Here is a 50323-nt window from a genome sequence, read left to right as displayed (position 1 = left end):
CGCGTCGCGCCGTCAGCGCGAGGACCTCGTGCTGCTCGCCCACGTCCGCTCGGCCTTCGCGCTCTCACACGAGACCTATGGCAGCCCGCGCATGACGCACGAGCTGCGCGAGCAAGGGCTTGGCGTGGGCCGGCGCCGCACGGCGCGGCTGATGCGGGAGAGCGGGCTCAAGGCTCGCCAGCCGCGCCGCTTTCGGCGCACCACCGACAGCCAGCATGCCTTCCCGGTCGCGCCCAACCGGCTCGACCAGGATTTCACCGCCGCAGAGCCCGACGAGAAGTGGGGGGCTGACATCTCCTACATCTGGACACGGGAGGGCTGGCTTTATCTGGCGGTGGTGATCGATCTTTATGCCCGGCGGGTCGTCGGCTGGGCAGCTGGCGACCGGCTGCACAAGGAATTGGCCCTGACTGCCTTGCGTCGCGCTTTGGTTGTGCGACGGCCGGCAGCTGGTCTGGTGCATCATTCGGATCGAGGTAGTCAGTATTGCTCGAACGAGTACCAGGCTGAACTACGAAGCCGCGGGATCACCATTTCGATGTCTGGCAAGGGCAACTGTTATGACAATGCGATGGTCGAGACGTTCTTCAAGACGCTGAAAAGCGAGATGGTCTGGCGCACCGTCTTCTACACGCGTGCCGAGGCGACCGAAGCCCTGGCCCGCTACATCGATGGCTTCTACAATCCCTGCCGGCGCCATTCCGCGCTCGGCTTCGTCAGCCCTGTCCGGTTCGAGAGGCGGGGCACCTGTTCAACCGCTCTCTACTAAACCGAAGCAAGTCCAACTCGGCGTCTCCGCCAGTGGCTTGCTCGAGGAAAGCGAGCCAGAGCGGGCAATCCGGCAACCGGGCTGGCGCGACGGCGGCGAGCTTTGTGATCCGCTCGTCCGGCCTCGCAGGCCGCAACTGGCCAGTGCGCAGATCGACCGTGCCTCCGGGCGTGCCGAGCAGCCACGGATCAGCGTCCCAAGCGTCGGCAGTGACGGCGAAGGCCGGATCCGAGCGGGCGAACCGCTCCACGCCAAGCGCGAAGCTGGTCTTGGACGCCACAAAGCGGGCCTTGTCGCGCTCGTCTGAGACGAGCCGCCGGATCATCTCCCTGGCCCACTGGAATGCCTTGCCGGTGCGGTCCGGCCGCCATGCCGAGCCGTTCCACTCGAACCACGAGCCGGAGCTGTGGCAGTAGAGCAGGCGGCCCTCATAGAGGGCCGTGAACTCGCACGCCGCGCTGTCTTCCGTCACGATGTCGTTGCGGGGTGGAGGCGCGTTGCGCGCCTCCGTCTCGGGTTCGTCACGGCCCAAGTCATAGCTGGCTTCAGCGGCTTTCCTGGCCGCGCGCACGCGTTCGGAGAAGTCGTGCATCATGCGAACTCCTCCGCAATTTGCGCGGCCTTCCTGGCCTCGTTCAGCATGGCGAGAAGGCCGAGGACCTGCTCGAACACGATCGCGGTTTGGCGAGCGTGGTAGTTCAGGCCAGCGCGATCGTTGATGGCGGCACAGTCGGCTGCGAGGCCCGCCTTGAACATTGTTAGATCAAGAGCCTCGACGATGCAGGCGAACAACATCTCGGACGTGCCGTGGCTGATGTGGTTGGTGTCGGGGCGAGGCGCGGTCATGCTGCGTCGCCTCCATCGTCGAGGAGGTCACGGGGAAGGTCGCCAAACACATTGTCCAGGGAGCCGTCGCTCAGATCGCCGTAGGCGACTGAGGTCCAGTGCGGCCGAGCATCCGGCAGCCGCTGCAGGCCGTTCGCCTGGATCCGCTCCACTTCGGCGCGGGCATGCCGCAGGGTGCCGTAGCCGATCCGGCGCAGGAACTGCCCGCGCCGGTACAGCTCGGCGCACCAGTCACCGCAGTCGTAGCCAAGCCGCACTGCGTCGGCCTCAAGTCGGCGTATGCGGTGACGTGGGAAGGTGAGGACGTCGGCCATCATGCGACGCCCCCATGCAGGTAGGCGCGCACCGCGCTAGGGCGGGCGAAGACCCCCGCCACTGACCCGCTCTTGTCGACCAGAGCGAAGAGACGGCTTGCGCCGGCCGGCTGGCCGTGGCTATGGGATGAGCGCTGACGAGACGTTTCCTTTGCGCCGTTCCGGGCTCCTACCCCCGGGGCGGCGTTTCTCGTTTCGGGGCTCGGCACCAACCCTTCGTGGTTTGCAACTTGGGTCGTAACCCCTTGATCGTTCAGGATCAGATTTGTGTTTGGTTTGCAGAAAAACTGAGTATTTCCAGCACCCTGCCCCAATCTACGAATCTGGGGGTCAGAGGTTCGAATCCTTTCGGGCGCGCCATCAAACTCAAGCATTTAGTGAAAACTAAGCGACCGGGCGCTTACCAGGATGAGACGCTGGTAAGCGCGTGGTAAGCAGCCGGCGATTTTCGCCAATCAGGCGTGACAACGCCGCTCCCGGTCGAGGGCCTTTCCTGCGGTAGGCGGGGCTTCGGTTCAGCCGCCCTGATTGCGGCTGGTAGAAGGCCGCAAAATAATGCATCTCGGTCGCCGGCGTCTTGCGGGGCTTGGTCTCGGCGTACTCGCTGAAGGAGGCCGACACGAGGCAGCGGAACGCGCGCTTGAACCATGGCCGCCAGTAGGACGAGATCACGTTGCGGACGTTTGTGACGGGCTGGGTGCCGAGCTTCGGGGGCGGCGGGAAGCCCCAGCGCATAATCCGCCAACTCGCGCTCGCCCTCCGCCTCACGCACCACGGGCGCCATTCGCGCGCCGGCTGTACGTGACGCACCGCGAGATTGGTCTAGCGGATCGCGTCCGTGAGCGCCTATCTGGTGGTGCCACACAGGACAGAGCGAAGAAGGGCGGAGATCATCTCGCCCACCTGAACTCAGTCCATCAATCCCTCGCAGAAAGGCTTCTCGCCCGACCGCAAGCGTGCCACTTCGGTGGATCAGCGACGCCTGCGGGCACAGGCCGGCAGGGCACGATGGAGCGGGCCCACTTCCTGGGGCTCCAGGCGTTTCTCAGCATCGCGAACTGGGGAAGCTTCAACCGGGCGGCTGGGCACCGCGATGAGTACCTGTGCCCTGTGCGCCGGTGGCATCGCCTTCTGCGCGGCGCTGCTCCCCTCGCAGACCGCCGGCGCCGACCTACACGGCGATCCAGGTCCCACCGACGGCCGCCAGGTCGAGCCTGGCCGGATGCCGGCAGAGCGGTACCGCCCCATCTCGTACACACCGACGTGTAGGAGCCGCCCACCACACGACAGAACTCGGGGAGGAGCAGGAGATGTCCCAGACCGCTTCAGGACATGGCACGGATCGACGCAAGTTCCTGCAAGTGACGGGCAGCCTCCTAGCCGCAGCCGCCAGTCCCGTGCGGGTGGCCGCGGCCGGTGGCGAGGTCACCGGACAGCTCGCCCGCTACATGGTCGAGGCGCGGGACCGGCCTTTGCCGCCCGAGGTCGTGCAGGCCTGCAAGCACCGCATCCTTGACACCTTCGGCGCCATGATCTCCGGCGCTCGCATGCGGCCTGGCGAGTTGGCGACGGCCTATGTGCGCGGCCTCGGCGGCACCGATCAGGCCACCGTCGTCGCCTCCGACCTGCGCACGACCGCGATCAACGCGGCGCTCGCCAACGCCATGTGTGCCCACGCGGACGAGACGGACGACTTCGAGCCGGTCACCAAGGCGCATCCGGGCTCCGCGACCGTGCCCGCAGCTCTCGCGATGGCCGAGAAGGAGGGCCGCTCCGGCCTGGAGATGATCCGCGCCGTGGCGCTCGGCTACGATCTCTGCTGCCGGCTGCTGCTGGCGCTCGGGCCAGACCTTGTGCGCGGCTCCCACCGTAGCGCAGAGGGCACGAGCTCGACCTTCGGTGCGCTCGGGGCGGCCGCCATACTCGCCCGCCTCGACGAGCGGAGCACGCGCTTCGCGCTGTCCTACGCGGCCCAGCAGGTCTCGGGCCTGTGGAGCTGGGTGAAGGACGAGGACCACATCGAGAAGGCGTTCGACTTCGCCGGCATGGGCGCCCGCAACGGCGTCACTGCCGTCTCCATGGTTCAAGCCGGCCTGACCGGTGTCGCTGACGTCCTCGACGGGACGCACAACCTGTTCATCGCGCTCTCAAGCGACCCAAAGCCCGAGGCGATGCTGGAGGGGCTCGGGAGCCGCTTCTTCGTCACCGAGACCGCGATCAAGACCTTCTCGGTCGGGTACCCGATCCAGTCGCCGCTCGACGCGGTTTTGACCTTGCGCGAGCGCCACGGCCTGCGGGCCACCGATGTGCGACAGGTCGTGGTGCATCTGCCGACCGACGCGGTCGGCATCGTCGGGCACAGCGCCATGCCAGACGTGAACTGTCAGCACCTCGTCGCGTTGGCGCTCGTGAAGGGGGCCGTCTCCTTCGCCGACAGCCATGATCCGAGGCTGATGCAGGAGCCATCCATCCAGTCCGTGCGGGAGAAGGTCGAGGTGGTGGGCGATCCCGGCCTGATGACACGGGAGGCTCCGCGCAGCGCGCGGGTCGAGGTGATCCTTGCCGACGGGCGCAGGCTCGAGCACTTCACGAAGTTTCCGCCGGGAACGAAGGAGAACCCCCTGAGCACGGAGCGGGTTAACGCGAAGGTTCGCGACCTGATCGTGCCGGTGCTTGGGGTATCGCGCGCGGACGACCTGATTGCGCGTATCAACGACCTCGAAAATCTTGAGGACGTCCGAGCACTACGGCAATTGTTCGCGCCCTGACCCGACTGCAACCTAAGCCTAGGCGTAGTGTGGGCTAGGGCCGCTGCGCGCCAGGAGCCGACATTGAGCTGCCGAGATCTGAAGGGCCGCTTCCGACCCTTCTCGGGCGTTCGGAAGGTCTGCTTACCGGCGGTCTGATCGGCCCTGAACGACCGGGGCTGGCCGAGGACGGCCATGTTCCAGCATGGCTGTTCCATTCATCAAGCCCTATTGGAACGGGCTTGGACCCAGCCCTGGCTCGCGCGTACACCAGTTATTGAGGTGCTGCGCAGGGTCCGAGCCACGGTTCTTCGCTGACAAGCGCCTGATCGCTCAGCGCCGGGGAACTCCAATGCCCAGCCAAGAGCAGATGATGAAGAGCCAGCAGGTGCTGGCCGATTTCGGCGAGTTCGTCCTGCGCAGCGAGAACCTCGACGAGGTGCTGGCTGAAGCCTGCCGTCTCGTCGCCGAGGCTTGCGGCATCACCCGCGCCAAGATCCTAGAGATCCAAGGGGACGGGCAAAGCTTGCTCGTGCGGGCTGGCGTCGGCTGGGAGCCGGGCATCGTTGGTCGGCTGCGCCTACCCGTGAGAGAGCGCTCCTCCGAGACCTTCGCGATCAAGGAAGGCAGGCCCACCATCACGCAGGACATCCGCAAGGAGGAGCGCTTTGATGTCCCCGCGTTCATGAAGGAGGCCGGAGTCATCGCATTCGCCAACGTGCCGATCTTCGTGCCCGGCTGGAAGGCTTACGGCCTGCTGCAGGTGGACGCGACCGAACCGCGCGACTTCGGCAAAGAGGATACCGAGTTCCTGCGCACCTACGCCATCATCCTGGGGCCGGTGATCGACCGCCTGCAGAAGGTGAGTGCCTTGCGCTTGACCGAGGAGCGCTTCCAGCGCTTCGCCGAGCATTCGGCGAACGTTCTCTGGCTCGCCGACCTGGAGAGCGGACAACTCAATTATCTCAGCCCGGCCTTCGCGCAGGTCTGGGGCATGTCCGCCGAGGACATGCCGGACCTCGCGAGTTGGCTCGCCAGCCTTCACCCGGAGGACCGCGACGCCGCCGCGCAGGCGCTGGAGCGGGTCGGCGGCGGCGAGACAGTCGTGTTGGAGTATCGCATCCAGCGCGCCTCAGACCACGCGGTGCGCCGCATCCGGGACACCTTCTTCCCGATCCCGGGCATTGACGGACGGAGCCGGTCAGCGGGCGGGATCGCGCAGGACATCACCACCGACACCGGCCTGCGCGCCTACGTGGTCGCGGTTGGGGACGACGCCCGGAGTAGCCTTGTTGGTGCCCTGCAAGCCGCCGGGTACGAGGTGCAGACCTTTGCGAGCGGTCAGGCCCTCCTCAAGATTGCTGGCTCGCTGATGCCGGGCTGCGTCGTGCTCGACCTCGAGGAGGCGAGCGGCCTGGTGACCACAAGCGCGCTGAAGGCGGCACGTGCGCACCTGCCCGTGCTGGCGGTCGGCGCGAGCGGGGGCGACGTCGGCTTCGGGGTCCGCGCCATGAAGGCGGGAGCGGTCGATTTCCTCGAAGCCCCCTGGACACCGGAGGTGCTGCTGTTCGCGGTTAGAACGGCGCTCGCCGAGATCCACGCCGAGGCTGATCGGGCGCGCCAGGGCGAGGAGGCCCGTGCCCGGACTGCGGCGCTTTCCGCGCGCGAGCGCGCGGTGCTGGAGGGTTTGCTCGCGGGCGGGACCAACAAGACCATCGCCCGCACGCTGGGCCTGAGCCCGCGCACGGTGGAGATCCACCGGGCTCGGGTCATGGAGGCGCTCGGCGCCCACACCCTACCCGAGGCCGTTCTCATCGCGACCGCAGCTGGCGTGCGTCCCACCGTTCAGGACGGCGACTAGGTCGCAGCCCAGCGCCCGCGTAGGAAGCGGGCCGTTATGGGCCTCGAGACAGCCGGCGTTCGCTAGAGATACCCGGCCTCGAACTCCGCGAGCTGACGCAGCCGCTGCGGCGCGAGTATCTGCAGGCGCGGTCCCCGCAGCGAGATCAGCCCGTCGCGTCGTAGGGCTTGCAGCACGCGGTTGACGTGCACGTACGACAGGCCAAGTGTGTCGGCCAGATCCACCTGGGTCAACGGCAGATCATACTGACCATCCGAGACCTGGCCGATTGATCCCAGGCGCTCCAGCAGTTCGCACAGGAGATGCGCCATTCGCTCAGTGCCCGAGCGGCTGACATTGGCCACCCACTCGTGCGCCGTCGCCTCTTCGGCGAGCCTCGCGTACTGGAGCGCGAGCGCGATGCGGGGATGCCGGCCGAGCAGGTCGAAGTAAGCCACGCGCGGAACCTTGGCGACGAGGCAGTGCGTGAGGGTCTCGATCGTGTGGTCGAGCGGGTAGTTGTGGAGGACACCGCGGTCGCACAGATCGCCGGGGACGAGATAAGCCACAATCTGGCGGCGGCCGGACGCACGTCGCTTGTCACGGCTCGCGAACCCGGCGAAGACGATGAGCGCGTGATTGGCCACGCTGTCCTGCTCCACAATGACGGTGTGCCGCTCGACCGGCCGGACATAGCCGGTCAGGCCTTCAAGCGCCGCTCGATCCTGCACCGAGAGCGGGGCAAAGCCATCGAGCTTACGCGCCAGCGCACAGACGGGGCTGTCCGCTTCCGGCGCCGGAGACACCTGCGGTGGTACCTGAGCGACTCCGGATCCGGCGGGATCCATCACGGTTATTGTGGCAAGTGTCTCCATCGAACTTCCTCTGGAATGGTTGCCCCATTCTTCCGGCGGCGCAGCGCGAGTACATCCGGTCCATTCCTTAGGAGCCCGCCGAGCCGCGAGCTTCGATCTCCTCGCTCCGGTAGGCCATCGCAGAGGCAGGACGAGATCCTTGAGGCGCTGGACCGCCGCATCGTGGAGGCCGAGACACAGGTCACGGCGCTGACTGCGATCATCATCGGCCTCAGCAAGGCCGGGTGTGACACCGCCGAGGCAGCGGCCCTGTTGCGCGACTACGAGACCTCGCTGCCGAACCTGCGTGGCCAGCGATGGGCGATCCCAGCCAAGGGAGGGCAGGATCCATAATGTCCAGTCGGCGAATGGCCGATTTGGAGATGCCGCTTGGGTCAGCTGGATGGCAGGAATGGGAGAAAAGCCGAATGTCGGCTTTCGGGCAACGGGCCAATGGCGGCTCTCCACCGAGGCCGTGTGAAAACTCAGGCGCGCTCCGAAATCGGAGAATAATCTTCTACACAGCCGTTATCCGAGCATCCTGGATGGCGGCCGAGATGCCAACTGGGTGCCTATTCCGGCGCTGCCCAGGGTTATCGAGGGAAGATCCTCCTGCCGCCTTTGCGTTATCACACAGCCTCCACCCCATCCAGACCTTGGTCGCCAGCGGTTCAAATGTCCGCTTGGGGTCAGCAGCGGCGGTTATGAGAGTGCATTCCGGGGGTCTGGTAGGGTCGAGAGCAGCCCCTTGCATGGCTAAGCTGATTGGTTTTGACCCTAGCCTTAGTCGTCGCTGGCCAGCTTCCGCCTTTGCCGATCAGTCGCAGCGGTCGAACGGGGCCGCCCGCCCTCACTAACGACGAACCCTGCGCGCCACCGGATAGCAGCCACGAGGCACCCGGCGCGATCGTCCCCTGGCCCAGATTGCGCCGCCTCGCCGGTGCGGGCGACGAGGCCGCAGGTTGAGCTCTGGGCGTCTTGGGGGCGGTGCGCAGACGGGCCTCGCATCCGGCGGTTGGTCGAGGCCGGATGCGGCCCGGATAATCGTCCCGAACCGTCGCGAGGCGCGCGATCACGCCGGCCTCGTCACGGTCGATATCCGCGCCGTCGCGGTAACGTCGGGGACATCGGCCGCGAGCGGAACAGTCGTGAGGGTCACCCCGCAGCCGGAAGGGCGGGAGCGCGGATGTCGGCCAAAGCTCAGGGTGCAGTCTCGGCGGAGGAGCAGCGCTGGGCGACGCGCCAGACCGCGCTGTCGAGGGGCGCGCCACGCCACTGCGCGAGGTGGCGGTCACTCGCCAGGAGGGCCGCCTGGTCGATCCCGGTGCGGACGCCCATCGCCTCCAGCATGGACACGACGTCCTCGGTCGCGGCGTTGCCGGTCGCGCCGGGCGCGTAGGGACAGCCGCCGAGCCCGCCGATGGCGGTATCGAAGTGGACGATGCCGGCCTGCAGCCCGGCCAGGACGTTGGCCAGCGCGCAGCCGCGCGTGTTGTGCAGGTGAAGCTCGAACACGATGCCGGGGAAGCGCGCGATCAGCCCCCGCGACAGCCGGTCGACCTGCACCGGATCGGCGATGCCGATCGTGTCGCACAGGCCGATCCGCTCGCACCCGCCCGCGACCAGCCGGGCCACGATGGCGTGGATGCGCTCATCCGGCACCGCGCCCTCGAAGGGGCACCCGAACACCGTCGACAGCGAGATCCGCCGCCGCAGCCCGTCCGCTCCCGCGGCCGCGTGCAGGTCGAGGATCTCGACGAGCGATTCCTCGGTCGAACGGTTGAGGTTGCATCTGTTGTGGCTGTCCGTCGCCGAGAAGACGAAGGTCATGCCCTTGATGCCGGCGCGCTGCGCCCGCTCCACGCCGCGCGCGTTGGGGATGAGCGCGAAGGCGCCGACCGGCAGGTGACGGGTCGCCCGCACGACCTCCTCGGCGTCGGCGAGGTTCGGGATCCACGACGGATGGGTGAACGAGGTCACCTCGATCTCGCCGAGGCCGGACGCCGCCAGCTGCTCGATCAGCCTGACCTTGTCCTCGGTCGGCATGAAGCGGGCTTCGTTCTGGAGGCCGTCGCGGGGGCCGACCTCAGTGATGTGGGCGAAGGCAGGCAGCCGCATCGTCGTCAGGCCTCCGGCCGGAAGGCGCGGCCGAGGATGTCCATCAGCCCCTCGTAGGTGACGTCGCGCGGGTTCGGACGGACCTGGCGGACATTCGTCATGCCATCGCGGGCGAGCGCCTCCATGGCGCTGCGCGGCACGGCGAGATCGTCGAGATGCGCCGGGATGCCGACGTCGCGCGACAGGGCCTCAACCGTCGCGACCGCCCGCTCGGCGCCCTCGCGGACCGGGAGGTGGGCGACCGTCTCGCCGAGGGCCGCCGCGACGTCGCAATAGCGCGGCAGGGCCGCGACGAGGTTCCAGCGCATCACGTGGGGCAGCAGCACGGCGTTGGCGATGCCGTGCGGGATGTTGAACTGCCCGCCGAGCGGCATCGCTAGGCCGTGCACCATCCCGGTCGCGGCGCTGCCGAAGGCGTAGCCGGCGTAGAGGCTCGCCGTCAGCATCGCCTCGCGCGCCCGGATGTTCTGGCCGTTGTGAACGGCCGTCCGCAGGTTCTCGCCGATCAAGCGGATCGCCCTGAGTGCGAAGTCGTCGGTCATCGGCTGGGCGAAGCGCGAGACGTAGGCTTCGATCGCGTGGGTCAGGGCATCCATGCCGGTCGCGGCCGTCACCGCGGCCGGGAGCCCGAGCGTCAGCTCAGGATCGAGCAGGGCCGTGTCGGCGAGCAGGTAGCGGCTGACGATGCCCTTCTTGGTGTGCTGCGCCTTCAGGCTGAGCACGGCGACGTTCGTCACCTCGCTGCCCGTGCCGGCGGTTGTCGGGACGATGATCTTCGGGACGCCCGGCGACGTGACCTTGTCGATGCCGAGGTAATCCTCGACGGCGCCCGGGTTGGTGGCCATGACCGATGCACACTTGGCGGTGTCGATGGCGCTGCCGCCGCCCAGGCCAACGATCAGGTCGCATTTCTGCGTGCGCACGCGGTCGGCGCAGGCGACCACCGTCTCAATGCTGGGATCCGGCTCGACGTCCGAGAAGACCTCGACGTCGCGTCCCTGCAGCAGGTCGAGCGCGCGTCCGGCGATGCCTGCCTTCACCAAGCCCGGATCCGTGACCAGCAGGATCCTGCGCCGGCCGAAGCGGTCGACCTCGTCAGCGAGCTGGTTCAGGGCGCCGCAGCCATGCACCAGCCTCTGGATGGCAGTGAAGATCGCGATGTCTGACACGGGCGTGCTTCCGTCTGGATGGGGCTGGCGGTGGCAGCGCGGCGGGATCAGATCACGCCGTCGGCTTTGAGTTGGGCGATGTCGGCGGCACTCAGGCCGAGCCGTTCGGACAGGACCTCGCGCGTGTGGTGCCCGAGCGGCGGACCAGCCCACTGCACGGCACCCGGTGTCTCGGAGAGCCGCGGGGTCACGCCCTGCATCGTGAGGCGCCCATACTCCTCGGACTCGACCTCCACGACGGCGCCACGCTCGCGGAAGTGGGCGTCCTGCACGATGCCGGCGGCGTCGTTGAGCGGGCCAGCCGGCACGGCGGCGCGCTTGAGGACGGCGAGGAGTTCCGCGAGCGGCAGCGTCCGCGTCCAGACCGCGACGCGGTCGTCCAACTCCTGCTGGTGGGTGCCACGGGCGCGGTGCGTCGCGTAGCGCGGGTCGGCGGCCAGTTCGGACGCGCCCATGGCCTGCGCGAGACGCTTGAAGATCGCGTCCCCGTTCGCCCCGATGATCGCCCACTGCCCGTCACGCGTCGGGTAGAGGTTGGAGGGTGCGATGCCCGGCAGCCGCGTCCCGGTCCGCTCGCGCAGCGCGCCCGTCGCGCTGTACTCCGACAGGACGCTCTCCTGGACCGCCAGCACGGCGTCGGTGATGCCGACATCCACCACCTGCCCCTTGCCGGTCCGCCGGCGGGCTTCGAGCGCGGCCAGCGTGCCGAGGGCCGCGAAGGCGCCCGCCAGCGAGTCGCCGATCGATAGGCCGGCGCGGGGCGGGGGCCGGTCTGGGAAGCCGGCGAGCGTGCGCAGCCCGCCCATCGCCTCGGCGATCGCGCCGAAGCCGGCGTCGCGGCTGTAGGGGCCCGTCTGCCCGAAGCCGGAGACCCGGGCGACGATCAGGCCGGGATTGGTCGTCCACAGATCGTCCGGGCCGAGCCCCCACTTCTCCAGCGTGCCGGGGCGGAAGTTCTCGACCAGGATGTCGGCTTCCGCGATCAGCGCGCGCGCGATCTCCTGACCCCGCCCGGTGCGCAGGTCGAGCGTCAGGCTGCGCTTGTTGCGGGCGATGACCGGCCACCACAGCGACTTGCCGTCGAGCTGGACCGCACCCCACTGGCGCATCACGTCGCCGGATTGCGGCGGCTCGACCTTCACGACGTCGGCACCGAGATCAGCGAGCAGCTGCCCGCAGAAGGGGCCGGCGATGAACGAGCCCACCTCGACGACGCGGATCCCGGCCAGGGCGCCGGGGTTCGGGGTCTGGGTCATGATGCCTTTCCGACCACTGCAAAGCCGCGGACCTGATGAGAGGGCCCGTCCGTGAGCCGGCTGCCGATGTTGCGCGACCGCACGCCCTCGATGTGGTTCGTGATCGCGGCGACCGCCTGCTCGACGCGGCCCTCCCGGATGAAGTGCAGGATGGCGTGGTGCTCGTCCCACGACCGATCGCGGCCCTCCACCGTCCAGACCTCGAGCCACCGCGCCCGCGACAGGCGGATCATCAGGTCCTCGACGGCGCGGATGTAGAAGCCGTTGTTCGTCAGCCGCGCCAGCTCGACGTGGAAGTCGGAGCCGACGCGGTGCCACGCCGCACGGGACTCGTCCTCCCGGCAGGACGCGAGGATCTCCTCGATGACCGCGATGTCGGCCTGCTGCGCACGACGGCAGGCGAGCTTCACCACCTCGACCTCGATCACCTGCCGGAACTCGATGGCCTGTTCGAGCTCATCGAGCGAGATCGGCGTCACGATCCAGCTCCGGTCCTCCCGGGCGACGAGCCCGTCGGTCTCCAGGCGCGCCAGGGCGGCGCGGATGGGGGTGCGCGAACCGCTGAACCGGGTCTCCAGGGACCGTTCGCTGAACCGCTGCCCCGGGGCCATCTCCAGCGAGAGGATGGCATCCCGGAGTTGTTCGTAGACCGCCATCATCTGCGACATGCGCCGATCTCCTTGTCCGCGGCAGATCGCGCCGTAAGACGCCGCATCAGAGAGGACCGACGACGTCCTGCAGCTTATTCCACAGTTCGTCCCCGAACTTGGCCTGCCAGTTCTTGTAGAAGCCGCTCTTGCGCAACGTGTCGCGGAAGGCCGCGCGATCGACGTCAACGAACGTGATGCCCTTGGCTCGAAGGTCGCCGCGCAGGCTGTCGCTGAGCTTCACGACGTCCTGCCGTTGCTCGATCGCCGATTTGTTGATCTCGTTGACGACAATGTCGCGCAGGTCCGCGGGCATGCCCGCGAAGGCGCGGCGGTTGCCGACGACCCAGAATCCGTCCCAGACGTGATCCGTCATCGAGATGCTGGTCTGCACCTCGTAGAGCTTCGTCGTATAGATCAGCGGAAGCGCGTTCTCCTGTCCCTCGACGATCTTCGTCTGCAGGGCGGAATAAACCTCGTTGAAATTGATCGGCGTCGGGCTGGCGCCGAGCGATTGGAACAGCGAGGTCAGCATCGGCGCGACCGGCACCCGGATCTTGAAGCCCTTGATGCTGTCCGGGCTGTCGATCTTGCGGGTCGAGGAGCTGATCTGCCTGAACCCGTTGTTCCAGATCTTCTCCGTGACGAACAGGCCGGATTTCGCAATCTGCGCGCGGACGAGATCGCCGAAGGCGCCGTCCATCGCCTTCCAGACGTGGTCGTAGTCGGGAAACGCGAAGCCCGTGTTGAGCATCCCGCACGATGGGACCAGCGTCGCCAGGACCGACGCCGAGATGTTGAGGATCTCGACGCTGCCGTTACGGACCTGCGAGATCAGGTCGGTGTCCGAGCCGAGCTGGTTGGCCGGGAAGAGGCTGATCTCGACGCGGCCGCCCGTCGCCTCGCGGATCCGCGCGATCGCCTCGGCGGCGCGCAGGTTGACCGGATGCGTCGGATCCTGGCCGGTCGCGTATTTCCAGACGAACTCGGCGGCCCTGCCGCGCGTCGCGCCGATCGATACCAGCGGAACCGCGGCCATCCCGGACAGCACCCGGCGCCTGGACAGCGCGGTCATGGACTCCTTCGTCACGGGCATTCCTCCGGCTCGACTTATTTTTCTAAGGCAGCCGCCCGTGGATGGGGCGGATCGCCGCCATGCTTGTCTCAGCTTGGACGACGGGGTCGGCGCATGTCGGGCTCCGGCCGCAGCCCCTTCGTCGGCGGGGGCGAGGAGTTCTCAGACCGGAATCAAACGCGGTATACCAATCGGTATTCCGGACTTGGGAGGCCCGTCAAGCACGAAGTGACGGCGTCTCGCGTGGCTTCAATCCGCGGTCCGGGCCGGCCGGAACGCTAGCGCGTTCATCGCAGGTGACGGCTGCGAACCTGGGGGCGTCCTCTGCTTTGCAAACTGCGGCCGGTTGGGCCGCTGGACATGTCCGAGCCGATGCGAAGGCGGCGCGGCTCGCACCCGTGATCGCAATCTGTTTGGCGCCAGGGTTCCGAGATGCGCCACTTCCAGACCTTCGACCGGTACCGCCGGAATGGTCGCTCGGCACCCGACAGCGGACTTTTCGAAATCGGCGATTGCCCCTTTGGCGCTCCCACCAATTCGCGTAAGGCCGAGTATGCAACCTAGAAGTCCTGATCCTCGCGACGGCTTCGCTGCAAATCGCCCGGCATCCAGCGCGGCCGGGCTCGTCTCACCGAGGAGCACCCCCGTGCCAGAACAGGATCAGACGTGATCCCAGTGAGTGAGCGGCGCAGCTGCGGCGCGCTCGGCAGCGGCCGGTCGGGCATCCGCTGCCGCTCGACCAAGCTTGATCAGGCACCGCTGCGGATGCGCATCTGCAATCTGGCCAAGAGCTGGGTGCGCTACGGCTCCTTCTGGATCCACATCCTCCTGCGCCGGGAGAGCTGGCGGATAAGCCACAAGAGGGTTTGCCGGCTCTATGGGAGTAAAGATCTGAGCCTGCGCTTCAAGCGACTGGGGAAGGTCGGCGCGAAGGTGATCGCCCACTCGCGCCACACGGTGTTCCATTTGGCCGAAGTGGCGGTGCCGCGTGACCTGTTCCGCCGCATGCTGAACTTGATCGATGGTCTTCGACCAAAGCAGGTTGCGCGATGTTGAATTGGCAAGTGGAGGCGGTCGTGCTGGAACCTAAGGCGGTGGTGCGCATGACTCCCCGTTCAGCAGGCGGGACCGACGCGGTTTGGCTGTCGCCGGCGTTAACCAAATTCGGCCAAGCGGCTCGATCAGCTGCCTGGCACCGTTTAGAGGACGAGCATGGCGTTCCTCTATCCACGAACATTCCATTTGCGTTCTTATTGTGAGGTAGTCCTATGCTCCGTGCAACGGCGCTGGCGCTCATCGCCGGATACGCAGATACCGTTGGGTATTTGCATCTGAATGCTTTTGCGGGACTAATGACGGGCAATACGATTTTTATGGGAATGGAAATTGCGACGGGCAAATATAGGGAAGCTGCATTTCATGCTGCCATTATAGCCATGTTCTTGTTTGGAGTTGTATTCGGCCGAATCATAGTACGAGCAGGTCTGGAAGTTTTTCGAGCGCTATTGGTCACAAGTGGCTTGCTGATTTTTAGCAGTCTTACCGATAAATTCTGGGGAGCATTGCTTCTTGCAATCGGAATGGGGATTCAGAACTCGGCTGCTAACCGTTTTGGAGGCGTCACCCTGAATCATGTGTTTATTACGGGAAATCTCCAAAAGATTGGCGAAGAACTTGTGTCTTGGATGTGGCCCTCTCCGGGCAAGCAAGTGAAACGCGAAAGCGCCATATTCGCTCTAGCGTGGTTTGGGTACTTATTGGGGGCCATAGCGGGTGCTTTGGCAGTTAATTTCATCGACAAGCCTCTCATTTTAGCAGCATGTGTCCTACCATTTACTATGCTTTTCCATGAGTACAAGGGAAATGCTAACTTGCGCTGATCGGCGCCTGCGGGCACAGTCGCGGAGGCCGATAAGGCTCTTCGAAGTCCTGCCCATTCCAGCGGGATCAGCGCAAATGCTTGTCTGCCCCTCTCTTTGCGATTGAGTCTAGAGCCGGATCCCAGTGATAAATACATGGATGCTTGCTGCCGTTTTTGCTTTTGCTTGGGGGCGTGAAAGAGACCTCGGCTTGACTGACTGGTTGAGCCGCCGCGCGGAAGTCAGAACCGGGGCTCACCCTGAGAGTTGAACGGCTCGCATGCGGGTTCTGCCGATCGACTGCCATCCCCTTCCGGGTAGTTATGCCGCCGCGCTGCGCGGCTCGGCCGTCCAAGGCCTTCGTGCTGCCGGACATGATGTCGAAGTCTGCGACGGGGTATCATCGACCTTGGCGGGCATGGTCTCCGCGAGCGGCTGGATTCGAGTGTCGCAGCCGAAATCTATGGCCTATCAGCGGCTTGCACCATGCCCGTCACCCCACATGAATGATCCGGGTTAGCAACCGGCCAGTAAGCCACCCAGGCCGGCAGGGCTGTCCCGCACTGTCTGAAAGTCCAGCCAAAATCCGGAGCCAAATTCTGGATTTTCGCACTCAACTCCTGCCGGCGCACAGATCCACATCCGTTTAAGTGTCTCAGCGCGCAATCTTATTTTTATGCGAGCCTACTTGGCACGACACCTGCTGAAATAGCCACACAATAAGCGCGCCTCACGCCTTACCGGGGCAGCGCCAGGGAGGTGACATTGGATTCCACCAGGGATCCCGATCCGATCGAGGCCCGGGAGTGGCTCGACCCTCTGGACGGCCTCCTGGAGGTCGAGGGTCCCGACCGGGCGCGCTTGCTCATCGAGCAGATGATCGAGGAGGCCCGCGAGAAGGGCGCCCCCGTCCCCTGCTCGGCCAACACCGCCTGCCTGAACTCCAGATCGACACAATCAATATGTCGGGATTTCTGTGGCGTCCTTAAATGCGAGTTTTTTTAGATATCGAACTCACCGCCTCTGCAGCAAATTTGAGATTTTCTATCTCGGCGCAAATCCTCGGAGTCTAGCGAAGACAGTCTTTAGCTTTGCGAGGTGCTTCGTGCCCTCCTCACCGGAACTAAAGCTAAGCTCCTTACCCGCAAGCTGACCTGTTGAGAAGCTAGAACAGGGTATATGAGGAAAAGACCATGGCTGAGCAGAACTACGATCCTAAGGCCGAACCAACCTCTACTTTTGCTTCTCCGGGAGAAGATGCACTGCCGAACAGTCCGGATCAGATTCTGGGTGTGTGGGCGAGCTGGATGGAGCGTATATCCGCGACCCCGCAAACGCTTCGGCCTCCGGTTTCGCCGACTACCGTACCGTCGGCCGTGGTGACTGGCGAGGATCTCGCCAAGCGCTTGTCCGAAGATCCGCTGCTTCGTTCGATTGATCAAATCTGGAATGCTAACCCTCTGCGCGAGGTCGTGCCGATTGATTGGTCCGGGATCGCTTGGGCCCTACGGACGGTGTGGCTGCGCACAATGAACAAGTCGGCGGCAGCTACGTCGCTCGTGGAGCTCGGGCAAGGCGCGCTGCAGCCGGTAGTGAACGCTTGGGGCGAAGCGAGTCGAAACTGGCTCGGTGCGTTCGGTATGCCTTCGCATTTGACCCCGGCGGCGGGGCGAGCCGACAAGCGGTTCTCCGCGCCCGAGTGGCAGTCGAATCCCGCCTACGTCGCCCTCAAGGATCTCTACCTCCTCGCCTCCGACTGGCTCCTGAAGCGCGGCGACCTCGACGACCTCGATCCGGCCGAGCAGCAGCGGCTGACCTTTCACCTGCGCCAGTTCGTCGATGCGATGAGCCCGGCCCTCGTCCTGACGTCGAACCCCGTCGCCCTGCGCAAGGCGATGGAGACGGGCGGCACGAGCCTCGCCGACGGCGCCCGCAACCTCATGGCCGACCTCGCGGCCGGGCGCCTCAGCATGGTCGACGCCGATGCCTTCGCGCCGGGGCGCAACCTCGCCCTCACCTCCGGCAAGGTCGTCCACCGCAATGCCCTGATGGAACTGATCCAGTACGCCCCCGCGACCGAGCAGGTCCGGGCGGTCCCGCTCCTCATCGTCCCGCCCTGGATCAACAAGTACTACATCCTCGACATGCGCCCGAAGAACAGCATGGTGAACTACCTGGTGTCCCAGGGCTTCACGGTGTTCCTGATCTCGTGGCGCAATCCCGACGAGTCGATGGACAGCATCGGGATCGAGGACTACATCGACATGGGCCCGCTCGAAGCCACCGAGGTGATCCGGGAGATTACCGGGGCCGAGCGCGTGAACGCGATGGGCTACTGCATCGGCGGCGTGCTGCTGACCCTGACGCTCGCGGTCATGGCCGCCAAGGGCGATCAGCGGTTCGGCGCGGCGAGCTTCATGGTGTCGCCACAGGATTTCTCGCGCATCGGCGACACCGCGGTGTTCATGGACGAGCCGAGCCTCCACCTCGTCGAGCAGCAGATGATGGAGCGCGGCTACCTCGACAGCCGCGCCATGAGCAACATGTTCAACCTGCTGCGCTCCAACGACCTGATCTGGTCGAACGTCGTCAACAACTACCTGCTCGGCAATCAGCCACCCGCCCTCGACCTCCTGTACTGGAACAGTGACGGCACCCGGATGACGCGCGCGGCCCACAGCTGGTACCTGCGCAACACCTACGTGGAGAACAACCTGATCGAGCCGGGCAAGGTCCAGCTCAAGGGCGAGGCCGTCGATCTCGGCAGGATCAAGGTCGATACCTACGCGGTCGGCTGCGAGAAGGACCACATCGTGCCGTGGGACTCGGCGTGGCGCATCACGCAGCTCTTCGGCGGCGCCGTGCGCTACGTCCTGGCGTCGAGCGGCCACGTCGCGGGCGTCATCAACCCGCCGGGCGGCAAGGGCGAGTACCGCACGTTCGAGGCCGGCGGGTCGGCCGCGACGCCGGAGGAGTGGCTGGCGGGCGCGCAGCAGCACAGAGGCAGCTGGTGGCCGAACTGGTCGGCGTGGCTCGCGGCCCGGTCGGGCGATCTCGGCGCTCCCCCGCCGCTCGGCAGCGCTGCGCATCCGCCCCTGGAGGATGCGCCCGGCACCTACGTTCTTCAAACTTACTTGTAAGCCAGCGACTATAGCTTCCACGGTGTGGACGTACTCTAACGAAGGGGTTCAGTGATGAATTCTCCATCGCAGTTCGAGGTCCCGGCTCAAATGCGGGAGTTGGCCGAGAAAAGTGTCGCTCAGGCGCGGCAGGCGTTCGACAGCTTCATCAACGGGGCACGAAAGGCGGCTGCGGCAACTCAGGAACCGGCCCAAGCTGCACACGGCAGAGCAAATGAGATGTCGGTTCAGGGCTTCGAGGCTGCTGAGCAGAGCGTCAACGCTGCGCTCGAGTTTGCTCAGAAGCTCACTCGAGCCAAGAGCGTGGAAGAGGCTATGCAGCTACAGTCGGAGTACGCGAAAAGCCAGCTGGCAGCGATGCAACAGCGCGCGCAAGAATTCGGCGGCAAGGCACAAGATGCATTTAAGCATAATTCTGATCTTGCAAAGAGCGCGATGAAAGACGCCGTTGATCAGTCTCGCGCGTCCAAGGAATAGGGAGACGAAACTCTGCAACCGAATCCGAGTGACAACACTGAAGTCCAGGCTGTCGCTTGGCGCTTGCCGGGGTTTGTACGCTGGATCGAGATCGCGTCGGATCTGGTGAAAGCAGCCCCCACCTTATTCACGTGCTCATGCCGCTCGATCGGCCAAAGTCGAGCTGAAGTGTCGGCGTCGTGCCGGCCTAAGCGGGACCCGAGCCAGGGCAGGCCTGGAACACGAAATTCGAGATGCGCAGGCGGCGCTACATAGCACAGCTTGCGGAGTTACCAACCGCGGACACGTAGTCCCGCAGCTGCTGCCGAACGAGGAGACTGGCCATCATGGACGAGACGAAGGTTGCATCCGCAGCAGAGCCGCGCGGCACCCTCACGGTGCGGACCAGCGCGATGCCGGCCGACACCAACGCCAACGGCGACATCTTCGGTGGTTGGGTGCTCTCGCAGATGGACCAGGCCGGCGGCATTGCGGGCCGCGAGCGAGCACGGGGACGCGTCGTGACCGTGGCCCTCAACGAAATGGCCTTCCACCGTCCGGTGCGGGTGGGCGATGTGCTCTGCGTCTACACAAAGGTGACGAGCGTCGGGCGCACCTCGATGAAGATCGAGGTGGAGGCGTGGGCACGCCGCTTCTGCACGGAAGTGCGCGAGAAGGTAACGGAGGCGACTTTCGCCTTCGTGGCCATCGATGACGGTGGCCGCCCGCGCCCCATCCCGAGCCTGGATGCGGACGGGACCGACGCCTGACACGAGGAGGATGCGACGAAGCTGGCCCTATGCTGCGTCGGCCCAGGAGGTTGCGTATGATGTACCTGTTGCGTGAGTCCTGCGGCCCGATGCTCGCGCCCGTGCGCGTCGCGGCTGGAGCCATGAAGCTCGCCTGCGAGACCCCCTTCAACCCACTTTCGCGTACTTCGGCCAGCCGCGCTCTCGCCGCGTCTTGCGAAATGTTCGAGCGAGCGACCCGCGCCTACTGCAAGCCCGCCTTCAACTTGCACGCCTCAGAGCGGATCGTCTGGGAGCGTCCGTTCTGCCGCGTGATCGCGTGCGGTGAGCCGTCCGATAGGCCCAAGCTGCTGCTCGCCGCACCCATGTCGGGCCACTACGCGACCTTGCTGCGTGGGACTGCGGCGGCCTTCCTCGACACGCATCAGGTGTACATTACCGACTGGACCGACGCCAAGCAGGTGCCGCTTGAGGCTGGGCGCTTTGGCCTCGACGAGTACATCGACTACTGCAAGGCCATGTTCGAGGTGCTGGGGCCAGACCTGCACGTCGTGGCCGTGTGTCAGCCCTCCGTGCCGGCGCTGGCGGCCATCGCCCGCATGGAAGCAGAGGACCACCCGCTGGTGCCGCGCTCGGCCGCCCTGCTGGGTGGGCCGATCGACACGCGGTCTGCGCCGACCGCCGTCAACACGCTCGCTCAGGAGCGGGGTCTGGCGTGGTTCAAGCGGCACTGCATCCACGAGGTGCCCTGGAATGCGCCCGGCCGGGGACGGCTGGTCTACCCCGGCTTCTACCAGTTGACCGGCTTCATGAGCATGAACCTCGACCGGCACCTGACGGCGCATTGGGACATGTTCAACCACCTCGTCGAGGGCGACGGAGACTCCGCCGCCAAGCACCGGGAGTTCTATGACGAGTACCTTGCCGTGATGGACCTCGCCGCCGAGTTCTACCTTGAGACGGTCGAGACCGTGTTCATCGAGCACGCGCTGCCGCGCGGAGCGATGCGGCATCGAGGCGAGGTGGTTGACCTCACCGCGATCCACCGCTGCGCCCTGATGGCGGTCGAGGGCGAGAAGGACGATATCACGGGGGCGGGGCAGACCCGCGCTGCACTCGATCTCACCACGAACCTTCCGGCGGACAAGAAGGCGTACCATCTCCAGGCCGGTGCTGGTCATTACGGCGTATTCAACGGCTCGCGCTTCCGCGGAGAGATTGCGCCCAGGATCAAGGCGTTCATGCAGCGGAATGCCGGTGAGCCGGCCCGGAGGCAGCCGCGCTTTGTCCCTCGGTCCGCCGCGGGTGCACAGGACATCCCGTCGCCTGCAAGCGCGTCGCGGGCGGTCTTGACCTAAGGGCGCGGACGCGAATTCGCGCAAGCGGAGGCACGGCATATCCGCCCAGTTCTCGCCTTGGCGACGACAGCAATCCGTTTCAGTCGCTCGCGATGAGTCATTTACGGCTTAATGAACTCTCAATGAACATGGAAGCAACTACAAATACAACTTGTGTCCGTTCGTCGGTGGCGACTTCCCCGTGCACACATCAATTCTCCTTGCGGCGCACAGAACCTAGCTTAGATTTGACTGAAAAGCAGAGAGAAGATGAAATGTGCTGTCTGACAAAACTGTATAAGGGAGGCCCGCAATGGCTGAGGATCAAGGCGGCGTTCAGGCCGCGAACGCGATCAGCATCGACATTGTCACGGACATTGTCTCGGCCTACTTATCCAACAATCCTGTTCGGCCGGGCGACCTGCCAGCCCTGATCGCCTCAGTGCATGCGGCGCTCGACAGTCTGGGCAAGCCTGCGGAGTCCCCAGCTCAGGACCACCGTGTCAGCCCAGCCGAGATCCGTAAGTCAATCACTCCGGACCACCTTACCTCATTCATCGACGGCAAGCCCTACAAGGCCCTGAAGCGGCACCTCACGAAGCACGGCATCTCGCCCGCGGAGTATTGCACCAAGTTCGGCCTCCCGGCGGATTACCCGATGGTGGCCCCCAACTATGCGGCCCAGCGCTCCGAACTCGCCAAGAGCATTGGCCTTGGAGAGCGGCGCCGTAAAGCGGTGGCCGAGAAGCGAGCCGCCGCGGACGCCAAGGTGACTGAGCCCTAGCAGGCTGCTGAAGAACTCCCAGGGGCGGCCGGTAGGCCCTATATCTCGGGGCTGACCTCAGGCTTCCCCGCTCTCGCTCATCGCCATTGCCGTACACCTACCACCGCTTTGCCCCAGGAGCGCGGCGCGTGACCAGAGAAGCCCGCCACGGCGGGCAGGTCGCAGGCGGGCCAGTGAGTGGGGTGATCGATGAGGGCGCCACCCAAGCACGCCCAGCCAGGCAGTACATCCACCAGGGCTACTTCAGCGCCGTCGAGGTCGTGATCGGCCTTCGCGCGAGGGCGAGCCGGGCGCGTAAGCGCCTGTATGGAACCTGGAACGCCCCTACCGGAAGTCCTTGGAAGGTCTCACGCCGGCCTTGACGGCGCCCATAGTCAAGCGCTGGTTGATCGACCTCCCGCCGAGCCTCGTAGCGGCCTGCCTCTACTGTCCTAATCTGCGAGTGACTGCTCCGCACTCACCCCGTACGGCAGCAGGCGGCGGGCCAGGTCCTGGAGACGCTTCCGAGGTCCGTTCCCCTCAGCCTGCTGTCCAGGGCGCTCACGCTGCCCGACACCCGCACCATCGGCGAGCGCTTCCGGGCCGGCGAGGTCACAGCCGAGCAGGTGACGACGGCCGTCTCGGCCTACCACGTCGCCGCGGCCGTCCTGGCGAACGCCTGCGCGCGAGAAGTGATGGCGCTCGCAGATGCTGTCGAGGGGCACAGGCTTTGCTGTCTGGACAGCGATCCTTCTGGCGAGGCCCGAGTGACCGAACGCAGGATCGTCTACGCCTTCCTGAACGATCCTTCGGGTGCCCGCTCGTGGTCGTTGCCCTATGCGGGCGAGATCGAGCATGTGGAAGGCGATGCGGTCGAGGTGACGCTCAACCCAAAAGCCCGCTCCTCCCGCTGGATCGTCGCCGTCGTACAAGGCTCCACGGTCGTTCGCTTCCTCACCGACGAGGAGTTCCGGCAACTGGCGTCCGGCTTCGAGCTGCGTGACGCGAGCGACAAGCGGTTCCTATAGACCCGTGGGCAGAGGAGAGCCCCGGCGCCTCTGAGGACGGCCGGGGCTCTCTCGTTCAGGCCCCTGACGCCGTGCCCGCATGCGTCCGCCCGATGGAAGACGCCGCCCACGCTGGTCCGTGCCGACGCGCAGGGCGAGTTGACGGCCATGGGGCGCGGGATGCACGCGCTCAACTCCGGCATGGACGGACGCGCGGATGCGGCCGGCGTCGGCCAGGCGCTGCGGACCGTGCAGGACGACAGCTTCCGAGGGTGAGAACGAATGGCCTCATCCTGGCATAGCGACGCCGTAGCCGTGGCCGTCCACACCATCAGGCCAATATGCCACCCAGGCCGGCAGAGCTGTCCCGCACTGTCTGAAAGTCCAGCCAAAATCCGGAGCCAAATTCTGGATTTTCGCACTCAGCTCCTGCCGGCGCACAGATCCACACCCGTTTAAGTGTCTCAGCGCGCAATCTTATTTCTACGCGAGCCTACTTGGCACGGCACCTGCTGAAATAGCCACACAATAAGCGCGCCTCACGCCTTACCGGGGCAGCGCCAGGGAGGTGACGTTGGATTCCACACGCGATCCCGATCCGATCGAAACCCGCGAATGGCTCGACTCCCTGGACGGCGTCCTGGAGGTCGAGGGTCCTGACCGGGCGCACTTCCTGATCGAGCAGGTGATCGAGGAGGCCCGCAAGAAGGGCGCTCCCGTCCCCTACTCCGCCAACACCGCCTACCTGAACACGATTCCCCTCGAGGCGCAGGCCAAGCACCCGGGCGACCGCGCCATCGAGCACCGCATCCGCTCGGCGATCCGCTGGAACGCCATCGCGATCATCCTGCGCAACAACAAGGATTCCTCGGAGCTGGGCGGCCACATCGCGAGCTTCCAGTCCGCCGCGACGCTCTACGACACCGGCTTCATGCATTTCTGGCGCGGGGCGAGCGACGGCCACGGCGGCGACCTGATCTACGTCCAGGGTCATTGCTCGCCGGGCATCTACGCCCGCGCCTTCCTGGAGGGCCGGATCACGGAGGAGCAGTTGCTCTCCTTCCGCCAGGAGGTCTCCGGCAAGGGCCTGTCCTCCTATCCGCATCCCTGGCTGATGCCGGATTTCTGGCAATTCCCGACCGTCTCGATGGGCCTCGGGCCGCTGATGGCGATCTACCAGGCGCGGTATCTCCGCTACCTGCACCATCGCGGCCTCGCCGACACCGACCGTCGCAAGGTCTGGGCCTTCATGGGCGACGGCGAGATGGACGAGCCCGAGTCGCTCGGCGCGATCTCGCTTGCCGCCCGCGAGAAGCTCGACAACCTCGTCTTCGTGATTAACTGCAACCTGCAGCGCCTCGACGGGCCGGTGCGCGGCAACGGCAAGATCGTCCAGGAACTCGAGGCCAACTTCCGCGGCGCGGGCTGGAACGTCATCAAGGTGCTGTGGGGCTCAGGGTGGGACGCGCTGCTCGCCCGCGACACATCGGGCATGCTGGCCCGCGTGATGGCCGAGTGCGTCGACGGCGAGTACCAGGACTTCAAGTCGAAGAACGGCGCCTACATCCGCGAGCACTTCTTCGGCCGCTATCCGGAGACCAAGGCGCTGGTCGCCGACTGGAGCGACGACGACATCTGGCGGCTGACCCGCGGCGGCCACGACCCGAGCAAGGTCTACGCGGCCTACCACGCCGCGGTGAACCACAAGGGCCAGCCCACCGTCATCCTCGCCAAGACCGTCAAGGGCTACGGCATGGGCGAGGCCGGCGAGGGCCAGAACATCACCCACCAGCAGAAGAAGATGGGCGAGGCGGTCCTCCGGCAGTTCCGCGATCGCTTCCAGATCGACCTCACCGACGACAAGCTCACCGAGATCCCGTTCATCCGCTTCCCCGACGGGAGCCCCGAGCACCGCTACCTGATGGCGCGGCGCCAAGCCCTCGGCGGGCCGCTGCCGGCGCGGCGGCAGAAGTCGCAGAGCCTGGAGGTGCCTCCGCTCTCGGCCTTCTCGGCCCAGCTCAAGGAGACGGCGGGCCGGGAGATCTCCACCACCATGGCCTTCGTGCGGGTGCTCAACACGCTCCTGCGCGACAAGGAGATCGGCAAGCGCATCGTGCCGATCGTGCCCGACGAGAGCCGCACCTTCGGCATGGAGGGCATGTTCCGCCAGTTCGGCATCTTCAGCCAGGTCGGCCAGCTCTACCGGCCCGAGGATGCCAACCAGCTGATGTACTACAAGGAGGACAAGAACGGGCAGATGCTGCAGGAGGGCATCAACGAGGCCGGGGCGATGTCGTCCTGGATCGCGGCGGCGACCTCCTACTCGCACTCGAACGCGCCGACGATCCCATTCTACATCTACTACTCGATGTTCGGCTTCCAGCGGGTCGGCGACCTGGCCTGGGCGGCGGGGGATCTGCGGGCGCGCGGCTTCCTGATCGGCGGCACGGCCGGGCGCACCACGCTCAACGGCGAGGGGCTGCAGCACGAGGACGGCCACAGCCACCTGTTCTCGGCCACGATCCCGAACTGCGTCTCCTACGACCCGACCTTCTCGTACGAGGTGGCGGTGATCGTGCAGGACGGTCTGCGCCGGATGTACGGCGAGCAGGAGGACGTCTTCTACTACATCACCGTGATGAACGAGAACTACGCCCATCCGGGCATGCCGGACGGAGCGCAGGAGGGCATCATCAAGGGGATGTACCTGTTCCGCGAGGGCAAGGGGAAGGGCCCGCGGGTGCAGCTCCTGGGTTCGGGCACGATCCTGCGCGAGGTCATCGCCGGGGCCGAACTCCTGGAGAAGGATTTCGGCATCGTGGCCGACATCTGGTCCTGCCCGAGCTTCACGGAGCTGGCGCGCGACGCCATGGCGGTGGAGCGCTGGAACATGCTCCACCCGGACGAGACCCCGCGCAAATCCTACGTCGAGACCTGCCTGTCGGGCCGCTCCGGCCCGGTGATCGCGGCGAGCGACTACATGCGGCTGTTCGCCGACCAGATCCGCCCCTTCGTGCCCGCCCGCTACAAGGTGCTCGGCACGGACGGGTTCGGGCGCTCGGACTACCGGGTACGCCTGCGCGACTTCTTCGAGGTCGACCGGCGCTGGGTCGCCGTGGCGGCGCTCAAGAGCCTCGCGGAGGACAAACGGGTCCCGACCGCGAAGGTGGTGGAGGCCATCGCCAAGTACGGCATCGACCCCGGCAAGCCCGCGCCCTGGACGGTCTAGGACCCGGCGGGAAGCCTCTCCGGTGTGGGAGGGGGCGGGGCGAGGCTCCGGGGTGGAGCGCCCCGTGCCGGTCAGGATGTGGCGCTTGGCGCCATCCCGGCAGCGGGGCGGTTCCGGGTTCCTGCCGAACTCTCGGGTTGGTGCCGACCGGCTGGTTCCTCGCGCGGGATCGACGATGCCCTGCCCCTCTCCCGCCCGGGAGAGGGATCCCACCCTCACCTTCAAATCCAACTTCTAGCCAAGCGACATGACGGAACGGGAGAAACGCCGTGGCGACTGAGGTCAAGATCCCGGACATCGGGGATTTCAAGGACGTGCCGATCATCGAGGTGCACGTGAAGGAGGGCGACACGATCGGACCTGACGACCCGCTGATCTCGCTCGAGTCCGACAAGGCGACGATGGAGGTGCCCGCGCCCTCCGCCGGCGTCGTCGAGAAGCTCTTGATCAAGATCGGCGACAAGGTCTCGGAGGGGCACCCGATCCTGCTGCTCAGGGGCGGAGATGAGGCCTCGGCTGCGCCGCGCAGTGAGCCGAAGGGCAACGGCGCCGCGCCGGCGGCCGATACGGCCGCACTGATGCCCAAGCAGGAGCCGGCCCTCGCGCCCGCCTCCGCCCGCGCCCCGCGGGCGGCCTCGGCGATCCCGGACTTCTCGCAGGTCCATGCCAGCCCCGCCGTACGCCGCCTCGCGCGCGAACTCGGGGTCGACCTCAACACCATCAAGGGCACCGGCGAGAAGGGCCGCATCACCAAGGAGGACGTGAAGGGCCACCTCACCGGCGCGGCGGCGCCCGCCGCGGGCGGCGCCGTGATGGCCTCGGGCGGCATGGGCATCCCGGAGATCCCGGCCGTCGACTTCTCGAAGTTCGGCCCCACCGAGACCAAGCCGCTCGCCCGGATCAAGAAGATCTCGGGGCCGCACCTGCACCGGGCCTGGCTCAACGTGCCCCTCGTCACCCACCAGGACGAGGCCGACATCACCGAGACCGAAGCCTACCGCAAGGACCTCGACAAGGCCGCCAAGGACAAGGGCTACCGCGTCACGCTGCTGGCCTTCCTGATCAAGGCCTCGGTCTCGGCCCTGCGCCAGCACCCCGAGTTCAACGCCTCGCTGTCGCCCGACAAGGAGGCGCTGATCCTCAAGCGCTACTACAACGTCGGGGTGGCGGTCGACACGCCGGACGGGCTCGTGGTGCCCGTCGTCAAGGATGCCGACCGCAAGGGCATCCAGGAGATCAGCCAGGAACTCGGCGCCCTGTCGAAGAAGGCCCGCGACGGCAAGCTCGGCAGCGGCGACATGCAGGGGGCGAGCTTCACGATCTCGTCGCTCGGCGGCATCGGCGGCACCGCCTTCACGCCGCTCGTCAACGCGCCCGAGGTGGCGATCCTCGGCGTCGTGCGCTCCAGGATGGCGCCGGTCTGGGACGGGTCGGAGTTCAAGCCGCGCCTGATGCTGCCGCTCTCGGTCTCCTACGACCACCGCGTCATCGACGGGGCGCTCGCGGCCCGCTTCACCCGCCACCTCGCCCACGTCCTGGAAGACGTGCGGCGGCTCGCGATCTGAGGAGACGCGGCGCATGAGCAGCAACGAGGTCCGCCTGCCCGACATCGGGGACTTCAAGGACGTCCCGGTCATCGAGGTGGTGGTGAAGCCGGGCGACACGATCGGGGTGGACGACACCCTGATCGTGCTCGAATCCGACAAGGCGACGATGGACGTGCCCTCGCCGGTCTCCGGTACGGTGGCGGAGATCAAGGTCAAGCCGGGCGACAAGGTCTCGCAGGGCGACCTGATCCTGCTGATGACCGAGGCGGCCGGGGCGGGCGCGGCGGCGCCCGCGGGCGGGCCGCCCGCCCACGCGCCCGGCGAGGGGCAAGCCGGCTATGGCTCCTCGGCGAGGGGCGGCGGCAACGGCGCGACGCCCCCCGCGCCCCAGGCCGCCGCGCCCGTCTCGGGCGAGGAGATGCGCGCCGAGGTGCTGGTGCTCGGCGCCGGACCGGGCGGCTACACGGCGGCCTTCCGGGCCGCCGACCTCGGCAAGAAGGTGGTGCTGGTCGAGCGCTGGGCCTCGCTGGGCGGCGTGTGCCTCAACGTCGGCTGCATCCCCTCGAAGGCCCTGCTCCACGCCGCCAAGGTGATCGACGAGAGCCACGGCATGGCGGCGCACGGCATCAGCTTCGCGAGCCCGCAGATCGACATCGACAAGCTCCGGGGCTGGAAGGACGGCGTCGTCAAGCGCCTCACCGGCGGCCTCGGGGGCCTCGCCAAGCAGCGCAAGGTCACGGTCGTCACCGGCACCGCCCGCTTCGTCAGCCCGCACCAGATCGCGGTCGAGCATGAGGGCCAGACCCGGGTGATCGGCTTCGAGCAGGCGATCATCGCGGCGGGCTCCGAGCCGGTGAAGCTGCCCTTCATCCCGCATGACGACCCGCGCGTGATCGACTCGACCGGGGCGCTCGAACTCGACGGCATCCCCCAGCGCCTGCTCGTCATCGGGGGCGGCATCATCGGGCTGGAGATGGCCACCGTCTACCACGCGCTCGGTTCCAAGGTGACCATCGTCGAGCTGATGGACCAGATCATCCCGGGGGCCGACAAGGACATCGTCACGCCGCTGATGAAGCGGATCAGCAAGCAGTACGAGGCGATCCACCTCAAGGCCAAGGTCACGGCCGTCGAGGCCCTGCCCGAGGGCCTGAAGGTCTCCTTCGAGGGCGGCTCGGCGCCGGCCCACGACACCTTCGACAAGATCCTGGTGGCGGTGGGGCGCCGGCCCAACGGCAAACTCATCGGCGCGGAGGCCGCGGGCGTGATCGTGGACGAGCGGGGCTTCGTCCCGGCCGACAAGCAGATGCGCACCAACGTGCCGCACATCTTCGCCATCGGCGACGTGGTCGGCCAGCCGATGCTGGCCCACAAGGCGACGCACGAGGGCAAGGTCGCGGCCGAGACGGCGGCGGGCAAGAACTCGTTCTTCGACGCGAAGGTGATCCCGTCGGTGGCCTACACCGACCCGGAGGTGGCCTGGGTCGGGCTGACCGAGAACGAGGCCAAGGCCAAGGGGCTCAAGGTCGGCAAGGGCGTGTTCCCGTGGGCGGCGAGCGGGCGCTCGCTGTCGCTGGGGCGCGACGAGGGCCTGACCAAGGTGCTGTTCGACGAGGCGACCGACCGCATCGTCGGCTGCGGCATCGTCGGGCCGTCCGCGGGCGACCTGATCGCGGAAGCCGCGCTCGCCATCGAGATGGGGGCGGATGCGAGCGACATCGGGCTGACCATCCACCCGCACCCGACCCTGTCCGAGACGGTCGGCATGGCGGCGGAGGCCTTCGAGGGCAGCATCACCGACCTCTACATGCCAAAAAAGAAGACTCACTAAGCTCGACTTTGGCTGATTTCCGACTGGCATCTCGGCGCGGAACGGGAGCGGCCGTGCAGGCGGCCGGTTCTCGAATAAAGGCCCGGCGCTGCATGGCAGGTTACCGTAATGAAGCGTGTAGGGTGACACCTCCGGCTACGGCGTGGGAGATGGCCAAAGTCAAGCTAAGAGGCAGCCGGAATAAAGCCCTGTCCAGATAAACTTCGGCCCGCTCCTTGGAAAAAGAAGGAGAGATTTTAGTGAGTGCGGAGCATGATCTAGGACCCTCAGTTGGCTCTTATGTCGAGACCGCTAGCAGCGGCTACAGTCTCCTCAACGATCCACTGCTAAACAAGGGTACCGCCTTTACGGAGGAGGAACGCGATCTTTTCGAGCTGCACGGGCTTCTCCCGCCGACGGTTGCGACCCTCGGCGAGCAGGTTGCGCGACGCTATCAGGCAATGCGTCAGCTGCCGAACGACTTCGAGCGCTACGTCTTCCTGCGCGGTTTGCAGGACACCAACGAGGTGCTGTTCTACGCTCTCCTGGTGCGCCACTTCGAAGAGCTGTTGCCCATCGTTTATACGCCCACAGTCGGCCTCGGCTGCCAGCACTTCAGCCAGGCGTTCCGCAAGCCGCGAGGCCTGTTCCTGAGCATCCCCCACCAGCAGCGTATCGCCCGCATCCTAGCTCATCCGCGGTTCGACAGTGTTGAGGCGATCGTGGTCACGGACGGAGAGCGCATCCTCGGTCTCGGTGACCAAGGCGCGGGTGGCATGGGGATCTCGATCGGGAAGCTGTCGCTCTACACTGGTTGCGGCGGCCTCCACCCTGCAACCACACTGCCAATCTTCCTCGACGTTGGCACCAACAACCCTGAGCGCCTGTCCGATCCGCTCTACATCGGCTGGCGTCACGAGCGCCTGCGCGGCCAGCCGTACGACGACTTCATCGAAGCATTCGTCTCAGCGGTGACGGAGCGCTGGCCACACGTCCTGCTGCAGTGGGAGGACTTTGCACGCGACAACGCGACCCGGCTGTTGGAGCGCTACCGCGACCGGCTCTGCACTTTCAATGATGATATCCAGGGCACGGCGGTTGTTGCCGCCGGCGCTCTGCTGGCGGCCGTGAACGTCACGGGCCTGCCAATGCGGGAGCAGCGGGTCGCCGTCGTAGGCGCGGGCGGGGCTGGGACCGGCATCAGTTCGCTGCTTTTACGCGCTATGATCGAGGACGGCCTCACAGAGGTGGAGGCGCGCCGGCGCTTCTACCTGATCGACCGCGACGGTCTCTTGGTCGAGGGCATGCCGGACCTCCTGCCGTTCCAGGAGCGCTTCATACAACCTCGCGACGCGGTGGCGGATTGGGTCCTGGAGAACGAGAGCCGGATCGGGCTTAGCGACGTGGTACACAACGCCAAGCCCACTGTGCTGATCGGCGTGTCGGGCCAGCCAGGGGCCTTCCCCGAGAACGTGGTGCGAGCCATGGCGGCGTCAGTGAAACGGCCGGTTATCTTCCCGTTGTCCAATCCGACATCGCGGGCCGAGGCGACGCCCGCCGACCTCATGGCCTGGACTGAGGGCCGAGCGGTGATCGGCACGGGCAGCCCGTTCCCAGCGCTTCTTAAAAACGGAATGTACGTCCGGGTGGATCAGACCAACAACTCCTATGTCTTCCCTGGCATCGGACTCGGCGCCATCGCCGTCCGGGCGCGGCGAGTCTCGGACGCCATGCTGATGGCCGCCGCACGTGCTCTGGCGGACATCTCGCCAGCGCGACTCAATCCTAACGCCAATTTACTGCCAAATGTCTCGGACTTGCGGGACGTGTCGCTGCGGGTAGCACAAGCAGTCGCCCTGCAGGCGCGGAATGACGGCCTGACCGAAGCGATGGACGCTGGCGATATGTATCAGAAAATCCGAAACAAAATGTGGGCGCCACTCTATCGACCGTACCGACGCATTAATTGACTGCGGAAAACTAGATAGACCAATCTGCAGATATCGTGTGACCGTCGATCTAGACAGATTTCCAGTAGAGCTCCAGCCGCCCGCAACCCGATCGCCTGGAGCTAGACAGAACAGGCGCAAAAGCGCCCAGTCGCGAGGAGACGCCAGTGAGCGAAGAGATGAACCTCAGAACGCCCGGCGAGGCTAACGACGAGGCAGGCACCGACGATGTCCTGACCCGTGCCGCCCTGGATTACCATCGATTCCCGACACCTGGAAAAATCTCGGTCCTGCCCACGAAAGACATGACCACCCAGCGCGACCTGGCGTTGGCCTACTCGCCCGGCGTCGCGGCCGCCTGCATGGCGATCAAGCGCGACCCAGCCGAGGCGTCGAGCCTAACCTCGCGCGGCAACCTGGTGGCGGTCATCTCCAACGGCACCGCGGTGCTCGGTCTCGGCAACATCGGGGCGCTCGCCGGCAAGCCGGTGATGGAAGGCAAGGGCTGCCTTTTCAAAAAATTCGCCGGCATTGACGTCTTCGACATCGAGATCGACGAAACCGACGTCGACAGGCTTGTCGATATTATCGCCAGCCTGGAGCCAACGTTCGGCGGTATTAATCTCGAGGATATCAAGGCGCCTGAGTGCTTCGTGATCGAGACTCGGCTGCGCGAGCGCATGAAGATCCCGGTTTTCCACGACGACCAACATGGCACCGCGATCGTTGCTGCCGCGGCCGTGCTCAACGGCCTGAAGGTGGTCGGCAAACGGATCGAGGATGTGAAGGTTGTCTGTTCCGGCGCGGGCGCGGCAGCGATCGCCTGCCTCAATCTCCTGGTCGGGCTGGGCGCAAGGAAAGAGAATATTCTGGTCACGGACAGCCGGGGAGTTCTGACGAACGAGCGGCTGGGGTCGCTCGACGAACAAAAGGCGGCTTACGCGCGTGAGACCTCGGCCCGCACCCTCGCGGATGCGGTCGAAGCGGCCGATATTTTTCTTGGCGTCTCCATGGCTGGTGTACTCAAGCCAGACATGGTCAAGACGATGGCGAGCCGTCCGCTCATCCTGGCGCTCGCCAATCCGGATCCGGAGATCCGGCCCGAAGCTGCCAAGGCGGTAAGGTCCGACGCCATCATCGCGACCGGACGATCCGATTACCCGAACCAAGTCAATAACGTTCTCTGCTTCCCGTTCATCTTCCGCGGTGCGCTCGATGTCGGTGCGACCGCAATCAGCGAGGAGATGAAGCTGGCCGCCGTGCGTGCCATCGCGGAACTGGCGCAAGCCGAGCAGTCGGACATGGTCAGCGCAGCCTATGGCACACAGGATCTACGCTTCGGGCCCGACTATCTGATCCCGCGGCCGTTCGATCCCCGGTTAATTCTGCGCGTCGCCCCGGCGGTGGCGCAGGCAGCGATCGATAGCGGCGTGGCCACGCGGCCTTTCGCGGACATCGAACGTTACCGGCGCTCGCTCCAGAGCTTCGTCTATACGTCTGGCACGGTCATGCAGCCCGTCTTCGCGGCAGCGGCGGAGGGCGATCCGCGGCGCATCGTCTACGCCGAGGGCGAGGACGACCGCGTGCTGCGGGCCGTGCAAGTGGTGGTCGACGAACGATTGGGTAAACCAATCCTGGTCGGACGCCCGGAGACGATCAGTGCCAAGCTGCAAGACCTCGGTTTGCGGGTCCAGATCGGCCGGGACCTCGAGGTCGCCAGTATCGACGACGAAGGTTTCGTCGCTGAGGCCGCCGAAGCCTACTATAAACTAGGTCGGCGGCGCGGCCTGTCACACGCTACCGCCGCTGCCGAGATGCGCCGCAACGGCTCGCTCATAGGCGCGATGCTGGTGAGGATGGGTAAGGCTGATGGTCTGCTCTGCGGGCTGTCCGGGTCTTACGCTGCGCATCTGAGCGTCGTGGAACGCGTCATCGGCTTGAGAGAGGGCGCTCAGGGCTTTGCTGCCATGGGCCTCCTCCAACTGCCGCGGCACACGGTCTTCATCTGCGATCCGTACATCCATCTCGATCCGACGGCAGAAGAAATCGCCGCGATGACGGTGCTCGCGGCCGCCGAGATGCGCCGCTTCGGGCAAACGCCGCGCGCGGCGCTGCTCTCGCACTCCAGTTTCGGCACCGCCGATGATCCCTCGGCCCGCAAAATGCGGGATGCGCTCGAGCTCATTGCCGAGCGTGCGCCTGACCTCGAGGTTGAGGGCGAAATGCACGCGGACGCCGCCCTGAGCCTCCCGATCCTCAGGCGCACCTTCCCGGACGCGGGCCTGACGGCACAAGCGAACCTGCTCATCATGCCGAACCTGGACGCCGCGAACATCACGTTCAACGCCCTCAAGGTGGTGGCTGGGCAGGGCATCTCGGTCGGGCCGATCCTGCTGGGGGCCGCCAAGCCGGTCCATATTCTCACGCCAACAGTCACCGTGCGCGGTATCGTGAACATGACCGCGGTGACAGCAGTCGCTGCCGCATAGCTTGGCAAAAAGAATTGAGGAGGAGCTCATGGCGACCATTGCAGCGGGTGCGACCGCCCCGACCAGAGTGAGCCAAAAACCCTGGTACAAACTGCTCTATGTCCAAGTGCTGATCGCGATTGTTCTTGGCATCCTGTTCGGATGGCTCTCGCCCGACTACGCCAAGAGCGACTGGATCAAAGGAATGGGTGACGGCTTCATCAAACTGATCAAAATGGTCATTGCGCCGATCATCTTCTGTACTATCGTCTCAGGCATCTCCCACATTCAGGATGCCAAGAAGGTGGGGCGTGTCGGCCTTAAGGCACTCATCTACTTTGAAGTTGTTTCAACCTTCGCCCTCATCGTGGGTTTGATCGTCGGCAATGTCGCCAAGCCGGGGGCCGGGTTCTCCGGCGGAGCAGCTGACGCCGCTGCCGTCGCCGTCTACGCCAAGAAAGCCGGCGAGCAGAAGCCCGTCGATTTCATCTTGCACATCATCCCCGACAGCGTGGTCGGGGCCTTTGCTGCGGGCGACATCCTGCAGGTTCTGCTGTTTTCCATCCTGTTCGGCTTCTCACTGCTGATCCTCGGCGAGCGCGGCGCCACGATTCGCAGCTTCATCGATGATGCTGCTCACGCTATTTTCGGGGTGATCGCGATCGTGATGAAGGCTGCGCCGATCGGGGCTTTCGGCGCCATGGCCTACACAATCGGACGGTTCGGGCCCCAAGCGCTCGGTAATCTGTTCGGTCTGATCGCCGTCTTCTACATCACGTCCGCTATATTCGTCTTCGGGGTGCTCGGCATCATTGCACGGCTCGCAGGATTCAACATCTTCAAATTTATCGGATATCTTAAGGACGAACTTCTACTCGTGCTGGGAACAAGTTCGTCCGAGAGTGCATTGCCTGCTCTCATGGAAAAGCTTGAACGGCTCGGTTGCTCGAAGTCGGTTGTCGGCCTTGTGGTTCCGACAGGCTATTCGTTCAACCTCGACGGCACCAACATCTACATGACCCTAGCCTCGCTCTTTATAGCGCAAGCGATGGGCTTCGACCTCACCTGGGGCCAACAGGGAACCATTCTGCTGGTCGCTCTTCTGACCTCGAAAGGTGCCAGCGGCATCTCGGGCGCGGGTTTCATCACGCTCGCGGCGACGCTGGCGACCGTCAACCCGGCGTTGGTGCCGGGCATGGCCATCCTTCTCGGCATCGACAAGTTCATGAGCGAGTGCCGCGCTCTGGTGAACTTCACTGGCAATGGCGTGGCCACCGTTGTGGTGGCTTGGTGGGAGGGCGAGCTCGACCGCAACAAACTCGCCGCGGCACTGAGCCGAGACGTCGACCCATCCGACGTCGAGGTGGCGGTAACAACCGGTTGAGTGGACGAGGTCCACCGAGACCATCGTGGCCGGGCACATCCCGGCCGCTTAGCAACCCAGGACGGGCGGAGGTCGACTGATGTCACCTTCAGAGAGCGGTCCATCACTCGGGACCACTACGATGGGCGGACCCGCTGAACAGGTTACCCCTGACACACTCGCCAACCGGGAGACCGTGGCAGGGCCCCTGGATGCGGATCGGAACGGTGGCGCTGAGGGTAGCCAACAGAGCTTGGCGACTCCGGACCTGCCAATCTCCTCGTCCACAGCCAGGGAGCCTACCGGCACAAGCAGGCCCGCCCGGATCTGGATTCCTGACCCGTCTCTCCATCACATCGTGATTGCAGGGGGAGGGGCGGCAGGTCTCGAGTTGGCCACTAAGCTGGGCGACACCTTAGGAAGAGGCAAGCAGGCGCAGATTACCCTCGTCGAGCGCAACCGGACCCATATCTGGAAGCCTCACCTGCATGAGGTGGCAGCTGGCACAATGGACGTCGGTCGTGACGCGGTCGACTATTTGGCGCAAGCTTCTGATCATCATTTTCGCTACCGTATCGGCGAGATGACTGGCCTCAATCGGGCGGACCGTGAGATTTATCTGGCGGCCAGCTACGATGCAGAGGGCCAGGAAGTCACGCCGGCGCGCGCTGTTCCGTACGATACTCTCGTGATTGCCGTCGGCAGCACCGGCAATGATTTCGGCACGCCCGGCGTCAATGAGTTCGCGATCTCGCTCGATACGCAGGAGCAGGCCGTCCGCTTCCACCAGAGGCTCGTGAACCGCTTCATCCGGGCTCATGCACAGCCCGAGCCAGTGCGGCCCGGGCAGTTGCACGTCACCATCATCGGAGCGGGAGCGACGGGCACGGAACTCGCCGCAGAACTGCACCGCACGACCCGCCACGTTGTGGCCTACGGTCTCGACCGCATCGATCCCGACAGAGATCTCAAGATCACGCTCGTCGAAGCGGCCGAGCGTATTCTGCCCGCTGTACCGGCCCGGGTCGCCAAGGGGGCGGCTCAGCTCTTGGAGGGCCTCGGTATCGACGTGCGCACGAGCGCGCGGGTCGTTCAGGTCCGACCCGACGGGGTCGCCTTGGCGGATGGCGACTTCATCCCCTCCGAACTTGTGGTCTGGGCGGCCGGGGTCAAGGCCCCGGACTTCCTGAAGAATATCGACGGCCTCGAGACGAGTCGAAACAATCAACTCGTGGTGACGCCGACCCTGCAGACCACGAGCGATCAAAACATCTTTGCCATTGGAGACTGCGCCTTCCTGATCAATCCGAGCGATAACAAGCCGGTTCCCCCTCGTGCTCAAGCCGCGCATCAGCAAGCAAGTCATGTCGTCGCGCAGATACGCCGTCGGCTCACCGGAAGGCCGCTTGATCCGTTCCGCTATCGGGACTTCGGGTCGCTTGTATCGCTCGGCGAGTACAGCACGGTGGGGAACCTGATGGGCTTCGTCAGAGGTCGAGGATTGTTCATTGAAGGCTACTTCGCCCGCCTGATGTATCGATCGTTGTACAAGATGCACCAGACGGCCCTGCACGGCTGGTGGCGAGTTATGCTCGACACCGTTGCTCGTAGACTGACGCGCCGCACCGAACCTCGCGTGAAACTGCATTAGCAAGGGGAGTTTCTGATGCCCGGGCCAAGCCCTCCGCCCGATCCGCGTCTCGGCGGTCACCGCTTCGGTGCAGCTGTTGCTGTCCGCCACGGTCACGTCGTCTACGAGCGAGTGCCCGTGCGCGACGTCAGAATTGGAACTGTGTGAGGCACGGGGACAGGCAAACCAGAGGAGACACTCATGAGCGATGTCGTTATCGTTTCAGCCGTGCGCACGCCCGTTGGCGCTTTCAACGGCTCCTTCGCGAGCCTGCCGGCGCACGAACTCGGCGCCATTGCGATCAAGGCGGCGCTGGAGCGCGCCAAGGTGTCGCCCGAGGACGTGGACGAGGTCATCTTCGGGCAGGTGCTCACCGCGGGCGCGGGCCAGAACCCGGCCCGCCAGGCGGCGATGGCCGCCGGCATCCCGCAGGAGGCGACGGCCTGGGGTCTCAACCAGCTCTGCGGATCGGGCCTGCGCACCGTCGCGGTCGGCCTGCAGCAGATCGCCAACGGCGACGCCACCGTCATCGTGGCGGGCGGCCAGGAATCGATGTCGATGGCCCCGCACGCCCAGCACCTGCGCGGCGGCCAGAAGATGGGCGACCTCGCCCTCGTCGACACGATGCTGAAGGACGGCCTGCTGGACGCCTTCAACGGCTACCACATGGGCAACACCGCCGAGAACGTCGCCCAGCGCTGGCAGCTCACCCGCGAGGAGCAGGACGCCTTCGCGACCCGCTCGCAGAACAAGGCCGAGGCCGCCAGGAAGGCGGGCCGCTTCAAGGACGAGATCGTCCCGGTGACCATCAAGACCCGCAAGGGCGAGGTGGTCGTCGATGCCGACGAGTACATCCGCGAGGGCGCGACCGTCGAGGCGATGGCCAAGCTGCGCCCGGCCTTCTCCAAGGAGGGCACGGTCACGGCCGGCAACGCCTCGGGCATCAACGACGGCGCCGCCGCCATCGTGCTGATGTCGGCCGCCGAGGCCGCGAAGCGGGGCCTGAAGCCGCTGGCCCGCATCGCCTCCTGGGCGACGGCCGGCGTCGATCCCGCCGTCATGGGCACCGGGCCGATCCCGGCCTCCCGCAAGGCCCTGGAGAAGGCCGGCTGGAAGCCGCAGGACGTCGACCTGATCGAGGCGAACGAGGCCTTCGCGGCCCAGGCGCTGGCGGTGAACAAGGAACTCGGCTTCGACGATTCCAAGGTCAACGTGAACGGCGGCGCCATCGCGATCGGCCACCCGATCGGCGCCTCGGGCGCCCGCGTGCTGGTGACCCTGCTGCACGAGATGCAGAAGCGCGACGCCAAGAAGGGGTTCGCCACCCTCTGCATCGGCGGCGGCATGGGCGTCGCCATGTGCGTGGAACGCTGATCATCGGACGACCAGCGGATGATCGGCGGCTCGCCCTGTCTAAGCCGCCGATCGGCACTGACCGACGAAGCACATTGGGAACAAAGGAGGAAACGCTATGGCGCGGGTCGCATTGGTGACGGGCGGGAGCCGTGCGATCGGGGCAGCGATCTCAAAGGCGCTGAAAGAGAATGGCTTCACGGTGGCGGCCAGCTACGCCGGAAATGACGAAGCCGCTCAGCGCTTCAAGTCCGAAACCGGCATCCCGGTGTTCAAGTGGGACGTGGGCGACTACGATGCTTGCTCAGCCGGCGTGAAGCAGGTCGAAAGCGAGGCTGGCCCAGTGGACGTCCTGGTGAACAACGCCGGCATCACGCGGGACGGCTTCTTCCACAAGATGAGCCGCGAGCAGTGGTCGGCGGTCATGCGCACCAACCTGGACTCCTTGTTCAACATGACCCGGCCGGTGATCGAGGGCATGCGCACGCGCGGCTGGGGGCGGGTGATCGTGATCTCGTCCATTAACGGGCAGAAGGGCCAAGCGGGGCAGGTAAACTATTCGGCTGCAAAGGCAGGGGACATCGGCTTCGTGAAGGCGCTGGCGCAGGAGAACGCGAGCAAGGGAATCACGGTGAATGCCATCTGCCCGGGCTACATTGGAACGGAAATGGTGCAGGCGATCGATCCGGAGATCCTGAAGAGCAAGATCATCCCGCAGATCCCCGTAGGACGGCTGGGCCAGCCGGAGGAGATCGCGCGGGCGGTGGTGTTTCTGGCTGGCGAGGACGGCGGCTTCATCACCGGATCCACGCTGGCCATCAATGGTGGCCAGTACATGACGTAACAAAAGACTCCGGGGCGGTTCGCGGCATTTGCTAGGGCTTGCGAAACTGGGGTTTCAATTTCCTATGGCGTTTGAGATAGGCTGCGTCACATTGAACGGAAATCCAGCCGGCGACGTCCTCCCTCGCCGGCTGGTACTCGTCGCCCTACAGCCTCCCGAGGAGGCTTTATGAGATCACGTCTTGCCAAAGGCTTGTACACGAGAGTTCTCGCGTGGGCCGCAATCTGTATTCTCTCAGCGACAATTGTATTTGGCGTTAAGGACGGAGTCGAGCGCTCCGCTATTCGGCAATTGCAGGCAGAGGGAGAGCGAAGGCTAGATATTTACGTTCAGAGTCTCAACGGTGAGCTGGGGCGCTACGATTATCTCCCGACAGTAATTGCGCTGAACGCCAATGTGACCGCAATGTTGCAAAATCCAGACGACCAAGAACTTCGCAAGAAAGTGAACGAGTATCTTCAGGATGTGAATGAAAGTGCTCGCTCATCGGCCGTCTACATATTAGATCATCAGGGAGTCACTCTCGCATCGAGCAATTGGAATGACGATATCAGTTTCGTTGGTGTAAAATTGGATTATAGACCGTATTTTCTGGAAGCTCTGAAGTCCGCCCACGGCCGTTTCTATGGAATAGGGACCACCAGCGGCATTCCTGGCTATTTTAGGTCCAGCCCGATTATCCACGACGGCCGTCTACTTGGTGTGATGGCGCTCAAGGTCAGCCTAGAACAGCTTGAGGGCGCGTGGGAGGAGGGTCGTACGAAGAGTCGCGAGATTGTAGCGGTTGCCGACAAGAACGGCATCATCTTTCTCTCGTCACGAAACTCTTGGAAGTATAAAACCACTAAATCTCTCGATCCTCCGGCCCTGGAGCAAATTCGCGCTTCCCGGCAGTACGACAGTGCAGCTTTGAAGCCGCTTGAATTGGTTGTAGTTCGGTCTACCGGATCCGCTCCTATCATAAGATTCAATGAAGATATGCCGGATCGGTACTCCGGATCGTCCAGCAGGAAGTTTCTGGAACAGATACGGTCGGTTGATTCTGCGGGTTGGCGCATCTTGTTGTTCTCCGACCTTGAGCCTCAAAGGCGGTTTGCCCTTAGCGTTGCCATCGCATGTGGTCTTGCAATCGGAGCGGCGATCTTTCTAACACTTTATCTTCATCAACGCTGGCGCGCGCTCAATGCGGCTGCCACTGCGAAGGAAGCGCTGCAGGTCGCGCACGACAGACTCGAGCAGGATGTGGCGGATCGTACTGCCGATCTCGTCCAAACCAATCAGCAGCTCCACCGAGAGATCGTGGAGCGCAACAGAACCGAAGTTGTACTCCGCGAAGCGCGGGCTGGACTTGTGCATGCTGAGAAGCTGGCCGCTCTCGGGCAGATGTCCGCCGGCATTGCGCATGAGTTGAACCAGCCGCTCACGGCTGTACGGACCCTGTCCGACAACGCGAAGGTACTCCTTGAGCGAAACCGACTTCAGGCGGCGACAGCCAATCTTTCGAAGATATCCGAGCTGTCTGAGCATATGGGGCAAATTGTTGCGCACTAGAAAAGAGTCGCGCGGAAATCGGAGCCGATTACAGGCATTGTTTCTGCCAGACAGTCGATTTCGAATGCTTTATTGATTGTCGATCGCTCGATGAAATTGAAAGAAATCAATATTGTGACGAAAATTCCGCCTGAAGATGTCATCTTAAAGTGCGACCCTAACCGCCTAGAACAGGTAATCATCAATCTTTTCAGCAACGCCGTCGACGCCGTTGCGAACGTCCATCATCCCGAGATCATTGTAAGCGTAAGCCGTCATCAAGATCGAGGTACTATTTGCGTCCACGACAACGGACCGGGACTATCCGACTCCGTGATGCCTCACCTGTTCGAGCCCTTTTTTACCACAAAAGAAGCTGGATCCGGCCTTGGGCTCGGACTCGCTATTTCAGCCGATATCGTGGCTGCAATGGGTGGAACCATTCATGCCCATGATCGGCCAGAGGGCGGAGCCGAGTTCATTCTTGATCTGCCCCTTGCACCTCCGGAGGCGCATCATGGCTGACGCCATCAAGGTGATTGTTATCGAGGACGACCCCGCGGTCCGCGCTGGGATCGAACAGGCGCTCGATCTGGCTGGCTTCGATGTGCGATCCTTCGGATCGGCAGAATGGGTTCGAAGCCATCTTCCCGGCGGTTTCGCTGGGGTCGTGGTTACGGATGTCAAGCTTCCCGGAATGGATGGTCTGCAACTCCTGAAACACCTCCGTGACTTGGATCCCAAGCTGCCGGTGATCGTGATCACCGGCCATGGTGATATCTCCATGGCGGTCCAGGCGATGCGGGACGGCGCTTACGATTTTATCACGAAACCGTTCGCTTCGGAGCAACTCGTCGGCGTTGTGCGGCGTGCGGTTGAGAATCGCAACCTGACTCTGCAAGTTGCCCACCTTCAGAAAAAGCTCGTTCGGCAAGCGGTCGAGGCCGTTCTGATCGGCCAGTCCCCAGGGATCGAGAAGGTTCGGCGGATCATCAGTGACGTCGCAGCCACTCAGGCGAGCGTGCTTATCATTGGTGAGACCGGAACCGGAAAAGAACTGGTCGCCCGCTGCCTGCATGAACAGGGTAGCAGCAGCAGCGGCCATTTTGTTGCGCTGAATTGTGGAGGGTTGCCGGAGCAGCTGTTTGAAAGCGAAATGTTTGGGCACGAAGCTGGGGCATTTACCGGGGCTGCGAAGCGTCGGGTAGGTAAAATTGAGCACGCGCACAACGGCACTCTTTTTCTCGACGAGATAGAAAGCATGCCGTGCAATTTGCAAGTAAAACTTCTTCGTGTTTTACAAGAACAGACCCTTGAGCGCCTTGGATCAAACGCACAAGTGCCTGTCAATTGCCGTGTCGTAGCGGCCACAAAAAATGACCTTCTTTCTCTCAGCGAGCAAAATCGGTTCCGTTCGGATTTGTACTACCGACTCAACGTTGTCCCGATTGATCTTCCGCCTCTTCGAGAACGACGTGAAGATATACCGCTTCTATTTGAGCATTTGACGCTACTCTCTGCCCTTCGTTTCGGCCGTGAAGCACCTGTGCCATCGGCCGGATTTGTGCGGCAGCTTCTAGCCCATTCCTGGCCTGGCAATGTTCGCGAGCTTTCCAATGTCGCTAGCCGCTTTGTACTAGGCATGAATGGAGCCGAAAGAGTCGGAAGTCTGGGAAGTCCAAACATAAAGAACTCGTTAACGGACCACGTTGACCAATTTGAGAGAAGTCTTATCCAAGACGAACTCAAAAGGCAAAATGGCTGTGTCGCCACGGCAAGTCAAGCACTTGGTATTCCAAAGAAGACGCTTTATGATAAGTTGCGCAGGTATCAGCTGAACCTTGGTCATAAAGTATGGTGCGGGTCAGACCGCTGACGCCGAGGATCAATTTTGTACCGTTCGCATTTGCGCGCGAGCTGCTCTTGCCAAGAGGAAGGCCAGCTGACGATCTGATATCACCGCGCTTACAAGCTAATCTATTGCAGGTGAGGGGTTAGGCGCTGAGGGACTTGATGCGGCCGGACTCCGCCGCGAGCGCATTCCAGGCGCTTGAATGTGCGGAGTGATCGACGTGTGAAGACGAATGAGCCTAGCTGCCGAGGAGAGAAGAGTGAGCCATGCTTCCAAGGTAGGCAGCGATGTCGGCGCCCAGACGCCAAGGGGGTCAACGATGAAACCAGGTGACGATACGAACCCGGGAGCCCCTGGGTCGGGTGAGCGGTGATGGCGGAGGTAGAAAATGATCATGAACTTCGACGCGCTCGTCCTCTCACGCATCCAGTTCGCGTTCACCATCTCCTTTCACATCATCTTCCCGGCTTTCACCATCGGTCTCGCAAGCTGGCTCGCCCGGCTGGAGTTCGAGTGGCTGCGCACCGGCAACCCTCAGTACAAAAATCTCTACAAGTTCTGGGTGAAGGTCTTCGCGGTCTCCTTCGGTCTCGGCGTCGTCTCCGGCATCGTGATGAGCTACCAGCTTGGCACCAACTGGTCGCGCTATTCCGAGTTCACCGGCAACATCTTAGGTCCCTTGATCGCCTACGAGGTGATCACCGCCTTCTGCCTGGAGGCGGGTTTTCTAGGCATCATGCTGTTCGGCTGGGATCGCGTCGGCGACCGGCTGCACTTCTTCGCAACCTGCATGGTGGCCCTCGGAACTCTGATCTCGGCCTTCTGGATCCTGTCGGCAAACTCCTGGATGCAGACGCCCGACGGCTTTCGCGTCGAGAACGGCCTCGCCCTGCCGGTTGACTGGTGGAAGATTATCTTCAACCCATCGTTCCCGCTGCGCTACGCCCATATGGTCATGGGGTGCTATCTCACCACGGCGTTCGCAGTTGCGGGCATGTCGGCTTGGATGCTGTTGCGCCACCCGCATGATGCGCCCGAGGCCAAGCTCGCGGGCGCGCGCCGCGCGCTCTCGATGGCGCTTTGGTTTGCCACGATCGTGACGCCGATCCAGATCTTCGTCGGCGATATGCACGGCCTGGGTGTCCTCAAGTATCAACCGACCAAGCTGGCAGCGATCGAGGGCAACTGGGAGCGGCGGGCCAACATGCCGCTGCGATTGTTCGCGATCCCCGACCAGAACGCCGAGACTAACCATTACGAGATCAGCATCCCGAAGATCGGCAGCTACATCCTGACCCATGAGTTCGGCGGCGAGGTACCCGGCCTGAAAGACGTGCCGCCGGATCAGCGCCCACCCGTGCTGCCGGTATTTTTTGTCTTCCGGGGCATGCTTGCCATCGGATTTGCCATGCTGGGCCTGAGCCTGTGGCATCTCTACCTGCGCTGGAAAGGGGGGCTCTTCACCGACCGGCTGTTCCTCAACGCAGCAATGATGATGACGCCCTCGGGCTTCGGCGCCGTTCTGCTCGGCTGGTTCACCGCCGAGATCGGCCGGCAGCCCTACCTCGTGTATGGGCAATTGCGCACGGCCGATGCCGTATCGCCGGTTACGACGGGTGCGGTCACCATCTCGCTTATGACTTTCCTCATCGTCTACTCGATCGTGTTCGGCTGCGGGAGCTACTACCTCGCCAAGCTCCTGCGGAAAGGACCTGATCCAGTCGAGGAGATCCCGGGAGCCGAGAGCCTGGCCAAGAAGCCGAAGCGGCCGTTGTCGCTACCCGACGAGAGACTCGACGGAGGACCAAGGCGCAAAGCTCCCCAACCCGCCGAATAAGGAGAGCCCACATGTTCGGCTTCGGAACGGAATATGTCGGCTGGGCCTTTTGGCTGCCCCTGCTCTGGGCGGCGATCCTTGGGAACGCGATCACCATGTACGTGGTGGTCGACGGCTTCGATCTCGGCATCGGTATCATATTCACCAGGGCCGAGAACGACAATTGGCGCGACCGGATGATGTTCTCGGTCGCGCCGATCTGGGATGGCAATGAAACTTGGCTGATCCTTGGCGGCGCCGGCCTGTTCTGCGTCTTCTCGGTCGCCTATGCGATCCTGATGCCAGCGCTCTACATTCCGATGCTGATTATGCTGATCGCTTTGGTCTTCCGGGGCATCGCCTTCGAGTTCCGCTTCAAGGCGGATACATCCAAGCGTATCTGGGACTACGCCTTCCACTACGGCTCCCTGCTGGCGACCTTTGCGCAAGGGATCGTGCTCGGCGCATTCGTGCAGGGCTTCGAGGTAGGCGGACGGCAGTTCGCTGGCGGCACCTGGGACTGGCTGACCCCGTTCAGTCTAGTGACCGGAGTCGGCCTCGTCTGCGGTTATGGCCTCTTGGGCGCGACGTGGTGTGTGATGAAGACCACGGGTGCCTTGGAGATCTGGGCCCGGCGTAAATCTGAGCAATTCCTCGTCGCCACAATCGTCATGATGGCGATCGTGAGCGCCTGGGTGCCCTTTCTTGGCCGGCAGATCGAAGCACGCTGGTTCTCTTGGCCCAGCATCCTCGCTCTGGTCCCGGTTCCACTGTTGACGGCGTTCGTCGCATATAGAATTTATCGGTCGGTCAACGACGGTCATCATACCGCGCCGTTCTTACTCTCCATTGTGATGTTCCTGCTCGGGTTCCTGGGGTTGGTCATCAGCTTGTTCCCCTACATCGTGCCGCCTTCCATAACGATCTGGCAGGCTGCGAATACGGTGGACTCGCAAATGTTCGCCCTGGTCGGCTATGCCTTCGCTTTGCCGATCACCTTCGCATACACGGCTTATGCATACTACGTGTTCCGTGGCAAAGTCGCAAAGGAGATCGCGGGCGGTGGGTACGGATAGCGGGAGACAGCCGCACCGCCGGCCCGCATCGAACCGCAGCCTCACTCGCGCGGAGGGTGGGTCAGTGTCTTAGACGCGGTACGGCAAAATTCAAAAGCATCAGCTTGTTCTTGAAGGTTACAACAAGTAGATCGTCAGGAACAAGGCCGCGGTTGCTTCAGAGCACGCAAGGAGTCTCATGGCCGTCGTTCTCGATCTCCTCAACACGGACATCCGCCCGCGCCACCCTGAGAAGGCGCATCGGCCCGACCAGCCCGTCCAGCGTAAGCCCGACTGGATCCGGGTGCGGGCGCCGGGTTCGCCCAAATGGGCCGAGACGAACCGCATCGTGCGCGAGAACAAGCTCGTGACGGTATGCGAGGAGGCGGGCTGTCCCAATATCGGCGAGTGCTGGGAGAAGAAGCACGCCACCTTGATGATCATGGGCGACACCTGCACCCGTGCGTGCGCCTTCTGCAACGTCAAGAACGGCCTGCCCGGCGCGCTTGATCCGCACGAGGCTGACAGCGTCGCCCAAGCGGTGGAAAAGCTCGGGCTCGCCCACGTCGTCATCACGTCGGTGGACCGGGACGATCTGCCGGACGGCGGCGCGGGGCACTTCGCCCAAGTCATCCGGGCGATCCGTGCCCGCTCGCCTGAGACCACGATCGAGGTGCTGACGCCGGACTTCCTGCGAAAAACAGAAGCCCTGGAGGTCGTGGCCGCGGCCCGGCCCGAGGTGTTCAATCACAACCTCGAAACGGTGCCGTCCAAATATCTGACCGTGCGGCCCGGGGCGCGCTACTTCCACTCCATCCGCCTGCTCCAGCGCGTGAAGGAACTCGACCCGACGATCTTCACCAAGTCTGGCATAATGGTCGGCCTCGGCGAAGAGCGCAACGAGGTGCTTCAGCTCATGGATGACCTGCGCTCGGCCGATGTCGATTTCCTGACCATCGGCCAGTACCTGCAGCCGACGAAGAAGCACCATCCGGTGATGCGCTTCGTGCCGCCCGACGAGTTCCGGGCCCACGAGACCACGGCCTACGCCAAGGGCTTCCTGCTTGTTTCGGCGACGCCGCTGACCCGCTCGTCGCACCACGCCGGAGAATATTTTGCGCGACTCAACGCAGCGCGCATCACACGTCTATCGGTGACCGCAAAACAAAGCCAACTGTCAGAGTAGAGGTAGCGGAGGATCTTATGCGACACATATGCCGGCTCGTCTCTGTTCTGGCTGCTATGCTCCTTTCTACGGGGGTAGCTTTTCCTGCTGATCCCAATTGGCCTGCCACTCTGGTCATTGGGACGGCATCGCCGGGCGGAACGTACTTTACTTATGGCGAGGGTTTGGCAAAGATCCTGACCCGCGAACTTGGCATACCTGTTTCCGCACGGGCGACAGAGGGCCCTGTTCAGAACATTGCTCTTCTGGAGAAGGGCGAGATCCAGTTGGCTTTCGCGACGCTCGGGGTCGCCTTGCAGGCTTGGAACGGAACAGGCGCGGGGAGCCAAGGCAAGCCGTTCCGCGAGATGCGCGCGTTGTTTCCTATGTATGACACTCCGTTCCAGTTGGTCGTGATGCACGGGTCAATCATTCAGTCGGTTGCTGATCTCGCTGGAAAGCGCATTGGTTCCGGCCCGCAAGGGGGCACTACGGCCACCTACATGCCCGAGATGTTGAAGGCGCTTAAGATCGAGGCTCCCTTGATCTATGGAGACTGGGCCGATCTCGCTCAGCAACTTCGCACAGGAGCGCTTGATGCTCTCGCGGTCGCGGCCGGTGTTCCGTTCCCGTCCTTTCTCGATCTTGAAACAAACGGCAAGCTGCGTTTCCTTAACGTCACGGCTCAGCAAATCGCTGTCCTCCGCTTGACGCACCCCGAGCTGCAACTGTCGACTGTACCGCCGGGGATCTATGCCTCGCTTCCGACCCCATATCAGACCGTTGGGCTTTTCAATTTTGCCGTGGGTCGGATGGATCTGCCCGACAATCTTGTATATGCGATCTTGGATGCCGTGTTTTCACATCAGGATGAGCTGATCGGCACGCATCCCGCTGCGACCGAAACCGTTCCGGCCAACTTCACACGCAACATGTTCCTTCCGTTTCACAACGGCGCGGATCGCTGGTACCGCAATCATGCCGCTGGCGGGACTGAGCAGGGCGATTAACGATTGTTGTCGAGCAGATACACCGGCACGTATCCGGGGCTGCCGACAGGTCCAGGCACAAGAGCTCGAGATGTTGAACGAACATTCGCCTGGCTTGGCCGTGGCCAGGGTCTCGCCAAGGGTTGGGAGAGAACCACCGCGAGCTGCGCCGCCAGGGCTCTCATTGCCAGCATCACGCCGATGTCACGACGGCTCGCAAGGTACTGCTACCTGACGTGAACTTTCGAGTCCGGCTCTGAGACACGCCTCGACAGGCCGATCCTGCGACCGCGCGTTCCAGTTCCCGTGACACTGCCGCGGGAAACCCCACCAGCCCATCCCTCACGCCCGCTTTCTCGAGGCACCCCTGACGAGCGCCCATTGGATTGGCCGCGGCCGAGCTTAGACTGATTCAACGCCCACATGAAAAGAATTTTTATGATCCTGCGGCCATGATTGCCACGCCGTAGCCATAAAAGTGGCAGCAGTCATGATTAAAACTGCAAACAGATGGAACACGACAGGAATCACGGCCTGAATTGTAGACATAAATCGTACTCCCAAGTTTGAAGGCCGAAACGTCGGCGGCGTGTCATGCCCTAAGATCGAGCGCGGCAGTGGAGCGCGAGATGGGCGTGGACAGGTAAAATGGGGTTCACCTTATCACGGGTGAGTTCGCCGGCAGCCAAGCTGCAAACAGCTCTTACCCGGCCAGGGCAATGCCGACGATCGCGATCGCCGCCGCAATCAGCATCAGGAGCGTCGAGACGAGCGACAGGCGGAGTGTGAGCGCCTCCTTCCGACGAGGTGAGAACGGGTTGTGCAGGTTACTCCGCAGGTGCCTCCTAGAAAGCTGGCGCTTAGTCAGACCCGTGTTGAGTTCGTGTGATGCCAGCGCCTTTTGGAAGCCCGGGCTCCGATGCAGCTGGCCGAGTCTCGCCGGGGAGTAGCCGCTCATCGGTGAGGTCAAGACGGACCGTTTCCCAGCTGAGTGTGCCGCGATCATGCAGCGCTCAGTGTGCGCGTCGTACGAACCGCTCGAGAATCTGAGCGTACCGGCAACTCTCACGAACGGCTTGCCACTCGATCAGCTAACGTCGGCCTACCCAGCTTGTGTGGTGAGCCACTATGCTGCAGCGGAGCCGTACTCATCGAGCCAGAGTTGACGTCCAAGCAAGATCGCCACTCTCTCTAGATTGCGGTAGGTCAGCGCGCAATCCAGATCGCGCAGCACGCGACACTTGATGAGCGCTCTAACGGACGGCTTCATGATATGCCTCTTTTGCAGTAGCTTGACGCCACGATTCCGTAATCAGCCTAACGGCACATGTCGCTCAAGAAGCCCTTAAGCTTTCCAATATGAACGCAGTCATCAGATTGTTTGCCGCAACAAATGAACGACTGCACTCAGCGTTCGTCACCAGCATTATATCAACGGGCGTCTGAGACTTCGCGAGAACGCGGCCGTACGCGAGCTTAGCTCCCAGCTCGTCCTGTACGTACGACACCCAGATGCTATGCTGCGCGCTGATCTTCTCTAGCAATCGAGCAGCCGTCGAATATGTGCTCGCCCGAGCAGTTGATGGTTCAGCAAAAGCGCTGGCATCAGCACCAGCGTGCTCGCTCGCTGCCGATCCTGATGTGGTGAGCTCATCCGAAATCTCTGGCGCGCTTACTGCAGCCGCGTAAACCGCGACCGGTTCCGGCTCAGGTGTGGCACTCTCAAGCGTACTTGCAGGTTCATCACCATCAAGTCGGGCGTCATCCGGCACGAGGTCCTCATTGGCCCCTTCCAGTGGGGACAACGGCTCGGGCTCATTGGCAGGGACAGACTCAAGCAACGTCTGATCGCCACTCTGGTCGCCATTGCCCTGCGGGAGGACAGCCTGCCCGTCCCCAGCATTGAGGATCGGCGCGTCAGCGGCCATGACCTCGTTCATGGGGCTTCTCCGTTGCACTTCCGGTGAACGCCTCCCGCGTCGCGCTGCCATATTACCGCTCCCTCTCGTCAGGGCCGGCCCGCGCGTCTGAAATAGCGCGGGCTCCGGCTAATCAAATCAGGTTACGCAGCCTTAGCGACGGAATAGAGTTCCTTGGCCTGGACCTGGAAAGCCTCGAGCTGAGCGCGGACGTACTCCGCCTGGATCTTGCCGGCCTCTTGCAGACCGCGGGCGCGGACGACCTTTTGGGTGGCCTCGAAGGCAGCGTTGGCGTTCTGCTCAGCGAAATCGAGGCTGCGGGTGTAAGCCACGCTGACCGGGAGCTGGGCGCTCTTGAACGAGGACTGGACGGTCTCGTTCGCCTTGCGGGTGTTCTGGAAGAAGGCGGTGACGGCCTGCTGGACCTGCGACACGCTCTTCTCGGCGAAGTCGCGCAGCTGGGCAGGGATCTCGATGGGGTTCTGGTTTGCCATGACGCTTCTCCACGGTGGTACTCACCGCCTTCTTGTACGGTGCAATAAAAATGGTGCAGTGCACAATGACGCGCAACTCGACCTTTCGGATTAGTCCAAAAGAGATAAGGGCAGAGGCGACGATGCGCTCAGGACGACGGGACGGTGGGTTATGACATGCTGGCCGACCAGTGCATGGACGTGCCAACCTGGCTCGGTACATGCTGTAACAATCTGATAAATAAGCAAAATCGGATTTTGAGCGCGTTCCTGCCGAGCGAGTCAAAAAGGGCCGCCCTCGCGGACAGCCCGAAATCTAGGGAGGACACGCCCATGGAGGGTATGCACCGCCGCGACGCCATCGCGGCTGTGCACGAGTTTTGTG

40 protein-coding genes and 2 pseudogenes are annotated in these 50323 nt (G+C 64.1%); 30 read left to right on the top strand and 12 right to left on the bottom strand.

Annotated elements, in window-relative coordinates; translation table 11 throughout:
* The coding region (locus MET2598_RS42965; RefSeq protein WP_063824143.1) for an IS3 family transposase at positions 1-769 on the top strand (769 nt) is incomplete at its 5' end.
* Here the strand turns inward: MET2598_RS42965 and MET2598_RS37095 are convergent.
* The 3 genes from MET2598_RS37095 to MET2598_RS0121900 are packed head-to-tail and all read right to left on the bottom strand — an operon-like array spanning position 717 to position 1932.
* Positions 717-1364: a hypothetical protein gene (locus MET2598_RS37095; protein ID WP_084673907.1), complete on the bottom strand. Its 648-nt coding sequence runs from the start codon at positions 1362-1364 to the stop codon at positions 717-719. The two genes, MET2598_RS42965 and MET2598_RS37095, sit on opposite strands and share 53 nt — an antisense overlap.
* Positions 1361-1615 (bottom strand): hypothetical protein, encoded by a 255-nt coding sequence (locus MET2598_RS0121905; protein ID WP_018262363.1) that lies wholly within the window; start codon positions 1613-1615, stop codon positions 1361-1363. The genes MET2598_RS37095 and MET2598_RS0121905 overlap by 4 nt, the downstream gene beginning before the upstream one ends.
* Complete coding sequence (locus tag MET2598_RS0121900) at positions 1612-1932, bottom strand: hypothetical protein (protein ID WP_018262362.1); 321 nt, start codon at positions 1930-1932, stop codon at positions 1612-1614. Before MET2598_RS0121900 ends, MET2598_RS0121905 begins: the two co-directional genes overlap by 4 nt.
* Positions 1933-3239: 1307 nt before the next feature.
* Here MET2598_RS0121900 and MET2598_RS0121895 point away from each other — a divergent pair.
* Together MET2598_RS0121895 and MET2598_RS0121890 are read left to right on the top strand one after the other, a co-directional pair.
* On the top strand, positions 3240-4697 hold the full coding sequence (locus MET2598_RS0121895; protein ID WP_018262361.1) for an MmgE/PrpD family protein: 1458 nt from the start codon (positions 3240-3242) through the stop codon (positions 4695-4697).
* Between the two features lie 331 nt (positions 4698-5028).
* Positions 5029-6537: a LuxR C-terminal-related transcriptional regulator gene (locus MET2598_RS0121890; RefSeq protein WP_018262360.1), complete on the top strand. Its 1509-nt coding sequence runs from the start codon at positions 5029-5031 to the stop codon at positions 6535-6537.
* Positions 6538-6599: 62 nt separating this feature from the next.
* Here MET2598_RS0121890 and MET2598_RS0121885 read toward each other — a convergent pair whose 3' ends face one another.
* Positions 6600-7391, bottom strand: coding sequence for a Crp/Fnr family transcriptional regulator (locus tag MET2598_RS0121885; protein WP_012331171.1), 792 nt, complete (start codon positions 7389-7391; stop codon positions 6600-6602).
* Positions 7392-7553: 162 nt separating this feature from the next.
* On the opposite strand from MET2598_RS0121885, the gene MET2598_RS42285 reads away from it, so the two are divergent.
* Positions 7554-7724 (top strand): hypothetical protein, encoded by a 171-nt coding sequence (locus MET2598_RS42285; protein WP_012331172.1) that lies wholly within the window; start codon positions 7554-7556, stop codon positions 7722-7724.
* 846 nt (positions 7725-8570) lie between these two features.
* On the opposite strand, the gene MET2598_RS0121875 is transcribed toward MET2598_RS42285, so the two are convergent.
* Genes MET2598_RS0121875 through MET2598_RS0121855 form a run of 5 tightly spaced genes read right to left on the bottom strand, consistent with a single transcriptional unit; the run spans position 8571 to position 13656 of the window.
* On the bottom strand, positions 8571-9488 hold the full coding sequence (locus tag MET2598_RS0121875; protein ID WP_018262358.1) for a hydroxymethylglutaryl-CoA lyase: 918 nt from the start codon (positions 9486-9488) through the stop codon (positions 8571-8573).
* 5 nt (positions 9489-9493) lie between these two features.
* The gene (locus tag MET2598_RS0121870; RefSeq protein WP_012331174.1) at positions 9494-10657 is read right to left on the bottom strand and encodes an iron-containing alcohol dehydrogenase; all 1164 of its coding nucleotides are present in this window, start codon (positions 10655-10657) and stop codon (positions 9494-9496) included.
* A gap of 47 nt (positions 10658-10704) precedes the next feature.
* Positions 10705-11913: a CaiB/BaiF CoA transferase family protein gene (locus tag MET2598_RS0121865; RefSeq protein WP_018262357.1), complete on the bottom strand. Its 1209-nt coding sequence runs from the start codon at positions 11911-11913 to the stop codon at positions 10705-10707.
* A complete protein-coding gene (locus tag MET2598_RS0121860) occupies positions 11910-12581 on the bottom strand; it encodes a GntR family transcriptional regulator (RefSeq protein ID WP_012331176.1) in 672 nt (223 codons plus the stop codon). The genes MET2598_RS0121865 and MET2598_RS0121860 overlap by 4 nt, the downstream gene beginning before the upstream one ends.
* A gap of 46 nt (positions 12582-12627) precedes the next feature.
* The gene (locus tag MET2598_RS0121855) at positions 12628-13656 is read right to left on the bottom strand and encodes a TRAP transporter substrate-binding protein (protein WP_018262356.1); all 1029 of its coding nucleotides are present in this window, start codon (positions 13654-13656) and stop codon (positions 12628-12630) included.
* A 654-nt stretch (positions 13657-14310) separates the two neighbouring features.
* On the opposite strand from MET2598_RS0121855, the pseudogene MET2598_RS39670 reads away from it, so the two are divergent.
* From MET2598_RS39670 to MET2598_RS39645, 26 genes and pseudogenes are all read left to right on the top strand, one after another.
* Positions 14311-14547, top strand: a pseudogene (locus MET2598_RS39670) (IS3 family transposase); the annotation flags it as partial.
* Between the two features lie 356 nt (positions 14548-14903).
* Positions 14904-15515, top strand: a complete 612-nt coding sequence (locus MET2598_RS39665) for a YoaK family protein (protein ID WP_012331179.1) — start codon at positions 14904-14906, stop codon at positions 15513-15515.
* A 744-nt stretch (positions 15516-16259) separates the two neighbouring features.
* A complete protein-coding gene (locus tag MET2598_RS42280) occupies positions 16260-16499 on the top strand; it encodes a hypothetical protein (protein WP_018262354.1) in 240 nt (79 codons plus the stop codon).
* Positions 16500-17134: 635 nt separating this feature from the next.
* Positions 17135-18634: a PHA/PHB synthase family protein gene (locus MET2598_RS0121840; RefSeq protein WP_236728781.1), complete on the top strand. Its 1500-nt coding sequence runs from the start codon at positions 17135-17137 to the stop codon at positions 18632-18634.
* Between the two features lie 54 nt (positions 18635-18688).
* A complete protein-coding gene (locus tag MET2598_RS0121835; protein ID WP_026190871.1) occupies positions 18689-19111 on the top strand; it encodes a phasin in 423 nt (140 codons plus the stop codon).
* A gap of 326 nt (positions 19112-19437) precedes the next feature.
* A complete protein-coding gene (locus MET2598_RS0121830) occupies positions 19438-19860 on the top strand; it encodes an acyl-CoA thioesterase (protein WP_018262351.1) in 423 nt (140 codons plus the stop codon).
* Positions 19861-19916: 56 nt separating this feature from the next.
* Positions 19917-21197, top strand: a complete 1281-nt coding sequence (locus MET2598_RS0121825; protein WP_018262350.1) for a polyhydroxyalkanoate depolymerase — start codon at positions 19917-19919, stop codon at positions 21195-21197.
* 292 nt (positions 21198-21489) lie between these two features.
* Positions 21490-21960: a MucR family transcriptional regulator gene (locus MET2598_RS37090; protein WP_018262349.1), complete on the top strand. Its 471-nt coding sequence runs from the start codon at positions 21490-21492 to the stop codon at positions 21958-21960.
* Between the two features lie 605 nt (positions 21961-22565).
* Positions 22566-22967 carry a hypothetical protein gene (locus MET2598_RS0121815; RefSeq protein ID WP_018262348.1) on the top strand — a complete coding sequence of 134 codons (402 nt, stop codon included), beginning with the start codon at positions 22566-22568 and terminating at the stop codon, positions 22965-22967.
* Positions 22968-23520: 553 nt separating this feature from the next.
* Positions 23521-26175 (top strand): pyruvate dehydrogenase (acetyl-transferring), homodimeric type, encoded by a 2655-nt coding sequence (gene aceE, locus MET2598_RS0121805; RefSeq protein ID WP_018262346.1) that lies wholly within the window; start codon positions 23521-23523, stop codon positions 26173-26175.
* A gap of 269 nt (positions 26176-26444) precedes the next feature.
* Positions 26445-27740, top strand: coding sequence for a dihydrolipoyllysine-residue acetyltransferase (aceF, locus tag MET2598_RS0121800; RefSeq protein WP_018262345.1), 1296 nt, complete (start codon positions 26445-26447; stop codon positions 27738-27740).
* Positions 27741-27753: 13 nt separating this feature from the next.
* On the top strand, positions 27754-29553 hold the full coding sequence (lpdA, locus tag MET2598_RS0121795; RefSeq protein ID WP_012331182.1) for a dihydrolipoyl dehydrogenase: 1800 nt from the start codon (positions 27754-27756) through the stop codon (positions 29551-29553).
* A gap of 239 nt (positions 29554-29792) precedes the next feature.
* A complete protein-coding gene (locus tag MET2598_RS0121790) occupies positions 29793-31502 on the top strand; it encodes an NAD-dependent malic enzyme (RefSeq protein ID WP_018262344.1) in 1710 nt (569 codons plus the stop codon).
* A gap of 158 nt (positions 31503-31660) precedes the next feature.
* On the top strand, positions 31661-33970 hold the full coding sequence (locus MET2598_RS0121785; protein WP_051086595.1) for an NADP-dependent malic enzyme: 2310 nt from the start codon (positions 31661-31663) through the stop codon (positions 33968-33970).
* A 28-nt stretch (positions 33971-33998) separates the two neighbouring features.
* Positions 33999-35333, top strand: coding sequence for a C4-dicarboxylate transporter DctA (gene dctA, locus MET2598_RS0121780; protein WP_018262342.1), 1335 nt, complete (start codon positions 33999-34001; stop codon positions 35331-35333).
* 304 nt (positions 35334-35637) lie between these two features.
* Positions 35638-36963 (top strand): NAD(P)/FAD-dependent oxidoreductase, encoded by a 1326-nt coding sequence (locus MET2598_RS0121775; RefSeq protein ID WP_026190869.1) that lies wholly within the window; start codon positions 35638-35640, stop codon positions 36961-36963.
* Between the two features lie 180 nt (positions 36964-37143).
* A complete protein-coding gene (locus MET2598_RS0121770) occupies positions 37144-38316 on the top strand; it encodes an acetyl-CoA C-acetyltransferase (protein ID WP_026190868.1) in 1173 nt (390 codons plus the stop codon).
* A 97-nt stretch (positions 38317-38413) separates the two neighbouring features.
* A complete protein-coding gene (gene phbB, locus MET2598_RS0121765) occupies positions 38414-39139 on the top strand; it encodes an acetoacetyl-CoA reductase (RefSeq protein WP_018262339.1) in 726 nt (241 codons plus the stop codon).
* A 168-nt stretch (positions 39140-39307) separates the two neighbouring features.
* Entirely contained in the window at positions 39308-40690 is a 1383-nt protein-coding gene (locus tag MET2598_RS39660; RefSeq protein WP_084673906.1) for a sensor histidine kinase, read from the top strand.
* A 90-nt stretch (positions 40691-40780) separates the two neighbouring features.
* Positions 40781-41194 carry a sensor histidine kinase gene (locus MET2598_RS39655; RefSeq protein ID WP_084673905.1) on the top strand — a complete coding sequence of 138 codons (414 nt, stop codon included), beginning with the start codon at positions 40781-40783 and terminating at the stop codon, positions 41192-41194.
* Positions 41187-42545 carry a sigma-54-dependent transcriptional regulator gene (locus tag MET2598_RS39650; protein WP_084673904.1) on the top strand — a complete coding sequence of 453 codons (1359 nt, stop codon included), beginning with the start codon at positions 41187-41189 and terminating at the stop codon, positions 42543-42545. The genes MET2598_RS39655 and MET2598_RS39650 overlap by 8 nt, the downstream gene beginning before the upstream one ends.
* Before the next feature lie 370 nt (positions 42546-42915).
* The gene (locus MET2598_RS0121745; RefSeq protein ID WP_026190867.1) at positions 42916-44358 is read left to right on the top strand and encodes a cytochrome ubiquinol oxidase subunit I; all 1443 of its coding nucleotides are present in this window, start codon (positions 42916-42918) and stop codon (positions 44356-44358) included.
* Positions 44359-44369: 11 nt separating this feature from the next.
* Complete coding sequence (gene cydB, locus MET2598_RS0121740; RefSeq protein ID WP_018262335.1) at positions 44370-45413, top strand: cytochrome d ubiquinol oxidase subunit II; 1044 nt, start codon at positions 44370-44372, stop codon at positions 45411-45413.
* A 178-nt stretch (positions 45414-45591) separates the two neighbouring features.
* Positions 45592-46578 carry a lipoyl synthase gene (gene lipA / locus MET2598_RS0121735; RefSeq protein ID WP_018262334.1) on the top strand — a complete coding sequence of 329 codons (987 nt, stop codon included), beginning with the start codon at positions 45592-45594 and terminating at the stop codon, positions 46576-46578.
* Between the two features lie 17 nt (positions 46579-46595).
* Positions 46596-47567: a TAXI family TRAP transporter solute-binding subunit gene (locus MET2598_RS0121730; RefSeq protein WP_026190866.1), complete on the top strand. Its 972-nt coding sequence runs from the start codon at positions 46596-46598 to the stop codon at positions 47565-47567.
* Positions 47568-47639: 72 nt separating this feature from the next.
* A pseudogene (locus MET2598_RS39645) lies at positions 47640-47786 on the top strand (IS5/IS1182 family transposase); the annotation flags it as partial.
* A gap of 463 nt (positions 47787-48249) precedes the next feature.
* Here MET2598_RS39645 and MET2598_RS0121725 read toward each other — a convergent pair.
* The 3 genes from MET2598_RS0121725 to MET2598_RS0121720 form a co-directional block, all read right to left on the bottom strand.
* The gene (locus tag MET2598_RS0121725) at positions 48250-48504 is read right to left on the bottom strand and encodes a hypothetical protein (RefSeq protein WP_018262332.1); all 255 of its coding nucleotides are present in this window, start codon (positions 48502-48504) and stop codon (positions 48250-48252) included.
* Between the two features lie 376 nt (positions 48505-48880).
* Positions 48881-49486 (bottom strand): hypothetical protein, encoded by a 606-nt coding sequence (locus MET2598_RS39640; RefSeq protein WP_236728780.1) that lies wholly within the window; start codon positions 49484-49486, stop codon positions 48881-48883.
* Between the two features lie 122 nt (positions 49487-49608).
* Positions 49609-49959, bottom strand: coding sequence for a phasin family protein (locus tag MET2598_RS0121720; RefSeq protein WP_018262331.1), 351 nt, complete (start codon positions 49957-49959; stop codon positions 49609-49611).
* Positions 49960-50323: the final 364 nt, after the last annotated feature.

The sequence above is a fragment of the Methylobacterium sp. WSM2598 genome (assembly GCF_000379105.1).
Lineage (GTDB): Bacteria > Pseudomonadota > Alphaproteobacteria > Rhizobiales > Beijerinckiaceae > Methylobacterium.
This window is presented reverse-complemented; position numbering and strand designations above follow the sequence as displayed.

Bases quoted from the DNA above. Each gene is read 5' to 3' on its own strand.
- MET2598_RS0121905 (WP_018262363.1), bottom strand. From the start codon at position 1,615: ATGACCGCGCCTCGCCCCGACACCAACCACATCAGCCACGGCACGTCC.
- MET2598_RS0121830 (WP_018262351.1), top strand. From the start codon at position 19,438: ATGGACGAGACGAAGGTTGCATCCGCAGCAGAGCCGCGCGGCACCCTC.
- MET2598_RS39665 (WP_012331179.1), top strand. From the start codon at position 14,904: ATGCTCCGTGCAACGGCGCTGGCGCTCATCGCCGGATACGCAGATACC.
- phbB (WP_018262339.1), top strand. From the start codon at position 38,414: ATGGCGCGGGTCGCATTGGTGACGGGCGGGAGCCGTGCGATCGGGGCA.
- MET2598_RS0121840 (WP_236728781.1), top strand. From the start codon at position 17,135: ATGCCTTCGCATTTGACCCCGGCGGCGGGGCGAGCCGACAAGCGGTTC.
- MET2598_RS0121835 (WP_026190871.1), top strand. From the start codon at position 18,689: ATGAATTCTCCATCGCAGTTCGAGGTCCCGGCTCAAATGCGGGAGTTG.
- MET2598_RS0121730 (WP_026190866.1), top strand. From the start codon at position 46,596: ATGCGACACATATGCCGGCTCGTCTCTGTTCTGGCTGCTATGCTCCTT.
- MET2598_RS0121855 (WP_018262356.1), bottom strand. From the start codon at position 13,656: ATGCCCGTGACGAAGGAGTCCATGACCGCGCTGTCCAGGCGCCGGGTG.
- MET2598_RS0121900 (WP_018262362.1), bottom strand. From the start codon at position 1,932: ATGATGGCCGACGTCCTCACCTTCCCACGTCACCGCATACGCCGACTT.
- MET2598_RS37095 (WP_084673907.1), bottom strand. From the start codon at position 1,364: ATGATGCACGACTTCTCCGAACGCGTGCGCGCGGCCAGGAAAGCCGCT.
- MET2598_RS0121770 (WP_026190868.1), top strand. From the start codon at position 37,144: ATGAGCGATGTCGTTATCGTTTCAGCCGTGCGCACGCCCGTTGGCGCT.
- MET2598_RS39650 (WP_084673904.1), top strand. From the start codon at position 41,187: ATGGCTGACGCCATCAAGGTGATTGTTATCGAGGACGACCCCGCGGTC.
- MET2598_RS0121860 (WP_012331176.1), bottom strand. From the start codon at position 12,581: ATGTCGCAGATGATGGCGGTCTACGAACAACTCCGGGATGCCATCCTC.
- MET2598_RS0121890 (WP_018262360.1), top strand. From the start codon at position 5,029: ATGCCCAGCCAAGAGCAGATGATGAAGAGCCAGCAGGTGCTGGCCGAT.
- MET2598_RS0121825 (WP_018262350.1), top strand. From the start codon at position 19,917: ATGATGTACCTGTTGCGTGAGTCCTGCGGCCCGATGCTCGCGCCCGTG.
- MET2598_RS37090 (WP_018262349.1), top strand. From the start codon at position 21,490: ATGGCTGAGGATCAAGGCGGCGTTCAGGCCGCGAACGCGATCAGCATC.
- MET2598_RS0121785 (WP_051086595.1), top strand. From the start codon at position 31,661: ATGAACCTCAGAACGCCCGGCGAGGCTAACGACGAGGCAGGCACCGAC.
- lipA (WP_018262334.1), top strand. From the start codon at position 45,592: ATGGCCGTCGTTCTCGATCTCCTCAACACGGACATCCGCCCGCGCCAC.
- cydB (WP_018262335.1), top strand. From the start codon at position 44,370: ATGTTCGGCTTCGGAACGGAATATGTCGGCTGGGCCTTTTGGCTGCCC.
- MET2598_RS39655 (WP_084673905.1), top strand. From the start codon at position 40,781: ATGAAATTGAAAGAAATCAATATTGTGACGAAAATTCCGCCTGAAGAT.
- MET2598_RS0121725 (WP_018262332.1), bottom strand. From the start codon at position 48,504: ATGAGCGGCTACTCCCCGGCGAGACTCGGCCAGCTGCATCGGAGCCCG.
- MET2598_RS0121865 (WP_018262357.1), bottom strand. From the start codon at position 11,913: ATGACCCAGACCCCGAACCCCGGCGCCCTGGCCGGGATCCGCGTCGTC.
- MET2598_RS0121875 (WP_018262358.1), bottom strand. From the start codon at position 9,488: ATGCGGCTGCCTGCCTTCGCCCACATCACTGAGGTCGGCCCCCGCGAC.
- lpdA (WP_012331182.1), top strand. From the start codon at position 27,754: ATGAGCAGCAACGAGGTCCGCCTGCCCGACATCGGGGACTTCAAGGAC.
- MET2598_RS39660 (WP_084673906.1), top strand. From the start codon at position 39,308: ATGAGATCACGTCTTGCCAAAGGCTTGTACACGAGAGTTCTCGCGTGG.
- MET2598_RS0121745 (WP_026190867.1), top strand. From the start codon at position 42,916: ATGAACTTCGACGCGCTCGTCCTCTCACGCATCCAGTTCGCGTTCACC.
- MET2598_RS39640 (WP_236728780.1), bottom strand. From the start codon at position 49,486: ATGAACGAGGTCATGGCCGCTGACGCGCCGATCCTCAATGCTGGGGAC.
- MET2598_RS0121885 (WP_012331171.1), bottom strand. From the start codon at position 7,391: ATGGAGACACTTGCCACAATAACCGTGATGGATCCCGCCGGATCCGGA.
- MET2598_RS0121895 (WP_018262361.1), top strand. From the start codon at position 3,240: ATGTCCCAGACCGCTTCAGGACATGGCACGGATCGACGCAAGTTCCTG.
- dctA (WP_018262342.1), top strand. From the start codon at position 33,999: ATGGCGACCATTGCAGCGGGTGCGACCGCCCCGACCAGAGTGAGCCAA.
- MET2598_RS0121720 (WP_018262331.1), bottom strand. From the start codon at position 49,959: ATGGCAAACCAGAACCCCATCGAGATCCCTGCCCAGCTGCGCGACTTC.